The 57,526-nt window shown below is 72.7% G+C and carries 50 protein-coding genes, 4 tRNA genes, 1 other RNA gene and 1 riboswitch (1 of these 56 only partly in view); of the genes, 26 read left to right on the plus strand and 29 right to left on the minus strand.

The features are described 5' to 3' along the window. The 5 genes from BA175_RS13360 to ffs all read right to left on the minus strand — a co-directional run. A protein-coding gene (locus BA175_RS13360) for a N,N-dimethylformamidase beta subunit family domain-containing protein (protein WP_069171497.1) crosses the window boundary here: on the minus strand, positions 1-328 show its 5' portion. 1,136 nt of this gene lie to the left of the window's left edge; the window shows 328 of its 1,464 coding nt (coding positions 1-328); it begins with the start codon at positions 326-328; its stop codon lies off the left edge, out of view. A 185-nt stretch (positions 329-513) separates the two neighbouring features. Then, entirely contained in the window at positions 514-2,496 is a 1,983-nt protein-coding gene (locus BA175_RS13365; protein ID WP_107407560.1) for a hypothetical protein, read from the minus strand. 438 nt (positions 2,497-2,934) lie between these two features. Next, a complete protein-coding gene (gene purD / locus BA175_RS13370; RefSeq protein WP_069171498.1) occupies positions 2,935-4,188 on the minus strand; it encodes a phosphoribosylamine--glycine ligase in 1,254 nt (417 codons plus the stop codon). A 448-nt stretch (positions 4,189-4,636) separates the two neighbouring features. Continuing rightward, positions 4,637-6,931 (minus strand): DNA polymerase III subunit gamma and tau, encoded by a 2,295-nt coding sequence (locus BA175_RS13375; protein WP_069171499.1) that lies wholly within the window; start codon positions 6,929-6,931, stop codon positions 4,637-4,639. A 79-nt stretch (positions 6,932-7,010) separates the two neighbouring features. Beyond that, an RNA gene (ffs, locus tag BA175_RS13380) (signal recognition particle sRNA small type) lies at positions 7,011-7,105 on the minus strand. A 132-nt stretch (positions 7,106-7,237) separates the two neighbouring features. Between ffs and BA175_RS13385 the strand changes: the two genes are divergently transcribed. Next, positions 7,238-7,325: transfer RNA gene (locus tag BA175_RS13385), tRNA-Ser, on the plus strand. A 449-nt stretch (positions 7,326-7,774) separates the two neighbouring features. Here the strand turns inward: BA175_RS13385 and BA175_RS13390 are convergent. Together BA175_RS13390 and BA175_RS13395 are read right to left on the minus strand one after the other, a co-directional pair. After that, entirely contained in the window at positions 7,775-8,188 is a 414-nt protein-coding gene (locus BA175_RS13390; RefSeq protein WP_069171500.1) for a DNA-binding protein, read from the minus strand. Next, positions 8,170-8,454 carry a hypothetical protein gene (locus tag BA175_RS13395; RefSeq protein ID WP_069171501.1) on the minus strand — a complete coding sequence of 95 codons (285 nt, stop codon included), beginning with the start codon at positions 8,452-8,454 and terminating at the stop codon, positions 8,170-8,172. The genes BA175_RS13390 and BA175_RS13395 overlap by 19 nt, the downstream gene beginning before the upstream one ends. 198 nt (positions 8,455-8,652) lie before the next feature. Between BA175_RS13395 and BA175_RS13400 the strand changes: the two genes are divergently transcribed. Next, positions 8,653-9,075 (plus strand): PIN domain nuclease, encoded by a 423-nt coding sequence (locus BA175_RS13400; protein WP_069171502.1) that lies wholly within the window; start codon positions 8,653-8,655, stop codon positions 9,073-9,075. A 199-nt stretch (positions 9,076-9,274) separates the two neighbouring features. Next, the gene (locus BA175_RS13405) at positions 9,275-10,228 is read left to right on the plus strand and encodes a phosphorothioated DNA-binding restriction endonuclease (RefSeq protein WP_069171503.1); all 954 of its coding nucleotides are present in this window, start codon (positions 9,275-9,277) and stop codon (positions 10,226-10,228) included. Between the two features lie 396 nt (positions 10,229-10,624). Here the strand turns inward: BA175_RS13405 and BA175_RS13410 are convergent, their stop codons facing one another. The 6 genes from BA175_RS13410 to BA175_RS13435 form a co-directional block, all read right to left on the minus strand. Further along, positions 10,625-11,035 (minus strand): VOC family protein, encoded by a 411-nt coding sequence (locus BA175_RS13410; RefSeq protein WP_069172097.1) that lies wholly within the window; start codon positions 11,033-11,035, stop codon positions 10,625-10,627. Positions 11,036-11,045: 10 nt separating this feature from the next. Beyond that, positions 11,046-11,489: a helix-turn-helix transcriptional regulator gene (locus BA175_RS13415; protein WP_069171504.1), complete on the minus strand. Its 444-nt coding sequence runs from the start codon at positions 11,487-11,489 to the stop codon at positions 11,046-11,048. A 232-nt stretch (positions 11,490-11,721) separates the two neighbouring features. Further along, the gene (locus tag BA175_RS13420; RefSeq protein ID WP_069171505.1) at positions 11,722-12,336 is read right to left on the minus strand and encodes a VOC family protein; all 615 of its coding nucleotides are present in this window, start codon (positions 12,334-12,336) and stop codon (positions 11,722-11,724) included. A gap of 182 nt (positions 12,337-12,518) precedes the next feature. Further along, the gene (locus tag BA175_RS13425) at positions 12,519-13,814 is read right to left on the minus strand and encodes an LAETG motif-containing sortase-dependent surface protein (protein ID WP_069171506.1); all 1,296 of its coding nucleotides are present in this window, start codon (positions 13,812-13,814) and stop codon (positions 12,519-12,521) included. Between the two features lie 588 nt (positions 13,815-14,402). Continuing rightward, positions 14,403-15,083, minus strand: coding sequence for a hypothetical protein (locus tag BA175_RS13430; RefSeq protein WP_368073314.1), 681 nt, complete (start codon positions 15,081-15,083; stop codon positions 14,403-14,405). Between the two features lie 309 nt (positions 15,084-15,392). Beyond that, positions 15,393-16,217 carry an alpha/beta fold hydrolase gene (locus BA175_RS13435; protein WP_069171507.1) on the minus strand — a complete coding sequence of 275 codons (825 nt, stop codon included), beginning with the start codon at positions 16,215-16,217 and terminating at the stop codon, positions 15,393-15,395. A gap of 209 nt (positions 16,218-16,426) precedes the next feature. Between BA175_RS13435 and BA175_RS13440 the strand changes: the two genes are divergently transcribed. Further along, on the plus strand, positions 16,427-17,023 hold the full coding sequence (locus tag BA175_RS13440; RefSeq protein ID WP_069171508.1) for a TetR/AcrR family transcriptional regulator: 597 nt from the start codon (positions 16,427-16,429) through the stop codon (positions 17,021-17,023). Between the two features lie 128 nt (positions 17,024-17,151). Here the strand turns inward: BA175_RS13440 and cobN are convergent, their stop codons facing one another. Next, entirely contained in the window at positions 17,152-20,751 is a 3,600-nt protein-coding gene (gene cobN / locus BA175_RS13445) for a cobaltochelatase subunit CobN (RefSeq protein WP_069171509.1), read from the minus strand. A 62-nt stretch (positions 20,752-20,813) separates the two neighbouring features. Continuing rightward, positions 20,814-20,962: riboswitch (cobalamin riboswitch) on the minus strand. Between the two features lie 106 nt (positions 20,963-21,068). On the opposite strand from cobN, the gene cobG reads away from it, so the two are divergent. Genes cobG through BA175_RS13460 form a run of 3 tightly spaced genes read left to right on the plus strand, consistent with a single transcriptional unit; the run spans position 21,069 to position 24,658 of the window. Beyond that, the gene (gene cobG, locus BA175_RS13450) at positions 21,069-22,370 is read left to right on the plus strand and encodes a precorrin-3B synthase (RefSeq protein ID WP_069171510.1); all 1,302 of its coding nucleotides are present in this window, start codon (positions 21,069-21,071) and stop codon (positions 22,368-22,370) included. 42 nt (positions 22,371-22,412) lie between these two features. Beyond that, positions 22,413-23,039 carry a precorrin-8X methylmutase gene (locus BA175_RS13455; RefSeq protein WP_069171511.1) on the plus strand — a complete coding sequence of 209 codons (627 nt, stop codon included), beginning with the start codon at positions 22,413-22,415 and terminating at the stop codon, positions 23,037-23,039. Continuing rightward, positions 23,036-24,658 carry a precorrin-2 C(20)-methyltransferase gene (locus BA175_RS13460; RefSeq protein WP_254667861.1) on the plus strand — a complete coding sequence of 541 codons (1,623 nt, stop codon included), beginning with the start codon at positions 23,036-23,038 and terminating at the stop codon, positions 24,656-24,658. The genes BA175_RS13455 and BA175_RS13460 overlap by 4 nt, the downstream gene beginning before the upstream one ends. Positions 24,659-24,872: 214 nt before the next feature. Here BA175_RS13460 and BA175_RS13465 read toward each other — a convergent pair whose 3' ends face one another. Further along, positions 24,873-25,628, minus strand: a complete 756-nt coding sequence (locus BA175_RS13465) for a cobalt-precorrin-6A reductase (protein WP_069171512.1) — start codon at positions 25,626-25,628, stop codon at positions 24,873-24,875. Between the two features lie 15 nt (positions 25,629-25,643). On the opposite strand from BA175_RS13465, the gene BA175_RS13470 reads away from it, so the two are divergent. Continuing rightward, on the plus strand, positions 25,644-26,762 hold the full coding sequence (locus BA175_RS13470; protein ID WP_069171513.1) for a cobalt-precorrin-5B (C(1))-methyltransferase: 1,119 nt from the start codon (positions 25,644-25,646) through the stop codon (positions 26,760-26,762). 72 nt (positions 26,763-26,834) lie between these two features. On the opposite strand, the gene cobM is transcribed toward BA175_RS13470, so the two are convergent. Both cobM and BA175_RS13480 read right to left on the minus strand, forming a co-directional pair. Continuing rightward, positions 26,835-27,584 (minus strand): precorrin-4 C(11)-methyltransferase, encoded by a 750-nt coding sequence (gene cobM, locus BA175_RS13475; RefSeq protein WP_069171514.1) that lies wholly within the window; start codon positions 27,582-27,584, stop codon positions 26,835-26,837. Continuing rightward, positions 27,581-28,807 (minus strand): bifunctional cobalt-precorrin-7 (C(5))-methyltransferase/cobalt-precorrin-6B (C(15))-methyltransferase, encoded by a 1,227-nt coding sequence (locus BA175_RS13480; protein WP_069171515.1) that lies wholly within the window; start codon positions 28,805-28,807, stop codon positions 27,581-27,583. The genes cobM and BA175_RS13480 overlap by 4 nt, the downstream gene beginning before the upstream one ends. A 445-nt stretch (positions 28,808-29,252) precedes the next feature. Between BA175_RS13480 and BA175_RS13485 the strand changes: the two genes are divergently transcribed. From BA175_RS13485 to BA175_RS13500, 4 genes are all read left to right on the plus strand, one after another. After that, positions 29,253-29,864, plus strand: coding sequence for an HhH-GPD-type base excision DNA repair protein (locus BA175_RS13485; protein ID WP_069172100.1), 612 nt, complete (start codon positions 29,253-29,255; stop codon positions 29,862-29,864). 269 nt (positions 29,865-30,133) lie between these two features. Further along, on the plus strand, positions 30,134-31,681 hold the full coding sequence (locus tag BA175_RS13490; RefSeq protein WP_069171516.1) for a M28 family metallopeptidase: 1,548 nt from the start codon (positions 30,134-30,136) through the stop codon (positions 31,679-31,681). A gap of 188 nt (positions 31,682-31,869) precedes the next feature. After that, on the plus strand, positions 31,870-32,166 hold the full coding sequence (locus BA175_RS13495; protein WP_014155093.1) for a type II toxin-antitoxin system VapB family antitoxin: 297 nt from the start codon (positions 31,870-31,872) through the stop codon (positions 32,164-32,166). A 143-nt stretch (positions 32,167-32,309) separates the two neighbouring features. Continuing rightward, positions 32,310-32,909 carry a LytR C-terminal domain-containing protein gene (locus tag BA175_RS13500; protein WP_069171517.1) on the plus strand — a complete coding sequence of 200 codons (600 nt, stop codon included), beginning with the start codon at positions 32,310-32,312 and terminating at the stop codon, positions 32,907-32,909. Between the two features lie 90 nt (positions 32,910-32,999). Here the strand turns inward: BA175_RS13500 and upp are convergent, their stop codons facing one another. Then, complete coding sequence (gene upp / locus BA175_RS13505; protein WP_069171518.1) at positions 33,000-33,635, minus strand: uracil phosphoribosyltransferase; 636 nt, start codon at positions 33,633-33,635, stop codon at positions 33,000-33,002. Between the two features lie 115 nt (positions 33,636-33,750). Here upp and BA175_RS13510 point away from each other — a divergent pair, with 115 nt between their 5' ends. The 8 genes from BA175_RS13510 to BA175_RS13540 all read left to right on the plus strand — a co-directional run bounded on the left by BA175_RS13510 (position 33,751) and on the right by BA175_RS13540 (position 38,659). After that, the gene (locus tag BA175_RS13510; RefSeq protein WP_069172101.1) at positions 33,751-33,987 is read left to right on the plus strand and encodes a hypothetical protein; all 237 of its coding nucleotides are present in this window, start codon (positions 33,751-33,753) and stop codon (positions 33,985-33,987) included. Between the two features lie 217 nt (positions 33,988-34,204). Next, on the plus strand, positions 34,205-34,780 hold the full coding sequence (locus BA175_RS13515) for a tRNA adenosine deaminase-associated protein (protein ID WP_069171519.1): 576 nt from the start codon (positions 34,205-34,207) through the stop codon (positions 34,778-34,780). Between the two features lie 75 nt (positions 34,781-34,855). Beyond that, a complete protein-coding gene (gene tadA, locus BA175_RS13520) occupies positions 34,856-35,284 on the plus strand; it encodes a tRNA adenosine(34) deaminase TadA (protein WP_069171520.1) in 429 nt (142 codons plus the stop codon). Between the two features lie 102 nt (positions 35,285-35,386). Beyond that, a tRNA-Ser gene (locus BA175_RS13525) sits at positions 35,387-35,471 on the plus strand. Positions 35,472-36,044: 573 nt separating this feature from the next. Continuing rightward, complete coding sequence (locus BA175_RS31140) at positions 36,045-36,209, plus strand: hypothetical protein (RefSeq protein ID WP_175420819.1); 165 nt, start codon at positions 36,045-36,047, stop codon at positions 36,207-36,209. An 8-nt stretch (positions 36,210-36,217) separates the two neighbouring features. Next, on the plus strand, positions 36,218-36,511 hold the full coding sequence (locus tag BA175_RS13530; RefSeq protein ID WP_069171521.1) for a Dabb family protein: 294 nt from the start codon (positions 36,218-36,220) through the stop codon (positions 36,509-36,511). A gap of 186 nt (positions 36,512-36,697) precedes the next feature. Further along, positions 36,698-37,558: an RNA polymerase sigma factor SigF gene (locus BA175_RS13535; RefSeq protein ID WP_069171522.1), complete on the plus strand. Its 861-nt coding sequence runs from the start codon at positions 36,698-36,700 to the stop codon at positions 37,556-37,558. Positions 37,559-37,792: 234 nt separating this feature from the next. Next, a complete protein-coding gene (locus tag BA175_RS13540; RefSeq protein WP_069171523.1) occupies positions 37,793-38,659 on the plus strand; it encodes an RNA polymerase sigma factor SigF in 867 nt (288 codons plus the stop codon). A gap of 379 nt (positions 38,660-39,038) precedes the next feature. Here the strand turns inward: BA175_RS13540 and BA175_RS13545 are convergent, their stop codons facing one another. Continuing rightward, the gene (locus BA175_RS13545) at positions 39,039-39,254 is read right to left on the minus strand and encodes a hypothetical protein (protein ID WP_069171524.1); all 216 of its coding nucleotides are present in this window, start codon (positions 39,252-39,254) and stop codon (positions 39,039-39,041) included. A gap of 410 nt (positions 39,255-39,664) precedes the next feature. Here BA175_RS13545 and BA175_RS13550 point away from each other — a divergent pair, with 410 nt between their 5' ends. From BA175_RS13550 to BA175_RS13575, 6 genes are all read left to right on the plus strand, one after another. Then, positions 39,665-40,177: a MarR family winged helix-turn-helix transcriptional regulator gene (locus BA175_RS13550; protein ID WP_069171525.1), complete on the plus strand. Its 513-nt coding sequence runs from the start codon at positions 39,665-39,667 to the stop codon at positions 40,175-40,177. Between the two features lie 23 nt (positions 40,178-40,200). Beyond that, the gene (locus BA175_RS13555) at positions 40,201-42,699 is read left to right on the plus strand and encodes an MFS transporter (RefSeq protein ID WP_069171526.1); all 2,499 of its coding nucleotides are present in this window, start codon (positions 40,201-40,203) and stop codon (positions 42,697-42,699) included. A 239-nt stretch (positions 42,700-42,938) separates the two neighbouring features. Continuing rightward, entirely contained in the window at positions 42,939-43,754 is an 816-nt protein-coding gene (locus tag BA175_RS13560; protein WP_069171527.1) for a YceI family protein, read from the plus strand. Between the two features lie 9 nt (positions 43,755-43,763). Further along, positions 43,764-44,234 carry a PPOX class F420-dependent oxidoreductase gene (locus BA175_RS13565; protein ID WP_069171528.1) on the plus strand — a complete coding sequence of 157 codons (471 nt, stop codon included), beginning with the start codon at positions 43,764-43,766 and terminating at the stop codon, positions 44,232-44,234. Positions 44,235-44,241: 7 nt separating this feature from the next. Further along, positions 44,242-45,189, plus strand: a complete 948-nt coding sequence (locus tag BA175_RS13570; RefSeq protein WP_069171529.1) for an NAD(P)-dependent oxidoreductase — start codon at positions 44,242-44,244, stop codon at positions 45,187-45,189. A gap of 260 nt (positions 45,190-45,449) precedes the next feature. Continuing rightward, the gene (locus BA175_RS13575; protein WP_079159526.1) at positions 45,450-46,364 is read left to right on the plus strand and encodes an endonuclease/exonuclease/phosphatase family protein; all 915 of its coding nucleotides are present in this window, start codon (positions 45,450-45,452) and stop codon (positions 46,362-46,364) included. 145 nt (positions 46,365-46,509) lie between these two features. Here the strand turns inward: BA175_RS13575 and BA175_RS13580 are convergent, their stop codons facing one another. From BA175_RS13580 to BA175_RS13625, 10 genes are all read right to left on the minus strand, one after another. Next, on the minus strand, positions 46,510-48,663 hold the full coding sequence (locus BA175_RS13580; RefSeq protein ID WP_069171530.1) for an ArnT family glycosyltransferase: 2,154 nt from the start codon (positions 48,661-48,663) through the stop codon (positions 46,510-46,512). Then, a complete protein-coding gene (locus tag BA175_RS13585; RefSeq protein ID WP_069171531.1) occupies positions 48,660-49,964 on the minus strand; it encodes a bifunctional glycosyltransferase family 2/GtrA family protein in 1,305 nt (434 codons plus the stop codon). Before BA175_RS13585 ends, BA175_RS13580 begins: the two co-directional genes overlap by 4 nt. A 26-nt stretch (positions 49,965-49,990) precedes the next feature. Further along, on the minus strand, positions 49,991-51,649 hold the full coding sequence (locus BA175_RS13590; protein WP_254667862.1) for a sensor histidine kinase: 1,659 nt from the start codon (positions 51,647-51,649) through the stop codon (positions 49,991-49,993). Further along, positions 51,642-52,382, minus strand: coding sequence for a response regulator transcription factor (locus BA175_RS13595; RefSeq protein ID WP_069171533.1), 741 nt, complete (start codon positions 52,380-52,382; stop codon positions 51,642-51,644). The genes BA175_RS13590 and BA175_RS13595 overlap by 8 nt, the downstream gene beginning before the upstream one ends. 65 nt (positions 52,383-52,447) lie before the next feature. Beyond that, positions 52,448-53,278 (minus strand): amidohydrolase family protein, encoded by an 831-nt coding sequence (locus BA175_RS13600; protein ID WP_069172102.1) that lies wholly within the window; start codon positions 53,276-53,278, stop codon positions 52,448-52,450. A 287-nt stretch (positions 53,279-53,565) separates the two neighbouring features. After that, positions 53,566-54,480, minus strand: coding sequence for a DUF2797 domain-containing protein (locus BA175_RS13605; protein ID WP_069171534.1), 915 nt, complete (start codon positions 54,478-54,480; stop codon positions 53,566-53,568). Between the two features lie 40 nt (positions 54,481-54,520). Further along, a complete protein-coding gene (locus BA175_RS31145; protein WP_069171535.1) occupies positions 54,521-54,883 on the minus strand; it encodes a hypothetical protein in 363 nt (120 codons plus the stop codon). A gap of 286 nt (positions 54,884-55,169) precedes the next feature. Continuing rightward, positions 55,170-56,108 carry a DPP IV N-terminal domain-containing protein gene (locus BA175_RS13615; protein ID WP_069171536.1) on the minus strand — a complete coding sequence of 313 codons (939 nt, stop codon included), beginning with the start codon at positions 56,106-56,108 and terminating at the stop codon, positions 55,170-55,172. 398 nt (positions 56,109-56,506) lie between these two features. Next, a tRNA-Arg gene (locus tag BA175_RS13620) sits at positions 56,507-56,579 on the minus strand. Between the two features lie 264 nt (positions 56,580-56,843). After that, positions 56,844-56,934, minus strand: a tRNA-Ser gene (locus tag BA175_RS13625). Positions 56,935-57,526: the final 592 nt, after the last annotated feature.

A 57,526-nucleotide genomic window follows, 5' to 3' on the forward strand; every position in this document is an offset into this window, starting at 1 on the left:
CCGCGTAGTGGCCGATGCGGTAGACGTCGACGGAGAACTGCTGCGGCGGGTCCACGGTGATGTGGAAGTCGATCGCCTCACCGGGGGCCGCGGCGCCCGGCGACGCGAAGCCTTTGATCTGCTGGTGGACGTCGTCCGCAGTACGGGTGCCGCCCCCGGCTCCGCCGCGGCCGAGGTCGGGGTCGGCGTACCAGGGGACGACCTGGCCCGTGTCGTCGAAGTAGTTCTCGCTGCCCCGTAGCCAGGGCAGCGGGCCCTGCCCGAAGGGGTCGCTCACGGCGTGCGCGAGGGCACCTGATTCCCATCGCCGGATCTGCTCCGCCCCCATGCTGCGCCCCTCCCTCGTCCCCCGGACTTCCTGACGCGCCGGATTCCGGCGTCGGCCACCAGCACATCACATATCGCATGCGGTCCGTCACCGTTCGTCGCGAATCGGCATGCACAAAACCGTTTCTTCCGCATCATTGGTGCCGAATCGAGCACGCCTCGGCGTCAGAGTGAACGGCCGGTCGTTCAGATAAGGCGTACGGGTTCGTCCGGGCGGACGCCCACCGAGGTGAGCCAGACGCGCAACGGCTCCGCATCGCCGTCCTCGACGAGGCTGAGGACGGGTCCGCCGAGATCCGACCGGCGCCCCCCGTCCACGAGCAGCGCGGGGCCGTCCAGCCAGTCCAGGCCGGGCACCGCCCCCGCGGTGTCGACGGCGGCGCAGCAGACCATGGCCACGACGTGGTCGGCGAGGAGTTCCGTACCCGTGCGGGGCGGCTGGAGCGGGAGGACGGGGAGGGGGGCGGAGCCCCAGGCGTCGAGGGGGTCCACGGCGTCCGCGCCTGCCTGCTTGCCGCTCACCCGGGTGCTGTCGGCCCGGAGCTGGTCGGTCCCGGGGTGGTCGGCCTGGGGGCCGTCCGGCTGGAGGCGGTCCGCGTGCGTCCGGTCCGCGTGCGGGTCGTCCGCGTGTGTGTCGTCCGCGCGGCGGGGTTCCGGGCCGGGGGTGCCCGCCCGGACGGGATTCTTCCGGCCGGCGTCCACGGGCTTGCCGTCCCCGCGCCCGCCGCTCCTGCGCCTGCCGGCCGTACGCCTGCCCGTCCTGCACCTGCCGGCCCGGCGTTCCTCCGAGGCGTCCGCGGTGGTCCGCGGGGCGGAGCCGGCCTCGTCGCGCGCCACGGCGGCGCCGAGGGCGGCCGCCAGCTCCTCGCTGCTCGCACCGGGCCCCGCGAGGTGGTCGATGACGCGGGCCAGGGTGGGCACGGCGGGGCCGTCCGCCACCGGTGCGCCCGACGCCCCGACGGAGACGCTCGACGCCACCCCCATGGTGTCGAGGACGTGGTTGAGACGGGCGGCCTCGGTACGCCACTTCAGGCCGACGATCTCTTCCGGGTACTGCTGCCAGTCGACGGGGGCCCAGCCGGGGCCGGCTGCCGCCGGGCCACCGTGGAAGAGCCGCGCGGCCAGCAGGGAGGCCGCCTCGTCGGCCGCGCCCGGTTCCTCGATGAGGTGGCAGGCGGGGCGCTCCCCCAGGCGTGAGGCGAAGCCCTCGGCCAGCCGGTCGCGCCGGGAGAGTTCCGTGAGCGCGGAGACGACGCCGACGTCGAGCGCGGAGGGCCAGCGGCCCATCCGCCAGGCGGGCAGCGCCACGCGGGTCAGCAGCCGGTCCCAGCCCGCGTAGGCGAGGCCGACCTGCTCCTGGGCGGCGATCCGCAGCCCGTAGTCCACCTCCTGCGCGCGCGCAGAGGCGGCGGCGGCGACGCAGCGCTCCATCTCGGCGGCGTGGCCGCGGCAGCCGCGCAGCAGAATCCGGGCGATCCGCCCCACGAAGGCTGCCGGGATCCGGCGCACGAACCGCCCGCCGGATGCGGAGGCGTCGGCGACCGCCGCGTCCAGACCGCGTACGAAACGGCGGGCGGCGGCTATGTCGGGGTGGGCGGACGGGCCGGTGCCCGCGACGACCGGAGCGAGTACCGCGCGCAGTTCGGCGACCCGCATCCACCACAGGAACGGGGAGCCGATGACCAGCACGGGTGCGGGACGCGTGCGGTGGCCGCCCCTGCCACCGGCCACCCCCTTCGCCCCCGGCCGGGCGGCCCGGTGCGTACGGTCCTCCAGCCAGCTGTCGCAGTCGGGGGTCAGCGCCACGGCCGACGGCGCCGGTACGCCGAGCCGGTCCGCCAGGTCCCGCACGAGCCGGTAGAGATCGGGCGCCGCCTCCTCGGTGAGCGGCACCGTGGGGCTGACCGCGGGTCTCGCCCGCGCCACCGTCAGGGCGACCCCCGCGGCGACCAGCAGCACGACGACGGCGCACGCCGCCACGGCCCAGCGGGCCGCGTCCCACCCCGGGCCGCTGATACGGCCCTGGGCACCCGCCACGAGCAGCACGACGGCCACGGCCGCGGGCAGAACAGCCACGGCCACGGCTCTGCTGCGGATGCGCAGCAGAGCCAGGGCCCGGGCACGCGCCGCGTGCGCACCCTGCTCCTCAACCGAACCGGTACCGGACACGGCCGGACGTCACCCCCTCTGCCCCCGCGACGGTGTTGGTCACTCCCCCACTGTGGCACCGGGCACCGACATCGCAATGCCGGTGGGCCAAGTGCCGGAATGCCTGCGCCGCACCCTAGTTGGGGCCTCGGCGGACGTCATCCGGATGGCTGAGCCGTCACCCGATGGAATGGCTTTGGGCAAAGCTGCTGACGCGCCGGGGTACGGCCGTCCGGTGATACGGCGGACGGGTCACGTCGGGGAGCGAAGGGCTCTCCGTCACCCGGACAGGGGGCGGAGTACCGGGTCACCGAGGTCGGGCACCGCCCGGCCACGGCCGGAGGGTGGTTCGTGCACAGCCGCCTCCGCCGATCGTGGTCCGGACATGGCGGTGCCCGGCGCCTCCGGAGAGGGCCGGGCACCGAAGCCGCAGGAACCGTCAGGAACCCCTGGGGGCGCTCAGGCCTCCTCGGCGGCCTTGCGCGCGATGTCGGTCCGGTACTGGGAGCCGTCGAGCCTGATCCGCCCGACCGCCGCGTAGGCCCGCTCACGGGCCTGTGCGAGGTCCTTGCCGGTCGCGGTGACGGACAGGACACGACCGCCGGCGCTGACGACCTCGTCGCCGTCCTGCCGGGTCCCCGCGTGCAGCACGAACGCGTGCGGAGCGTCCTGCGCGACCACGTCCGCGAGGCCCTCGATCGGGTCTCCCGTGCGAGGCGTACCGGGGTAGTTGTGCGAGGCGACGACCACGGTGACCGCGGCGTCCTCGCGCCAGTGCAGCGGGGGGAGCACGTCCAGGGTGCCGTTGGCGGAGGCGAGCAGGACACCGGCCAGCGGGGTCTTCAGACGGGCCAGGACCACCTGGGTCTCCGGATCGCCGAAGCGGGCGTTGAACTCGATGACCCGTACGCCGCGCGACGTGATCGCCAGACCCGCGTACAGGAGACCGGAGAACGGCGTGCCCCGGCGGCGGAGTTCGTCGACGGTCGGCTGGAGGACGGTCTCCATGACCTCGTCGACCAGCTTGGGGTCGGCCCACGGGAGGGGCGAGTACGCGCCCATACCGCCGGTGTTCGGGCCCTCGTCGCCGTCCAGGGCGCGCTTGAAGTCCTGGGCCGGCTGGAGCGGGACCACCGTGGTGCCGTCGGTGATCGCGAAGAGGCTCACCTCGGGGCCGTCGAGGAACTCCTCGATGACCACCCGGTCGCAGGCGAGCGCGTGGGCGCGGGCGGTCTCGACGTCGTCCGTGACGACGACACCCTTGCCGGCCGCCAGACCGTCGTCCTTGACCACGTAGGGGGCGCCGAAGGCGTCGAGCGCCTCGTCGATCTGGGCGGGCGTGGTGCAGACGTAGCTACGGGCGGTCGGGACGTTGGCCCCGGCCATGACGTCCTTGGCGAACGCCTTGGATCCCTCCAGCAGGGCCGCCTCGCGCGAGGGGCCGAAGCAGGGGATGCCGACCGCGCGCACGGCGTCGGCGACACCGGCGACAAGCGGTGCCTCCGGGCCGACGACCACCAGCTCGGCGCCCAGCTCGCTGGCGAGACGCGCGACGGCGTCACCGTCGAGCGCGTCGACCGGGTGCAGTTCGGCCACCTCTGCGATCCCGGCGTTGCCGGGGGCGCAGTACAGAGCGGTGACATCGGGGTCGAGGGAGAGAGAGCGGCACAGGGCGTGTTCGCGGGCGCCGCCGCCGATGACGAGGACCTTCACGGGGTGCAGCCTAACCGCCGGGGGCCGGAGGCCTCGCCGGCCACCGCTCCGTGGACAGGAACGGAGGGCCTCACCGGGCGCTGCCGCGTGGACAGGGACCGAGGGGCCGGGGTCTCACCGGGCGAGGTTCCGGGGACGGGGGCCGGAGGGTTCTTCGGGGCGAGGCCCCGTGGACCCGACCCGGGAGTCCTACCGGGCCAGGATCCACGGACGGGAGGTCGAGGGCCTCACCGGGGGCACTCCGTGGACGGGGAGCGGGGGCCTGCCGGGCGACGATCCGCGGAGGGGAGGTCCACGGCCTCACCGGGGGCACTCCGTGGACCGGGATCGGGGGCCTACCGGGCCAGGATCCACAGACGGCGGGTCGAGGGCATCACCGGGGGCACTCCGTGGCGGGGGCGGGGGTCCTTCGGGCGAGGCTCCGTGACGGGAACCTGGCGCCCCTCCCCTACTCGTTCGTGAACTCCTCGACCACCGTGGCCCCCAGCTCGCGGACGATCAGGTCGTGACCGGAGAGGGCGGAGTCCACCAGGTCCGGATCGTCCGCCTCCGCGGTGTCGTCCTCAGGCGCGACCGCACGCGGAGGCTCGGCGGCGGACCGTTCGTAGCCCTGCCGTTCGTAGCCCTGCCGTTCGTAGCCCTGCCGTTCCTGGGCCTGCTGCTCGGGCCGTCCCGGCTGCTGGGAAGGCGGCTGCTGCTGGGCCGGTGACTGCTGCTGCGCGGGGGCGGGCCGGGACGGTTCGTACGGCGCGGCCTGCGGAGCGGGCGCGGGCTGGTACGGAGCGGAGGCCGGGGGCCGGCCCCCTCCACCACCGCCACCGGTCTGCGGGGGCAGGCCGCCGCCACCCGACGGATCGACGACCGCGTCGACCCGCCACGTGGCGTTGAACTGCTCGGCGAGGGCCTGCTTGAGCACCTCCTCGCTGCCACTGCTGGAGAAGGTGTCGCGGGCGCCGGCGTTCAGGAACCCGAGCTGCAGTGTGGTGCCGTCGAATCCGGTGACCTGGGCGTTCTGACTGAGAAGGATCCAGGTGAACCGGCGGCGGTTCTTGACGGCCTCCAGGATGTCCGGCCACATGGCGCGGACCTGTGCCGCGCCCTGCGCCATGTCCTGCCCGCCCGCCGCGGGCGCCTGGGGGGCGGCCGGGGCCGGAGCGGGGGCGGCCGGCGTGGCCGCCTGCGGGGGTGCGGGCGGCGTACGGCCCGGCGCGGAGGCGGTCGGCCATCCACCGGGCCGGCGGGCAGCCTCCGGGCCGTTCGTGCCACCGCCCGGCCCCGCCGCCGCGGGCCAGGCCCCGGGTCGCTGGCCTCCGGCCGGGGCACCGGCCGGAGACGGCTGGCCGTGGGCCTGCGGGGCGGGCGCTGCTTCCGTGCGCGGCTGCTGCACGGGCTGCTGGGCCGGCGCCGCCTCGGGGGCAGGGGGCACGTCACGCGGCAGGCCGGCCGGGGCGCCGACGGGCGCCTCGCCGCGCACGGCCGCGCGCGCAGCGGCGGGACCGCCGCCGGGCAGCCCTGCGTCGGCCGCATGGGCTTCGGGCCCCGGTACGTACCCCATGGCGGGCCCTGCCCCCGCGGCGGCGAAGGACGCCCCGCGCTCCAGGCGGTCCAGCCGGGCCTGCAGCGAACGCTCGTCGTCGAAGGCGGCGGGCAGCAGCACCCGGGCACAGATCAGCTCCACCTGGAGCCGCGGGGAGGTCGCCCCGCGCATCTCCGTGAGTCCCTCGTTGACCAGGTCGGCGGCCCTGCTCAGCTCCGCGGCACCGAAGACGGCCGCCTGGTCCTGCATCCGCTGGACCACGTCGGCGGGGGCGTCGATGAGTCCCTTGTCCCCGGCGTCGGGCACCGCGGCCAGAATCACCAGGTCGCGCAGGCGCTCCAGCAGGTCGGCGACGAAGCGCCGCGGGTCGTTCCCGCCCTCGATCACCCGGTCCACGACCTCGAAGGCCGCAGCCCCGTCGCCCGCCGCGAAGGCGTCCACGATGGAGTCGAGCAGGGAGCCGTCCGTATATCCGAGGAGCGAGGTCGCCATGGCGTATGTCACACCCTCGTCGCCCGCCCCGGCCAGCAACTGGTCCATGACGGACATGGAGTCACGCACGGACCCGGCCCCGGCGCGCACGACGAGCGGCAGCACCCCGTCCTCGACGAAGCTGTTCTCCTTGCCGCACACCTCCGCGAGGTAGCCCCGCAGCGTCCCGGGCGGAACCAGCCGGAAGGGGTAGTGGTGCGTACGCGACCGGATCGTGCCGATGACCTTCTCGGGCTCCGTGGTCGCGAAGATGAACTTGAGATGCTCCGGCGGCTCCTCGACCACCTTCAGCAGGGCGTTGAACCCGGCCGGGGTGACCATGTGCGCCTCGTCGATGATGTAGATCTTGTACCGGCTCGAGGCGGGGCCGAAGAACGCCTTCTCCCGCAGGTCACGGGCGTCGTCCACACCACCGTGGGAAGCGGCGTCGATCTCGATGACGTCGATCGAACCCGGCCCGTTGCGCGCGAGGTCCCGGCAGGACTGGCACTCCCCGCACGGGGTGGGTGTCGGACCCTGCTCGCAGTTCAGACAGCGGGCCAGGATGCGCGCACTGGTGGTCTTCCCGCAGCCACGCGGCCCGCTGAACAGGTACGCGTGATTGACCCGGTTGTTCCTCAGGGCCTGCTGCAACGGATCAGTGACATGCTCCTGACCGATGACCTCGGCGAAGGACTCGGGGCGATAGCGGCGGTACAGCGCAAGGGACGACACATCTACGAGGTTATCGGGGCGGACCGACAACCGGCCCCGCCCTGGATGTGATGCCCGACGAGGCCCGCACCCCGGGCACGCAAGGGCCCCCCACGCACCCGCCAGAGCCGACCTACCCTTGCTGCCTTCCGGCCCTGGGGGAGTTCAGTCAGATAGCGCCACGTGAGGGGCTGACGCCCACCTTAACCGATCCCCGCCCCCCGCCGTCCACCCGCTCCCCGCCGGAGTCGGCCGGCGGAGCCCTCCGGAACGATCTCCGGGGAACGTGTTCGCGAGCACCCTCCAACGTCTTGTATTGTTTGCGGCGGAGGATTCGCCTAGTGGCCTAGGGCGCACGCTTGGAAAGCGTGTTGGGGGCAACCCCTCACGAGTTCGAATCTCGTATCCTCCGCCATTGCTCTCACCGGGCAATACGTCGAAGGGCCCCACCGCTCGCGGTGGGGCCCTTCGACGTTGTGGTCTCAGTTTTGGTCTCATTCATTTCCGACATTCAATACATTTCAGCCATGCGGCGAACGCCCCCTCTGCCGGTGATCAGAGGTCACGCATCGAGTACGCCCCGACCCCGGCCCGAGACGCCCTGAAGCGGCTCTCCTCGTGCCATCAGGCCAGCGGAACACCACGCCATGCTGGAGTGGCTCGGGCTTCGGTCCGCCACGGAATTCGCCCCTGCCCGCTTTGCACCGGATGAGGCCAAACTCGGCTGCTGCGATTCACGGCACCGTGAAGACCAGCCGTCCGCCACCAGCCGTTCACGGCCCTGGATGCCACCGACCCTGCCGCGCTTGGACAAGGACGTATGGGTCGACCGTCCGTCCCCGGCCTTCGGGTCTTGGGCGTCGACTACACGGCGACGAGGCGCACTCTGTCGCCGCAGAGCTTCGTCATGTCGTCGATGTCCGAGGTGAGCATGACGACCGGGCGGCGCTGCCGCAGCGCCATCTCGGCCACGGCAGCGTCGATGGCGTATTTGTGACCATGCAGCCCGGCGTTGATCAGCATGGCTGAGGCGGCCCTGGCCTCCTCGTCGCCGATGTGCACGATCCGCACGCCGGACAGGACCCAGGCAAGTCGTGCCTTGTCGGTCCGGCGATGCACCGCTTCGATGATGGTGAGTGCGCTGATGACCACCTCCATGCCCCGCTTGCGGGCTTCGGCGATGAGGGCGACGACGGGCTCGTGATCACTGACGAACTTCGACAGGCCCTCGCAGTCGAGAACGAGGGTGCCTTCGTGGCTCAGCTTGCGGCGGGCCACTGCCCCTCCTCCGCGAACACCTCGTCGAAGACCCGGCGTGCCCGCTCCTGCTCCTCCTCGGAGATCGCCCCCTGGCGGCGTTCGTAATCGGCCAGGTACTCATCCAAGATCTGACCGCGCAGCTCGCGCTCCACCGCTTCGGTGATGAACGCGGAGAACTCACGCTTGCCGACCCGTCGGCGGATCGCCTCCGCCGTCCCCTCAGGGAGGGAGAGACTGACCCTGGTGGCTGGCCCTTCGCCGACGCTGTAAGGAAAGTCGCTCATGGGGCCCAACGTTATCAAACAAGTAGGAATCTGACTGGGATGCAGCACCCACCGAACGACGCGGGCCGTCCACCCGTCACCTCGTGGTCTCAGTTCTGGTCTCATTCGCTCGGGTTCAGCTGTGTCCGGACGCCGCTGGACAGCCCTCTCCACGGCTGGTCAGCACACCCACGACCACCTCCGGAATCTCGGACGAACATGTGGAAAGCGTGTTGGGGGAACCCCTCACGAGTTCGAATCCGATTCTTCCGCGACGACGCCGACCCGTACGGATGGGATCAGGCCGCCACAGCAGGGCTCATCGCGACCTGCCCCGTTACCGAGCTGGAGTTCTTCTACAGCGCCCGCTCCGCCGCCGACCGTGCGCGCGGCATCGAGGACATGCGGCTGCTGTTCGGCTGGGTGCCCGTCGATGACCGCGCGTACGACCGCGCCTGGCGGGTTCAGGAGCTGCTGACCCAACGCGGTCGGCACCGCAGTGCAGGAGCTGTCGACCTCGTCGTCGCCGCCACAGCGGAACTCCAGGGGCTGACCCTCCTGCACCGCGACCACGACTTCGAATGTATCGCCGCAATCACCGGTCAGGCCATGCAGTGGTACGGCCCGGTGTCCGGTAAATGAACGATCGCCTGGTCTCGGTTCCGGTCTCATTCGCAGGTGTTCACCACAGTTCATCGAGCCTGTAAACGCCGGCTCCGCCACAGGTCCAGACGCCCGCGACTGCTGCCGAACGGCCGAGCTTCGGTGAGGTGCCGCAGGGGAGCGCGCCCGCCGGAATCGTCGGGACAGCAGTCAGATGCCGCCGCTACGATCGCCCGCCATGGACTGGGTCGAGCGCACTGCGCAGTTGAGGCAGTGGACGAGAAGCGGGACGCGGGCGCCGCACAAGCCGTTGCTGTTCCTGTACGCGCTGAGCCGGTTCCAGCGGGACGCCGATGACGAGCTGCTGTACAGCGCCGTGGAGAGGGATCTGCAGGGTCTGCTCGCCGAGTACGGCCCCGGTAACCGGAGCACACCCGCCTATCCCTTCCACCACTTGGTGAGTGACGGCGTGTGGGAGGTACGCACCGAGCGCGGGCCGGGCAGCCCCGGGACCGGGGTGAGGGAACTGCGCGCGAGCGGCGCCGCCGGGCGGCTGACGCCCGAACTGCGGGCGGCGCTGCGGCGGGAGCCGTCCCTGCTCGGCCGGATGGCTCGGGTACTGCTCGATCTGAACTTCCCGCCGTCCCTTCACAGCGAGCTGTGCGAAGCCGTCGGCCTGGGGCTGGAGGAGGCCGAGACCGGACCGCTCTCGGCTGCGCGCAGGCGGCGGGACCGACGGATGCGGGAGGTGGTCCTGACTGCCTACGAGTACCGGTGTGCTTTCTGCGGGTACGACGGCAGGATCGGCGCGGTGCCGGTCGGACTCGAGGCGGCTCATGTGCGCTGGTGGGCGTTCGGCGGACCGGACGACGTCGAGAACGGGCTGTGTCTGTGCTCGCTTCACCACAAGCTGTTCGACAAAGGCGTACTCGGTCTCGGCGAGGGCCGTGGTGAGGACCCCGGCGAGGGCCTTGGTGGAAACCTCGGCGACGGCCGTGGCGACAGCCACCGCATCCTGGTGTCCCGGAACTTCGTCGGCCGCAGCGCCGCCGCCCGCGAGCACGTGATCGTGCTCGCCGGCCGTCCGGTGATCGGCCCCCAGCCGGGGGTCCGGGCCGTCGCCGCCGCCCATCGTTCCTGGCACACCAGCCAGGTCTTCCACGGGAGCCCACGTCCTGCTGCGGCTGTCTGACAGAAGGGGCCGGCCCACGACGGCAGCCCCCCGTCTTCCCATCGACCGCGGCCGCGACGGGGTCACCCGTACCCTGCCCGTCAGTCACGGCGCGGCACCGGGCGTCTCCGTCCGGGGCGACGCGTCCGGGGCGGCGGTTCCGGTCAGCCGCCGAGATCGCGGAACACCTGCGCCCGGCTCGCGGACGGGGACCCCGGCCGCCGGTCACCGGGTAGCTGACCCGTTTCGCCGGGGCACGGTGCCGGGTTCGGCTGCCTCGACTAGGTGCTGAGGAGAAGAGTGATCACGGGGCGGAGGAGCCGCACGCAGCGTGCCGAAGGCATGTGGCCGAAACCCGGGGCATACGCCGTGCGGCCACTCCCGCCCCGGGCGCCGGTCACCCCCGCGGTGGAGGGCTCAGCGCAGTTCCTGGATGCGGATCTGGTTGCCCGCGGGATCGCGGAAGGCGCAGTCGCGCACGCCGTACGGCTGCTCGGTCGGCTCCTGGATCACCTCGGCGTCGCCCGCCTGCACCCGCTCGAACGTGGCGTCGAGGTCCTTGGTGGCCAGCAGGATCCAGCCGTAGGTTCCCTTGGCCATCATCTCGGTGACGGTGCGGCGCTCGTCGTCGGTGATCCCGGGATCGGCGCCGGGGGGCGCGAGGAGGAGGGAGGTCTCGGGCCGGCCGGCGGGGCCGACCGTGATCCAGCGCATCGCGCCGGACCCGACGTCGCTGCGGACCTCGAAGCCGAGGGTGTCACGGTAGAACGCGAGGGCGGCCTCGGGGTCGTCGTGCGGAAGAACGCTCGTGTGAATGGTGATGTCCATGGCGGACACGCTATTCCGGCCGGCCGGGGCGTGCTTCTCGATTCCTGACCGGTCTGGTCACCTGCTTCGCCACACAGGACGGCAGCCCCTCGGTCGCCTGCGCCGCCAGCCGCCGGTAGGTGCTGGGCGGCATGCCGACCAGCTCGGTGAACCGGGTACTGAACGTCCCCAGGGACGAGCAGCCGACCGTGAAGCAGACCTCGGTGACGCTGAGGTCGCCCCGGCGGAGCAACGCCATCGCCCGCTCGACACGGCGGGTCATGAGGTAGCTGTACGGCGACTCGCCGTAGGCCTGGCGGAACTCGCGGCTGAGGTGGCCGGCCGACATGTGCGCACCCCGGGCGAGGGCTTCGACGTCCAGCGGCTGCGCGTACTCCCGGTCGATCCGGTCGCGGACGCGGCGCAGCCGCGCGAGGTCGCTCAGGCGCTGCGCGGTGACGGGTCTGCTGCTCACCTGCGCGATCGTGCCACGCGGGGCGGGGCTTGCCCAGTCGTATCGATCAGGTCGACCGTACGGCGGGCGGCCCGCACGAGAGGCAGCCCGGCGGGCAGCCGGTACGGCGGGTGGCCCGTACGAGAGGCAGCCCGGCGGGCAGCCGGTACGGCGGGTGGCCCGTACGAGAGGCAGTCCGGACGACGGGCAGTCCGTACGGCGGGCGGCGCGGTCGGCCGTCAGCGGGCCGGTGTCACTGCGCGGCCCTCTCCCAGGCGAATCCGTCCGGGTCGGTGAAGGGCTCGGCGTCGGCACCGATGACGAGTCGGTGCGATCCGGTGCCGTCGGGGTCGACGCCCGCGTCCTTGGCGAGCGCGCGGCGGCCGTAGAGCGCCAGCTTGACGGAGTTGGGCGGCGTCGCGAACTCGACGTACTTGCGGCCGAAGCTCTTCCCCACGACGAGCCCGCGCCCGGTGTAGAACTGCTTGGTCGCGAGCACGTCCTCGACGCCCAGCAGGAGCACGAACCGGTCGGTCCGCCGGGTGGCCGGACCCGTGTTCTTCTTCGCCGCGGTCGCGATCTTCCAGAGCGCGCCGTCGGGGGCCCGTACGACACCCCCGTAGCCCCAGAACGACTTCTTGGCGGGCTTGACCGGTGTGGCACCGGCGTCGAGGGCGGCGCCGACGAGGGCGTCGACGTCGGCGGGCTGGGACGCCGTGAGCGAGAGCGTGAACCCGCGGAAGCCGGTCGTCGGTGACTCGCCCGCCCGCACGCGTACCCGGCTGTCCAGGCCGAAGGCGGTGCGGTAGAAGCGGTCGGCAGCGTCGGGGTCGGCCGCTTCGAGGATGACGGAGTTGATGGAAGCCATGTGACGAAGCTATGCGCCACCCACCGGGCGCGCTTCTTGATTCCTGACCGTTCCGGCCGAGGCGGGACCCGCGTCCCTCACCGCCCGCACACATGCCTGCGGGCCCGGCACCGTCCGGTGCCGGGCCCGCAGAACGGTCAACGCGTGGAGCGGGGTGCCGTGCCGGCGCCCCGCCCCGTACGTCAGGCCTGGGAACCGGCCTTGCGGCGGCGTGCGACGAACATCGCGCCCGCGCCGATCGCCAGGGCGGCGCCGCTCGCGAGGGCGAGCTGCGACGTCGCGGAGGACGAGCCCGTCGCGGCGAGGCTGCCGCTCACCGGGCGGGCCGAGGCACCGCTCTGCGGCTTGACGTCCGAGGTGTTCGGCTTGGTCGTGCCGGGCTTGGCGTCCGGGACCTTGCCGGGGTTGCTGCCCGCGGCGGCGATCAGGAACTCGTATCCCTCGAGGTCCGGGGTCCCGCCGCAGGTGCCGTTGTCGTTGAAGTAGTCACCGGCGACGAACGTGATGCCGTTGCCCGCGGGTGCGGAGGCGTCGATCGCGAGCCGCATCTTGATGTCTGCGTGGGCGCCGGCCTTCAGCGGGCTGATGGCGTCCATGTAGTTCTCGTTGTCGACGGTCTTCCACGTCGGGGAAGAGCCGTTGGACCACTGCAGGCGGACCAGCTTGTCGAGGTCCTTGAGCCCGCTCTTGTCCGTGGCGTGGACGTAGGCGAACGGGAGCACCTCGTCCATGGTCCTGTCGGTCCCGTTGGTCACCCGCATCGTGAAGTTGACCTTCGTGCCGGCGACGACGGTGGACGGGAGACCCGTGACGACCGTGGTGAGCTTCGCCTCGGGGACGCAGTCCTCGCCCTCCTCACCTTCGCCCTTGCCGCCCTCGGCCTCCTCTTCCCTGGCCTTGGCCAGCGCGGCGTCGGCGGCGGTCTTGTCGGCGCGCGTCTGCACGACCGCCTTCTGCGCCGCGTCCAGGGTGCGGATCGCGGCGATCCGGTCGTCGTCGAGCGCCTTCTGCGCTGCCGCGGCCTCGGCGTCGGCGGCGGTCTTCGCCTCGTCGGCCGTCCTGGCGGCGGCCTCCGCTTCGGTGACCTTCGTCTGCGCTGCGGTCTTCTCCTCCTCGGTGGCCGTGTCCGGGAGGTCCTCGAGCGCGGCCTTGGCTGCGAGGACCGCCTCGTCGGCGGCGGTCTTCGCGGTGGCGGCCTCCTCTGCCTTCCCCTTGGCGGCCTTGGCGGCCAGGTAGAGGGGCGCGGTCTCGGAGGCGGCTGCGTCCACAGCCGCCTCGGCGGCGCTCTGGGCCGCCACGGCGGCGTCGTACGCCGTCTGGGCCGCGGCGGCGGCCTTCTCCAGCTCCGCGATGGAGGGCTTGTTCTGCGTCTGCGCGGCCGGCTTGTCCTCGGCGAACGCGGGGGTGACCGAGAGCATGAGGGCGGGAGTGGTCACGGCGGCGGCAACAGCTGTGGCGAGAATCCGGCGAATCTTCACAAGAGCCCTTCGGGGTCCGGAAAAAGAAGAAAGAGGCCGCAGCGGAGTGGGACACGCATGTGCGACCTGAAGTGATCGTATGGCCGGAGCGACGGCCGGTCCGCACGGTTTCTTCACCCGACCCCCCCGATACCACACCCCCGGCACAGACAGAAAAGACGAAAGGGTGCAGTTGCCTTCAGTACCTGTGTTTTCGCTGTGGGCAATGCCACACGGGACACCTTCCGGCGTTCCGCACCGCGCCTCTGCCGACGCTCCCGGCGAGGGTCCGGACCGGCGCACGAGGCGACCGGGCCGGTTGTAGCGATCACGCGCGTCGTCGACAGTCGTGGGTCTTGAACAGGGCGAGGACCTCCGATGTGGTGGAGCTGTCCAGGAACACACCACACGCAGGTCTTCGTGTCCCCCGTCATGCCCGGCTGAGGGCCTTGGGGAGGCCTCTGCCGGTCGAACGTGTCACGTCAGGGCGTCCGGTCGCGCATGTCGCGGCTGAGAAGGGTGAACGACCCTGCGGGTGCATACACCCAGGCCGTGTTGCGAAAGTCCCGTCTGCCCGCCGGGCAGACGACGCCACTTTCGCAACACGGCCTAGTCGTTCTGTCCGCGGAGTCCGGGTGCGGGAGGCGGGAGCTCGCCGAGGGCGTCGGCGTAGTAGGCGGACTCCGCCACGTGGAAGGCGAGGGCGCGGAAGGTCCATCCGGTGCCGGGCGATCGGTCGAGCTGATCGACGGTCAGGGAGCCGAGGCGATGGGCCCAGATCCTGGCCAGCCTGGTGAGCCGGCTGCGCGCCTCGTCCAGGTCGTCCCGGGTGAAGGGGGCGAGGTCGGCGGGGGTGGTGACCGCCGACGCGTGCCAGTGGTCGGGCTGCGTCTCCTCCCCCGCGAGACGCGCCTCCAACTCGGCGAGATGGTCGATCAGGTGGTCGGTGACTCTGCGGATCGCCTTGTGCGGGGTGTAGACGCGGCCGTCGGTGTGGACGGGGTCCCCGTTCCACTCGGTCCAGGTGGCGGCCACGGCGAGTACGTGGCCGACCATGGCCGTGACGACCTCTGCGGGGTCGCGGTCGTCGGTCACCGGAGCGTCACCGCCGTCGTCGGCCCCGGCGGTGTCCGCCTCCGCCGCGTCCGCCGCCGGATCGTGTGCGGCCCGGGTGTCGCGCCCCGGGTGGGACCCGGCCCGGAGCGTGACCGGACCGGGTACGGGGCCGGGACCGGCGAGGGCTCCCCGGGCGTCCGCGCTCCGGGATACGTCGTCATAGGTGCTGGTCATGCGGCTCACGCTAGGCGCGGAATCGTTCGGCCCCCGCCGAAGCGTGCGGGCCCCGCGGGACAGACCGAGGGGGAGGGCTGTCCGGGTGCGTGTGCACCGCACCCGGACCGCGACGGCCGGCTTCCGGGCCCGCCTCGTGCGCAAGCCGGGCCGCTGCGCCCCGGGGGGCGCTCCCGCGCCGATCGGACGGACCGCGCGCTCCACGAGGGACACGGCGGGCACCGGCCCGCCGAGCGGGAACCCGGTGCGGGGAGGCGGCGACGCGCCGGCCCTCCCCCCACCGCACAGGCCCGAACGGCCCCTGGAGGACTACTGCTTGATGAAGTCGAGCAGATCGGCGTTGAACGCCTCCTCGAACGCGCCGGTCAGACCGTGCGGGGCGTTCGGGTACACCTTCAGCGTCGCCTTCGGGACGATCCGGGCCGCCTTGTGCGCGGAGTCGGCGATCGGCACGATCTGGTCGTCGTCACCGTGGGCGATCAGCGTGGGGACGTCCCCGAACCGCTCGAGGTCCTGGGTGAAATCGGTCTCCGAGAACTGGGCGACACAGTCGTACGCCGCCTTGAGCCCCGCCTGCATGCTCATGAGCCAGAACGCGTCGCGCGCCCCCTGCGAGACGGTGGATCCGGGCCGGTCGGCGCCGTAGAAGCTCTCGCTCAGCGCCTGGTAGAACGCGGAGCGGTCGCTCCGTACGCCCTCGCGGATGCCGTCGAACACCTCGATGGGCAGCCCCTCCGGGTTGCTGTCGGTCCTGAGCATCTGCGGAGGTACGGCCCCGAGCAGGACGGCCTTCGCGACACGTGCGGTCCCGTGCCGTCCGATGTAGCGGGCGACTTCGCCGCCACCCGTGGAGTGGCCGACGAGGATCACGTCGTCGAGCCCGAGGTGGTCGATCAGCTGCGCCAGGTCGTCGGCGTAGGTGTCCATGTCGTTGCCCTGCCAGGGCTGGTCGGAGCGGCCGTGGCCGCGCCGGTCGTGGGCGACGGCCCGGAAGCCGTTCTCCGCGACGAGCCGCAACTGGCCGTCCCAGGCATCGGAGTTGAGGGGCCAGCCGTGACTGAAGACGACGGGCCGGCCGCTGCCCCAGTCCTTGTAGTGGATGCGTGTGCCGTCGGTGGTGGTGAAGTCGCTCATGGGACGGGCCTCTTTCGGTCGGTAGCGCTGCGGAACGGGTACGGGGGACGGAATCAGGGAGCCGGGCCGGGCGGACCCGGGGAACGGGACCGGTGGGAACGCGGGCCGGCTCAGAGGTAGACAGAACGTTCTGTCTTTCACAGAGTGCGGCTGCCCGGGATCTTTGTCAAGGCCCGAAAGAGACAGATCGGTCTGTTAACGTGACGTCCATGCCCGCGAAGCCGACACCGCCCGCAGCACCCCCGCGCTCAGCGGCTCGCGACCGGCTCGTCGCCGCCGCGGCCGACGTCTTCTACGCGGACGGGATCCACGCCGTGGGGGTGGACCGGCTGATCGCGGCGGCCGGGGTCACCAAGGCGACGTTCTACCGCCACTTCCCCTCGAAGGAAGACCTCGTCCTCGCCTACCTGCGGCTGCGCGACGACGCCATCCGGGCCGACATCGGGCGTGCGGTCACCGCGGCCGACGACCCGCGCGGACAGGTGGCCTCCGTCATGGAGTGGCTGGCCGACGAGGTCTGCGGCCCCGGATTCCGGGGCTGCCCGTTCATCAACGCGGCGGCCGAATACCCGGACCCGGACCACCCGGTCCGGCTGCTGGTGGCGGAGCACCGCACCTGGTTCCGCGACACCCTCGCCGGGCTGCTGCGCGCGGCCGGCCACCCGGCCCCGGACGCAGGCGCGGCCTCACTGCTGCTGGCACGTGACGGGGCGATGGTCGGGGGTTACCTCGACGGCAGCGACGCCCGCGCCGTTCTGCTGCGTACGGCCGACGCGCTCATGGCCGGCATCGGCGACCACGGCTGACGCCGGGCCGGCACCGCCGCACCCGCGCGTTCCCGTCGCCGCCCCGAGTCCGTCGCCGCCCCGATCCCGTCGGTGGCGGCCGTCCGGGAGCGGGGTACGACCGGAGGGCCGGCCCCCTCCCCCGCCGCTCAGTCCTCGCCCTCCAGGTCGCCTTCCGTCTCCAGGAAGACCTGGCGCAGGGCTTCGAGCACGGCCGGGTCCGGCTCGGCCCACATTCCGCGGGACTCGGCCTCCAGGAGGCGCTCGGCGATGCCGTGCAGCGCCCACGGATTGGCCTGCTGGAGGAACTCGCGGTTCGCCGGGTCCAGTACGTACGTCTCGGTCAGCTTGTCGTACATCCAGTCGGCGACCACACCCGTCGTCGCGTCGTACCCGAACAGGTAGTCGACCGTCGCGGCGAGTTCGAAGGCACCCTTGTACCCGTGGCGGCGCATCGCCTCGATCCACTTCGGGTTGACGACCCGGGCGCGGAAGACGCGCGACGTCTCCTCGACCAGGGTCCGCGTGCGGACCGTCTCGGGGCGGGTCGAGTCGCCGATGTACGCCTGGGGGGCCGTGCCCTTGAGCGCGCGCACGGTCGCGACCATGCCTCCGTGGTACTGGAAGTAGTCGTCCGAGTCCGCGATGTCGTGCTCGCGGGTGTCGGTGTTCTTCGCCGCGACCTCGATCCGCTTGTAGGCGCTCTCCATCTCGTCCCGGGCGGGACGTCCGTCGAGCTCACGTCCGTAGGCGTAACCGCCCCAGACGGTGTAGACCTCGGCGAGGTCGGCGTCCGTGCGCCAGTCGCGGGAGTCGATGAGCTGGAGCAGCCCTGCCCCGTACGTACCGGGCCTGGAGCCGAAGATGCGGGTGGTGGCCCGCCGTTCGTCGCCGTGTGCGGCGAGGTCGGCCTGGGTGTGGGCGCGCACGAAGTTCCGCTCGGCCGGCTCGTCGAGCGAGGCGGCGAGCCGTACGGCGTCGTCGAGGAGACCGATGGTGTGCGGGAACGCGTCCCGGAAGAAGCCGGAGATGCGCAGGGTGACGTCGATGCGGGGGCGGCCGAGCTCCTCGTACGGAATCGGTTCGAGGCCCGTGACACGGCGGGAGGCGTCGTCCCAGACCGGGCGTACCCCGAGCAGGGCGAAGGCCTCGGCGATGTCGTCGCCGGCGGTGCGCATCGCGCTCGTACCCCACAGGGAGAGGCCCACCGAGGTGGGCCAGTCGCCGTTGTCGGCGCGGTAGCGCGCGAGGAGCGAGTCCGCGAGGGCCTGGCCGGTCTCCCAGGCGAGGCGGGAGGGGACCGCCTTCGGGTCGACGGAGTAGAAGTTGCGGCCGGTCGGCAGGACGTTCACCAGACCGCGCAGCGGGGAACCGGACGGCCCCGCCGGGACGAAGCCGCCGTTCAGCGCGTGGACGGCGTGGTCGAGCTCGTCGGTCGTCGCGGCGAGGCGGGGGACGACCTCCCGGGCGGCGAAGGCGAGGATGTCGGCCACGGGTCCCGGGTGCCCGGCCGCCACCCCGGCGACCGCGGCCGGGTCCCAGTCCGCGTCCTCCATCGCCTGTACGAGCGCGCGGGCGCTCTCCTCCACGGCGTCGGCCGCGGTACGGGTGGCCGCCGACTCGTCCAGGCCGAGTGCCTCCCGCAGACCGGGCAGTGACGCCGTCCCGCCCCAGATCTGACGGGCCCGCAGGACGGCGAGGACGAGGTTGACGCGGTCCTTGCCCGCCGGGGCACCGCCCAGGACGTGCAGACCGTCACGGATCTGGACGTCCTTGATCTCACAGAGCCAGCCGTCGAGATGCATGATGAACTCGTCGAAGCCCTCGTCCTCCGGCCGGCCCTCAAGCCCCAGGTCGTGGTCGAGCTTCGCGGCCTGGATGAGGGTCCAGATCTGGGCGCGGACGGCCGGCAGCTTCGCCGGGTCCATGGCGGCGATCTGCGCGTGCTCGTCCAGGAGTTGTTCGAGGCGGGCGATGTCCCCGTAGCTGTCCGCCCGGGCCATCGGCGGCACGAGGTGGTCGACGAGGGTGGCGTGCACGCGGCGCTTGGCCTGGGTTCCCTCACCCGGGTCGTTCACCAGGAACGGGTAGACCAGCGGCAGATCGCCGAGGGCGGCGTCGGGGCCGCAGGCGGCGGAGAGGCCCGCGTTCTTGCCGGGCAGCCATTCCAGGTTGCCGTGCTTGCCGAGGTGGATCATCGCGTCGGCGCCGAACCCGTTGTCGTCGGCGGACGCCGCGATCCAGCGGTACGCGGCCAGATAGTGGTGCGAGGGCGGCAGGTCGGGGTCGTGGTAGATCGCGATCGGGTTCTCGCCGAAGCCGCGCGGCGGCTGGATGAGGATCAGGAGGTTGCCGCGGCGCAGGGCGGCGAGCACGATGTCGCCTTCGGGGTTTCGGGACCGGTCGACGAACATCTCGCCGGGCGCCGGGCCCCAGTGCTCCTCCACGGCCTCGCGGAGTTCCGCGGGCAGGGTGGCGAACCAGCGGCGGTAGTCGGCGGCGGGGATGCGGACCGGGTTGCGGGCCAGCTGCTCCTCGGTGAGCCACTCCTGGTCGTGGCCGCCCGCCTCGATGAGCGCGTAGATCAGCTCGTCGCCGTCCCCGGAGACCAGTCCCGGGATCGCTTCCTCGGGGCCGAAGTCGTAACCCTCGGCGCGGAGTCTGCGCAGCAGGGCCACGGCGCTCGCGGGAGTGTCGAGCCCGACCGCGTTGCCGATGCGGGAGTGCTTGGTCGGGTAGGCGGACAGGACGAGCGCGATCCGCTTCTCGGCCGCCGGGATGTGCCGGAGCCGGGCGTGCCGTACGGCGATCCCGGCGACCCGGGCGGCCCGCTCGGGGTCGGCGACGTACGCGGGCAGGCCGTCCTCGTCGATCTCCTTGAAGGAGAACGGGACGGTGATCAGGCGGCCGTCGAACTCGGGGACGGCGATCTGGGTGGCCGCGTCCAGGGGGGAGACGCCCTCGTCGTTCTCCTGCCAGGCGGCGCGCGGGCTGGTCAGGCAGAGCGCCTGGAGGACCGGTACGTCGAGGCCGGTGAGGGCGCCCGCGTCCCAGGACTCGTCGTCGCCGCCCGCGGACGCCGTGGCGGGCTTGGTGCCTCCCGCCGCGAGGACCGTGGTGACGATGGCGTCGGCGGCCCGGAGCCGCTCGACGAGCTCCGGCTCGGGGGCGCGGAGGGAGGCGACGTACAGCGGGAGGGGGCGGGCGCCCGCGTCCTCGACGGCGCTGCAGAGCGCCTCGACGAACGCGGTGTTGCCGCTCATGTGGTGGGCGCGGTAGTAGAGCACCGCGACGGTCGGCCCCGTGACCTCCCGGGCGGTCCGCTCCAGCGGCCCCCAGGCGGGTGCGGGGGCGGGCGGATCGAAGCCGTGGCCGGTGAGCAGCACGGTGTCGGAGAGGAACCTGGCCAGCTGCTCCAGGTTGGCCGGCCCACCGTGGGCGAGGTAGGCGTGCGCCTCGGCCGCGATACCGATGGGCACGGTCGACGCGGCCATCAGCTGCGCGTCGGGGGCCTGCTCACCGGTCAGGACGACGACGGGGCGGCCGGTGGCCAGCACCTGGTCCAGCCCGTCCTGCCAGGCGCGTACGCCGCCGAGGAGGCGTACGACCACGAGGTCGGTGCCGTCCAGCAGGCGGGGGAGGTCGTCGAGGGAGAGCCGGGAAGGGTTGGCGTAGCGGTAGCCGACCGGGCCGCCGGAGGCGCGGGCGCTCAGCAGGTCCGTGTCGGACGTCGACAGGAGCAGGATCATGCGGCGTCAGCCCTCCTCGGGGTGTCCACGCCCCGGGCAGTGTCGGATCGGCGCTCGGACGGACCGAGCGCCTGGGAAAGGGAGTTCCTGACTCGCACGGCCGGTGGGCCGGGCTCACAGTGGCGGGACCGCGCCGGAATCTCACCGGGCTTCCTCCCAGGTCGCCGTACGGCGATGGCGGACCGTACGGACCGCCGCTAGGCATAGTAGGCGGGAGGAGGGGGGTCCTGACCAGACGGCCCCGCCCCGGACCGGAACGGCAGCGGGTGTCCGGTAGGTCACAGTGACCGTAGGGGTGCGCTCCGGTCACGGTCGGTATGCTCGCCGCCATGTCCGCCTCGCCCCTTCCGCCCCGGTCACCGGGCGCCGCATGCGCCCGGGGCAGCGGTGACGCATGCCCGGGCGCGCTGCGTCTGCACCGGGCGGACGACGGCGCACTGGCCCGGATCCGCATACCCGGCGGCGTGCTGACACCACGTCGGTCGGCCGCCCTGCTGGACGCCGCCGAGCGGCTGGGTGACGGTGAGCTGCACCTCACGTCCCGGGGCAACGTGCAGCTGCGCGGGCTCTCGCCGGACTGCGGCGCGGAGTTGGCCGGACTGCTCGCCACCGCCGGGCTGCTTCCCTCCGAACGCCACGAGCGGATACGCAACGTGGTCGCCTCCCCGCTCTCCGGGCTCGACTCCCTGGGGGCCGCCGACATCGGGCCGTGGCTGACCCGGCTGGACCACCTCCTCTGCGGAAGCGACCGGGCCGCGGCGCTCTCCGGACGCTTCCTCTTCGCCCTCGACGACGGCCGCGGCGACGTGGACGCCCTCGGTGCCGACCTCACCCTCCTGGCCCGGGAGGACGGCAGCGCGCTGCTGCGCGTCGGGGCCACCGACGCGGTCCTGCGCGTACCCGCCCCCGAGGCCCCCCGCGCCGCGCTCCTCGCCGCCGAGACCTTCCTGGACGCGGCCCGGGAGACGGGCGCCTGGCGGATCAAGGACCTGCCGGACCGTGCGGCGGCCCGGCTGCCCGGTGACACCGGACGCCGGCTCGGGCAGGCCGGCATCGACGTCTCCGAAGCGGTCCTGCCCCGCCCGCCCGAGGCCCTGCCCCCGGCTCCAGGACCCGTCGCCGGCAGCGGCGGTGCGGCCGCCCTGTCCGTCGGCGTACCGCTCGGACGGCTGGACCGGGCACAGTGGCGCCTCCTGTCGGGCTCGGGCGGACTGCGGCTCACCCCGTGGCGGGGCGCCGTCGTCACCGGGGTGCCTTCCGACCGGGTGGACCGCCTGCTCGACGACCTCTCCGGGGCCGGCCTGATCACCGGGCCCGGCTCCCCGTGGACCGGAGTCGGGGCCTGCATCGGGCGGCCCGGCTGTGCGAAGTCCCTGGCCGACGTACGGGCCGAGGCGGGGGCCGCCGTCGGCCCCGCCGGCCGGCTCCCTGTGTACTGGTCCGGGTGCGAACGCCGCTGCGGCCATCCGCACGGGGAGTGGATCGACGTGGTCGCCACCCCCGGGGGACACCGGATCTCCCATGTCCGGGGAGACCGGACCACCGAGGCCGCGACGGTCGGGGACGACCCGGCCGTGCTCGCCGCCGCCGTGGCGGCCGCACGCGGCGCTCGCACCTGACCACCACGTATCCCCCTGTTCGATGAGGAAAGCGACAGCACTGTGCACCAGTACGAGAAGGACGGACCGGCGATCTACCGCCAGTCCTTCGCCACCATCCGCGCGGAGGCGGATCTGGCAGGGCTGCCCGCCGACGTGAGCCAGGTCGCCGTCCGCATGATCCACGCCTGCGGCATGGTCGACCTCGTACGCGACCTCGCCTTCTCCCCGAACGCCGTGGCCGGCGCCCGCGCGGCACTGCGCTCCGGCGCGCCGATCCTCTGCGACGTCGCCATGGTCGCCAGCGGGGTCACCCGCAAGCGGCTGCCGGCGGACAACGAGGTGATCTGCACGCTGTCCGACCCCGCCGTTCCCGGGCTGGCCGCGGAGCTCGGGACCACCCGCAGCGCCGCCGCCCTGGAGCTGTGGCGGGACCGGATGGAAGGGGCGGTCGTCGCCGTCGGCAACGCGCCCACCGCGCTGTTCCGGCTGCTGGAGATGATCGAGGAGGGCGCGCCGCGCCCCGCCGCCGTCATCGGCGTGCCCGTGGGCTTCATCGGCGCCGCCGAGTCGAAGGAGGCCCTGGCCGCCCACCCGTCGGGTCTGGAGCACCTCGTCGTGCGGGGCAGGCGGGGTGGCAGCGCCATCGCGGCCGCCGCCCTCAACGCGATCGCCAGCGAGGAGGAATGAGCGTGCCCGAACAACAGCACTCCGGCGCGGCAGGGACCATCCCGGGCGGCGCAGGCACGGCGGGCAGCGCAGGCAGCGCAGGCACGGCGGACAGCACGAGCAGCGCAGGCACGGCGGGCAGCACGGGCAGCGGCCGGCTGTACGGGGTCGGGCTCGGTCCGGGCGACCCGTCCCTGATGACGGTGCGGGCCGTGCAGGTCATCGGTGAGGCCGACGTCGTCGCGTACCACTCCGCCCGGCACGGCCGCTCGATCGCCCGATCCATCGCGGCGCAGCACATCCGCGCCGACCACATCGAGGAGGCGCTGGTCTACCCCGTCACGACGGAGACCACGGACCACCCGGGCGGCTACCGGGGCGCGCTGGACGAGTTCTACGCCGAGGCAGCCGGCCGCCTCGCGGCACACCTCGACGCCGGCCGCACCGTCGCCGTCCTCGCCGAGGGCGACCCGCTCTTCTACGGCTCGTACCAGCACATGCACAAGCGGCTCGCCGACCGGTACGAGACCGAGGTCATCCCCGGCGTCACCTCGGTCAGCGCCGCCGCGGCCCGGCTCGGCACCCCGCTCGTCGAGGCGGAGGAGGTGCTGACGATCCTGCCCGGCACCCTGCCGGAGGAGGAACTGACGGCACGTCTGGCGGCCACGGACTCGGCGGTCGTGATGAAGCTGGGCCGTACGTTCCCCGCCGTACGCCGTGCGTTCGAGGCGTCCGGGCGGCTGCCCGAGGCGCGGTACGTCGAGCGCGCCACCATGGCGGGCGAGCGCACCGGAGACCTCGCGGACACCGACGCGGACTCCGTGCCGTACTTCGCGGTCGCCGTGCTGCCCAGCCGGATCGACGCCCCGCGGCCCGGGCGGGCCCCCGGTTCGGGCGAGGTCGTCGTGGTCGGCACCGGGCCGGCCGGGCCGCTGTGGCTGACGCCCGAGACGCGGGGTGCGCTGGCGGCCGCCGACGACGTGGTCGGCTACACCACGTACCTGGACCGGGTGCCGGTCCGTCCCGGGCAGCGGCGCCACGGCTCCGACAACAAGGTGGAGTCGGAGCGCGCCGAGTTCGCACTGGACCTGGCGCGCCGCGGCCGCCGCGTGGCCGTGGTGTCCGGGGGCGACCCCGGTGTCTTCGCGATGGCGACGGCCGTGCTCGAAGTGGCCGCGCAGGAGGCGTACACGGACATCGCCGTACGGGTGTTGCCCGGGGTGACCGCCGCGAACGCCGCCGCCGCCCGCGCGGGCGCCCCGCTGGGCCACGACTACGCCACCCTCTCGCTCTCGGACCGGCTCAAGCCGTGGGAGGTGATCGCCGAGCGGCTGCGCGCGGCGGCCACGGCCGACCTGGTGATGGCCCTGTACAACCCGGGTTCCCGCAGCCGGACCTGGCAGGTCGGCAAGGCACGCGACCTGCTGCTGGAACACCGCTCCCCGGACACGCCCGTGGTGCTCGGCCGCGATGTCGGCGGACCGGCGGAGAGCGTGCGCACGGTCCGGCTGGCCGACCTGGACCCGATGGAGGTGGACATGCGGACGATCCTGATCGTGGGCTCCTCGCAGACCCGCTGGGTGCACCGGGGCGACGGCCGGCAGATCGTGTGGACGCCGCGCCGCTATCCGGAGACCTGACCGGGCGCCGGGGAGGACGGGGGCGGGGTACAGAGGTACGGACGCGCCGGGGTGGGCGGTGCGGGGACGGCACCGGATCCGGTGGGTGCCGGCCGCCGGCCCGCCGCCTGCCCCGGCCCCGCGGCCACGGACCGCGACCGTCGCCGCCCGCCCCGGCCCGCGCCTCCGGACTCCGTACGCGCAGGCCCGGCCAGGCCAGGCAGGTGCGGGACGCCTACACGCAGGCTCCCGTGACCTCCCGCAGCCAGGCGAGGGCGTCCTCGGGGGTCCCGGCCACCGGTACGCCCTCGGGAACGGGCGGCCGGCGCACCACGACCACCGGAATGCCCGCCTCCCGGGCGGCCGTGAGCTTGGGGGCGGTCGCGGCACCGCCGCTGTCCTTCGTGACCAGGACGTCGATGCCGTGGCGCCGGAGCAGCGCCCGCTCACCCTCCAGGGTGAACGGGCCCCGGTCCAGCAGGACTTCCATGCGCGCCGGACACGGGGCTTCGGGGGCGTCCACCGACCGCACGAGGAACCACAGCGCATCCAGCCCGGCGAACGCCGCCAGCCCCATGCGTCCCGTCGTGAGGAAGACCCGACGGCCCAGGCCGGGCAACAGCTCGGCCGCGCCGGCCAGGGAGCCGGTGGTATGCCACCGGTCACCGTCCGAGGGCACCCAGCCGGGCCGGCGGAGAGCCAGCAGGGGAACATGAACGGTGGCGGCTGCCGCTGCCGCGTTGAAACTGATCGTCCCGGCGAAAGGATGGGTGGCGTCGATGACCGCATCCACTCGGTGCGCACGGAGCCACTCGGCCATGCCGCCGGCTCCCCCGAAGCCCCCGACGCGTACCTCGCCCGGGGGGAGCCGGGGCCGGGTGACCCGCCCGGCGAGCGAACTGGTGACCCTGATCCCCTTCTCGGCGGTCAGCGACTCCGCGAGCCGCCGGGCCTCCGTCGTGCCACCGAGGACGAGCAGGTGCAAGGGCATGGGATCGGTCCATCCATGAGCGGTGAGGCGCTGGGCGGGCGCACCGCCCAACTCAAGCACACCGGTCTGCGGCCGGGCTGGACGACCGGTGCCTGCGCCACGGCGGCGGCCACCGCCGCGTACACCGCCCTGCTCACCGGGGAGTTCCCCGACCCGGTGACCGTGACGCTGCCCCGGGGCCAGACCCCGGCCTTCGCGCTCGCCGTCGAGGAACTGGCCGACGGCCGGGCCACCGCGGGCGTGGTCAAGGACGCGGGCGACGACCCGGACGTGACGCACGGCGCGCTGGTGCGCGCCACCGTACGGCTGCTGCCGCCCGGCTCCGGAGTGGTGTTCCGGGCAGGCCCGGGCGTGGGGACCGTGACCCTCCCCGGGCTGCCTCTGGAGGTCGGGGAGCCCGCGATCAACCCGGTCCCCCGCCAGATGATGCGGGACCACATCGCGCGGGTGGCGGCCGGGCACGGGGGCACCGGCGATGTCGAGATCACGGTCGCGGTGGACGACGGCGAGGAGATCGCACGTTTCACGTGGAACATTCGCCTGGGCATCCTGGGCGGGCTCTCGATCCTGGGCACCACGGGCATCGTCGTGCCGTACTCCTGCTCGGCCTGGATCGACTCGATCCGCCGCGGGGTGGACGTGGCGCTGGCGGCCGGCCACCGGCACGTGGCGGGGTGTACGGGCTCGACCTCGGAGAAGACGGTGGTCGCCGAGTACGGACTCCCGGAGATCGCCCTGCTGGACATGGGGGACTTCGCCGGGGCCGTGCTGAAGTACGTACGCCGGCATCCCGTGGACCGGCTGACGATCTGCGGCGGGTTCGCCAAGCTGTCCAAACTCGCTGCGGGCCACCTGGATCTGCACTCGGGCCGTTCCCAGGTCGACAAGCCGTTCCTGGCGAGGCTGGCGCGGCAGGGCGGAGCGAGCGAGCAGCTGGCCGCGGAGATCGAGGTGGCCAACACCGGTCTGGCGGCCCTGCAGCTGTGCATGGCGGCCGGGGTGCCCCTGGGCGACCTGGTGGCGGTGGCCGCACGCGACGAGGCGCTGTCGGTGCTGCGGGGCGCACCCGTGACGGTGGACGTGATCTGCATCGACCGGGCGGGGACGGTGGTGGGGCGGAGCGCGGTGCGGTGACGCGTGCCGCGCCCCGGAGGCTCGCTCGCCTCCGCGGACCCCAGCGGCCGTCCCCGGCTCCGGCCACCCGGGTCAGCAGGAGTGGCGGTCCCGGTGCGGGGAGTACAGATGGCTGTCCCGGAACTGGTCCGCGCCCAGGGTCCGGCCCACCATGATCACGGCCGTCCGGATCACCCCCGCCTCCTTCACCTGGTCCGCGAGGGAGTCGAGCGTCCCGCGCAGGACGATCTCGTCCGGGCGCGAGGCCATGGCCACGACCGCGGCCGGGCAGTCGGCCCCGTAGTGCGGAAGCAGTTCGTCGACCACCCGGTCCACGTACCGCGCCGCCAGGTGCAGCACGATCAGCGCGCCGCTGCGGCCGAGGGTGGCGAGGTCCTCGCCCTCCGGCATCGCCGTCGCCCGCTGCGCGATCCGGGTGAGGATGACCGTCTGGCCGACCGTGGGGACCGTCAGCTCCCGCTTCAGGGCGGCGGCGGCAGCGGCGAACGCGGGTACCCCGGGCACCACTTCGTACGGCACGCCCGCCTCGTCGAGCCGCCTCATCTGTTCGTTGACGGCGCTGAAGACCGAGGGGTCGCCGGAGTGCAGCCGTGCGACGTCGTGGCCTTCCCCGTGCGCGCGCACCAGTTCGGCGGTGATCCGGTCGATGTCGAGCTGGGCCGTGTCCACGAGCCGGGCGTCCGGCGGGCACGCGTCCAGGAGTTCCCGCGGCACCAGGCTGCCCGCGTAGAGGCAGACGGGGCTGGCGGCGAGGAGGCGGGCACCGCGCACCGTGATCAGGTCGGCGGCACCGGGGCCCGCGCCGATGAAGTACACGGTCATCTGTTGTCTCCTGAGAAGGTGGAAGGGGCCTTGCGTACGGACCACTGGGTGACGGGCATCGCCTGACGCCAGCCGGTGAACCCGCCGACGGGCACCGCGTGGGCCACCGCCAGCCGTACGAGCTCCCCGCCGAGCCGCCGGTACCACTCCGTGAGCAGCGCCTCGGACTCCAGCGTGACCGTGTTGGCGACGAGCCGGCCGCCCGGGGGCAGCGCGTCCCAGCAGGCGTCGAGCAGTCCGGGCGCGGTGAGGCCGCCGCCGATGAACACGGCGTCGGGAACGGGCAGTCCGGCCAGGGCGTCCGGCGCCCGGCCGGTGACGACGCGCAGGGCGGGGACGCCGAGCCGGTCCGCGTTGCGCGCGATGCGCCCGGCGCGTACCGGGTCGCGTTCGACGGTGAGCGCCCGGCAGGACGGGTGGGTACGCAGCCACTCGACGGCGATCGATCCGGACCCCCCGCCGACGTCCCACAGGAGCTCGCCGGGCGCGGGCGCGAGCACACCGAGGGTGGCGGCCCGCACGTGGCGTTTGGTGAGCTGCCCGTCGCTCTCGTACGCCTCGTCGGGAAGCCCCGGTACGGCTCCGAGGCGCACGGTGTCCGGAGTGCTCCGGCACTCCAGGGCGATGACGTTGAGCGGGTCCCCCGGCGGCCGGTCCCACGTATCGGCGGTGCCGTCCAGGCAGTCCTCGTCCGGGCCGCCCAGCTGTTCGAGCACGCGCATCCGGCTGGGCCCGAAGCCGTGGTCCCGGAGCAGGGCCGCCACGGCGGCGGGCGTGGCGCCGTCCGCGCTCAGGACCAGCAGTCGGCGTCCGTCGTGGAGCGCGGCGGCCAGCCGTGCCGTGGGGCGGCCGACCAGGGTGACGGTCTCGGTGTCCTCGACCGGCCAGCCGAGCCGGGCGCAGGCGTACGACACCGAGGAGGGGTGCGGCAGCACACGGAGCGCCCCGGCGCCCAGCTCCTCGGTCAGGGCCCGGCCGATGCCGTAGAACATGGGGTCGCCGCTGGCCAGCACCACGATCCGGCGGCCCGTGTGGGCGTCGAGCAGACCGCGCAGGGCGGGCCGCAGCGGTGACGGCCAGGGCACGCGCCGCCCCGCGCACCCGGACGGGAGCAGACCCAGGTGGCGCTCACCGCCGACGACCACGTCGGCTTCCAGGACCGCGGAGCGCGCCGCGTCCGGCAAGCCCGCCCATCCGTCGGCACCGATGCCCACGACGGCCACGGCCGGTGCGGGCGGCGCCGGTGATCCGGCAGCTGCGGGCGGTTGCGCCGGTGGTTCGGAGGGTGCGGGAGACACGGCCGGTACCTCGGAGTTCGTGGGTGTGACGCTGCCGCACTCTACTGTCCGGCCCGGTCGGAGCCCCGGCCAGGGCTTCCCGCGCGACGGCCCCGGGCAGCCGGTACTCCCGCCTCCCCGCCGTGGCAGCCGAGCGGTACCGCACTCCTCGAACCGGAGACCCGTCCTCCCACGGAAGGCCGTGCACGCACCGGGAACCCTCGACCGCCCGGCCGTACGGCCGCTGCCCGGCCGGAGCGCCGCGGCCTACGGGGGGATGCCCCGCACACGTCGGGCCGGCACCGCGGCGGCGGCCGGTCCGGTGGGGCCGGCCCCGCGTAGCCGGCCGCTGGAGTCGCCGATGCCCGCCGTCCTGGCGATGATCACAGGTATGACCGACAACGGGACGGGCAAGAACGCCACCGTGCGCATCGCCCAGCAGCCGGAGGCCGACGAACTCCTGGGGCGCAGTCCGCTGGCCGCCCTGGTCGGCATGCTGCTGGACCAGCAGGTGCCGATGGAATGGGCCTTCACGGGCCCCTTCACGCTGGCGCGGCGGATGGGATCGGACGACCTGGACGCCCGGGAGATCGCCGCGTACGACCCGGACGCCTTCACCGAACTCTTCACCACGAAACCCGCCCTGCACCGCTATCCGGGCTCCATGGCCACGAGGGTGCGTCAGCTCTGCCAGTTCCTGGTCGCGGAGTACGACGGCGACGCGAGCGCGGTCTGGGCGGACGCCACCACCGGGGCCGAGCTGCTGAGAAGGCTGCGCGCGCTGCCCGGGTTCGGCACCCAGAAGGCGCAGATCTTCCTGGCCCTGCTGGGCAAGCAGTTCGGCGTACGTCCCCCGGGGTGGCGGGAGGCTGCAGGGCCGTACGGGGAAGCCGGCTCGCACCGCTCGGTGGCGGACATCACCGGCCCCGACTCGCTCGCCGAGGTGCGGGCGTACAAGCAGCAGGTGAAGGCGGCGGCCAGGGCCGCGAGCCGGGCCAAGTGATCACCCAGAGGCCATGACCGCTCATATTCGGCCGCACAAACGGTTCCCAGACACCGGCCGGCTCGCCCAGGATGGTCCCGCACTTCACGGCGGGCGCGCGAGAACAGCTACGGCACCTCGCCGCGTTGCCGGAACGCCCCCGTACATCCCGTACGAGGACGTCCCTCCGCCGTGCGATGCCCCGCGTCCGACACCGCGCGCCGATCCACCGGGAGATGCGGGGTACCCCTCAGCTCTCCTGCACATCCGTTCACACCGGAAGGACACCTGTGCACACCACTCGTCGCAGAGCCGCAGCTGTCGTGGCCGCCACCGCCCTGGCCACACCGCTCCTCCTCGCCGCATCCCCCCACCAGGGACACACCCCGCACGACCCGGCGAAGGAGGCCGCCAAGCTGTCGCAGAAGCTGGTGCAGCGCTCGTCGGCTGCGGACGCCTACCGGCACCTGCAGCGGTTCCAGGCGATAGCCGACTCGGCGGACGGCCACCGCGCGGCGGGCTCGCCCGGCCACGACGCCTCCGCCGCCTACGTGTACCGACTGCTCCGGGAGGCGGGGTACCGGGTCGGCTACGAGACCTTCGACTTCGTCTACACCGAGACGCTCGCCGAGAAGCTCTCCGTCGTCACGCCCACGCCCCGGGACGTCGCCATCAGGGCGATGACCTACACGAAGTCCACCCCCGTCGGCGGTCTCCGCGCCGCTCTCGCGGCCGTCCCCACCGACGACACCACCGGCTGCGAAGCGGCCGACTACGCCTCCGCCACCTTCACCGGCAAGATCGCCCTGATCAAGCGCGGCGGCTGCTCCTTCGCCCAGAAGCAGGAGGCCGCCGCCGCCGCGGGTGCTGCGGGCGCGGTCATCTACAACAACACCGAGGGCGTGCTGTCCGGCACCCTCGGGGACGCCGCCGCGGCGAAGATCCCCACCGGCGGACTCACCCAGGAGGAGGGCGAGAAACTCGTCGCCGACCTGGCCGCGGACGAGGTGACGGTCTCCTTCGAGATCCGCGAACTCCAGGAGGAGCGCACCACCCGCAACGTCGTGGCGGAGACGCGGGGCGGGGACGCGGCGAGGACGGTCATGCTCGGCGCCCACCTCGACTCGGTCACCGACGGCCCGGGCATCAACGACAACGCGTCCGGTTCGGCCGGCCTCCTCGAGGTCGCCCTGGAGCTGGCCCGCACACACAAGGCGCCCGCCAACAAGGTGCGCTTCGCCTGGTGGTCGGCGGAGGAGAACGGGCTGCTGGGTTCGGAGGCGTACGTCGCCCACCTGTCCCAGGCCCAGCGCGACGCGATCGCGCTCTACCTCAACTTCGACATGATCGCCTCCCCGAACGGCGCCCAGTTCGTCTTCGACGGCGACGACTCCGACGGCGTGGGGGCGGGCCCGGGGCCGGAGGGTTCGGCCCAACTGGAACACGACATCACGGCGTTCCTGGACAAGCAGGGCAAGCCGCACACCGGTACGGACTTCACCGGACGCTCCGACTACGGGCCGTTCGTCGAGGCCGGCATCCCGTCCGGCGGCACGGACACCGGCGCCGAGGGCATCAAGACGGCCGCCGAGGCGACGACCTTCGGGGGCACGGCGGGGATCGCCTACGACCCCTGCTACCACGCGGCCTGCGACGACCTGGACAACCTCGACATGGCGCACTTCGACACCAACATCGACGTGATCGCCAACGCCGTGGGCACCTACGCCTACGACCTCCACTCCCTGACCGGCCCCGCGACCACCGCCCCCGGCGCCGCCGGGACCACCGGCAAGGGTGTCCTGCGCGAGGGCCACGCGCACGGCGTCACCGCGTAGCACGGCACCGCCCGGCAGGTGTACGCCGCAGGCACCCGCACGCGCCTGCGGCGTACGCCCCGTGGGCGCCCCTCCGGCCGCATCGCCCCGCCCTCCCGGCCCCCGACGCCCTTGCAGGGCGCGAGGAGCGCCATCGCAGTCCCGCGCCATGGCTGCGCCAGGAGGCCCACGCCCGGTAGGCTTTCCGTGTGATCTTCAAGCGCATCGGAAATGGGCGGCCATATCCCGACCACGGCCGGGAAAGCACCCGACAGTGGGCGGATGTCGCACCGCGTCCGGTCCGCCTGGACCAACTGGTGACGACCAAGGGCCAGCTGGACCTCGAGACCCTCCTCGCCGAGGACTCCACGTTCTACGGCGACCTCTTCGCGCACGTCGTGAAGTGGCAGGGCGACCTCTACCTGGAGGACGGGCTGCACCGCGCCGTCCGTGCCGCGCTGCAGCAGCGCCAGGTGCTGCACGCCCGCGTCCTCGAAATGGGCTGACCGGCGCCACTCCCACCCGTGGCCCATTTCGGGCCTTTCGGGTGCTTTTGTGCACGTACGGGTGCCATCTGCTGATCGTTTAAGTAGGCATCATCACCAGGTCGCACTACGCTGCGGCCATGAGCATGCTGACCCCTCCCGGCATGGGCGGAAAGTACCGCGTCACGGGCAACACGTACCCGCGCATGCGCCGCCCCCGGAACCGCCGCAGACTGATCCTTCCGGGGGCCGCCGCCGTCATGGCGCTCGGCCTGGCCGGATGGGGCACGCTCCAGATCGTCGACGTGTTCACCGGGAGCCACGAGCAGGCGAACGCGGCGGACCGGCCGAAGGCCTGCCCCTCCCCGACGGCGCCCGCCCCCGTGAAGACCCTGCCGAAGCCCGCGGCCGTCAAGGTCAACGTCTACAACGCGACGCCCCGCAGCGGGCTCGCCAAGGCCGCCGCGGACGAGCTCAAGAAGCGCGGGTTCGCCATCGGCAAGGTGGACAACGCACCCGCCGCGTACGACAAGAAGGTGCCCGGCACCGGCCTCCTGCTCGGCGCCCCGACGGCGGCCGACGGCTCGTTCCCCGTGCTCGCCACCCAGTTGCCCGGGGCCGTACGGAAGACCGACGCCCGCCGGACGGCGGACGTCGACCTGATCATCGGCACGAAGTTCAAGGCGTTCAGCACACCGGAGGCCGCGGCCTCCGCACTCGCCGCCCTGACGAAGCCGGCCCCGGCACCGTCCGCCTGCTCCTGAGAGCGCCGCACGGCGGCGTCACCCGGCGGTGCCGCGCGGGCGGCCGGTCCTCCCGCTCGGACGTACCGCCCGGACCGCTCGACCCGGCCGTCAGCCGGCGGTGCCGTACATCCGGTCGCCGGCGTCCCCGAGGCCCGGCACGATGTAGCCGTTCTCGTTGAGCCGCTCGTCCACCGAGGCGGTGACCACCGTGACGGGTGTCCCCGCCAGCTCGCGCTCCATGACCTCGACACCTTCGGGCGCGGCGAGCAGGACGACCGCGGTGACATCGTCCGCACCGCGCTTGATCAACTCACGGATGGCCGCCACGAGCGTGCCACCGGTGGCCAGCATCGGGTCCAGGACGTAGACCTGCCGCCCGGAGAGGTCCTCGGGCATCCGCGTCGCGTACGTCTCCGCCTGGAGCGTCTCCTCGTTGCGGATCATGCCCAGGAAGCCGACCTCGGCGGTCGGCAGGAGCCGCACCATGCCGTCCAGCATGCCGAGCCCGGCGCGCAGGATCGGGACGACCAGGGGGCGCGGGTGGGACAGCTTCACCCCGGTCGTGGCCGTCACGGGAGTCTCGATGTCGACCTGCTCGGTCCGCACATCCCTGGTGGCCTCGTACGCGAGGAGGGTGACCAGCTCGTCGGCGAGCCGCCGGAAGGTCGGGGAGTCGGTGCGCCTGTCGCGCAGCGTGGTGAGTTTGTGCGCCACCAGCGGGTGGTCGACGACGTGGATCCGCATGCCGTCAACAGTAACCGGGCCCAGGCCGCACTCTTCGCCGGTCTGCGCTGGCATCAAGCACCTGTTCGGAGGGAAGGTGGTGCCATACGGACCCAGGCTTGGGGTGGTGTGTCGATTGCCCGACGGGGAGCAGCGGAATCAGGCACGGCGGGAACGCGACGCGCGCGACGTGCCCGAGGCGCAGGAGAGTGCGCCGGACGCGCAGGAGAGTGAAGCGGCGCGCCGCAGGCGCCGGGCGCAGTTCCTCCGTGAACTGCACGAGGCGAAGCAGCTCCGCGACCGGGTCCAGCCCCGCCGCGCCCGTGCGGCCCGTATGCGCCAGCAGATGCGGATGCGCACATTCCGCTGGTGACCGCCGGACCCAGGGCCTGCGGACGGGCTCGGTGAGGGCGACGGAAGGGCTGCCGCCGACCGGGCACTCCATGAACTCATGGCCGACGCAACGGTCGAAGAGGTCTCGCAACGCGCTCGTTTCTGCCACGATGCCGATTGGGCGGGGCCCAGAGCAGCCGGATGACCGTCTGCCCTCCCGTCGGACCGATTCGCCTATGAACAGTGGGAGAGTCACGGTGTACTTCGCCGCACTGCTCGCGCGCACCGAAGACGGGTGGGAAGCGAGCGATACAGAGCTCGACGATGTGGAAACCCTGTCCGACCTGACGGATCTGGCCCGTGAGGCCTCGGTGGACGAGGACACGGTCCTGGTCTACATCGAGCAGGAGGACGCCTGGTTCGGCGTCGTCCGGGTGGACGGTGAGGAGGACCCCCGTATCTACGTCTCGGACGCGTCCGCCGCCGCCCGCTCCTCGTACGGGGAGATCCTGCTCACCGACGAACTGCTCGGCCGCGAACCGGAAGCCGAGGACGAGATCGCCGCACTCGAGGAGCTCGTCGACCTCGACGGCACGGAGGACGGCGAACCCGACGCACCCGAGGACGGCGCCGGCGATCCGGCCGGCACCGCCCTCCCCGACCTCGATCCGGACCACGATCCCGACGCCGTACCGGCCGGGCCGCTCGGTGATCTCGGGCTCCTGGCCGACCTCGGCCTGTCGGAGAAGGACCTGCTGACCCTGCGTACCGACGCGCTCGCGGAGATCGCGGACGCGCTCGGTGCCTCCGACGTCCTGGAGTCCGTCCGTTAGGGTCCGCGGGTGACCGCACCACCACCCACCTCACCCCCTCCCACCGATCCCGTGCGGGACCCGTGGCAGGCACCCATGCGCCGGGCCCTCGAAGAGGCGGCGCAGGCGGCGCTGGCCGGCGATGTGCCGGTCGGCGCCGTCGTGCTGGGCCCGGACGGCGCCCTGCTCGCCACCGGCCACAACGAACGCGAGGCAGCCGGCGACCCGACCGCGCACGCCGAGGTGCTCGCCCTGCGCCGGGCCGCCGCCGCCCTCGGCGCCTGGCGGCTGACCGGCTGCACGCTGGTCGTCACCCTGGAACCCTGCACGATGTGCGCGGGGGCGCTGGTGCAGTCCCGGGTGGGCCGGGTGGTCTACGGCGCGCGGGACGAGAAGGCCGGGGCCGCGGGTTCGCTCTGGGACGTCGTCCGCGACCGTCGGCTCAACCACCGCCCCGAGGTGATCCACGGCGTCCTGGAGGACGCCTGCGCGGCCCAGCTGACGGCCTTCTTCCGCGACCGCTGACGCCTTCTCGCGCACCCGCCGGGGCCCGCCCGGTACGCGCCGCGCGGACCTGTGGGGAATCGGATTTCTGACCACGGCCCGGGATGGTCTAAGCTCTCTCTCGGTAGCGTGTCCGAGCGGCCGAAGGAGCTCGCCTCGAAAGCGAGTGTGGGGAAACTCACCGAGGGTTCAAATCCCTCCGCTACCGCTCTTCACGAAGGGCCCGGCGCACTGCGCCGGGCCCTTCGAGCGTTCCTGGTACGGCCGCGGAGCTCGGGCCGGAGACGCGGCGGATGAGGCCGGGGGAAGCGGCATCGGGGGGACACGCCGCTTCCCCCGGTGAGGACCGGGACCCAGGCCCCCGCCGCGGTCGGGGGAAGTACCGCGGCGTGGACCCTGCGGAGGTCCTGTCCTCAAGGGCCGTCCCGCACGTCCCGGCGGGCGCGCGACGACGGCTACGGCACCTCGCCGCGTTGCCGGAACGTCCCCATACATCCCGTATGCGAATGTCCCTCCGCCTGCGATGCACCGCATCCGACGCCGCACGCCGATCCACCGGGACGTGCGGGACAGCCCTTGGCCCGCGCGGTTCTGACACCTACGGCGGGCCACTCACCGCCCTCCTCCCCGTCGGGAGCCGCGCCGATGGGCGAACGGTCCGGAACGCCAGGCCCTTGGTCCCTCGAAACGACGTCAGTGATCGGAAACGGCCCCCGGATACGGGCACGCCTGCGGCTACAATCACGCGACTGCACAGGTGATCGAACGGAGGGGCCGGGCTGTGGTGCAAGCGAGGAAGATCGCGCTCTACATGATTGTGGTCTTCGTGCTGTACACGATCATCACGTCCCCCGCCCGGGCCGCCGACCTCGTCCAAATAGGGTTCGAAGGCATATCGAGTGCCGCTCGGGGCGTCGGGGACTTCATGTCCGAGCTCGTGAACTAGGAGAACCCATGATCCGCCACCTGGTCCTGTTCAAGCTGAACGACGGCGTCGGACGCGACGATCCGCAGGTCGTCGCGGGCGCCCGGGCCTTCCAGGAGCTCGGCGGGAAGATCCCCGAGCTGGCGTTCTGGGAGTGCGCCTGGAACATCACCGATCGGCCGAACGCGTACGACTTCGCCATCAACTCGGCGGTCGCCGACGAGGAGTCCCTGAAGCGCTACATCGAGCACCCGGCCCATCAGGAGGCAGCCGGTCAGTGGCGCGCTTTCGCCACTTGGGTGATCGCCGACTACCCCTTCTGACCTTCCCGGCCCCCGTCCCGCCGAGTCCCTCCCCGTACAGGAGAGGGGCTTTTCGTCATGTTTAAACCACAACACCCCCAACACGACTCCATGCGGTGCTTGCACACACTGGGCATGTCTTGTGATGCTATGACCGCTTTTGACGGATGAGTTGACCGTAGTTGACCGCAAAGGGGTGGCGACACCGTGCCGGCCAGTACAGCGCCTCAAGTCCCGCCCCAGAACGCCCAGACCGACGACATCCAGACCGAGACGCCGGACCCTTCCGCGCCCCCCACGAGAACCAGGGGCGCGGATACCAGGGCACTCACCCAGGTGCTGTTCGGCCGCCTCAAGACCCTGGAGCCCGGCACTCCCGAGCACCACCGGGTCCGCACCGCGCTGATCGAGGCGAACCTGCCGCTCGTGCGGTACGCGGCGGCCCGGTTCCGCAGCCGCAACGAGCCGATGGAGGACGTCGTCCAGGTCGGCACCATCGGGCTGATCAACGCCATCGACCGCTTCGACCCGGAACGCGGCGTGCAGTTCCCGACGTTCGCCATGCCGACCGTCGTCGGCGAGATCAAGCGCTACTTCCGGGACAACGTGCGGACCGTGCACGTACCCCGGCGGCTGCACGAGCTCTGGGTGCAGGTCACGGGCGCCACGGAGGACCTGACGACCGCTCACGGCCGCTCACCGACCACCGCGGAGATCGCCGAGCGGCTGAAGATCGCCGAGGAAGAGGTCCTCGCCTGCATCGAGGCCGGCCGTTCGTACCACGCGACCTCACTGGAGGCCGCCCAGGAGGGTGACGGACTGCCGGGCCTCCTGGACCGGCTGGGGTACGAGGACCCGGCGCTGGCCGGAGTGGAACACCGCGACCTCGTACGGCACCTGCTCGTCCAGCTGCCCGAGCGCGAGCAGCGGATCCTGCTGCTCCGCTACTACAACAACCTGACCCAGTCTCAGATCAGCGCCGAACTGGGCGTCTCCCAGATGCACGTGTCAAGGCTTCTTGCCCGAAGCTTTGCCCGTCTGCGATCCGCAAACAGGATCGAGGCGTAGCCGGAACGGGTAGACCCCACACAGGCTTTTCCCCGTGGCATAAATGCCGCACACCCCCTGTTTCCTGCACGGTCTCGGCGCTGACTTGTCGACAAGTCACTACAGCGTGTTGCCGACATGTGACATTCTGCAGGAACCGCGTTTGCCGCAGCCCTACCTCCGGTATTCAGGTGGAGGCTGCGTTCCTCCGATGGTCGTGGCCACCGCGACCGTCCGCGACCTCAAGGGGGTGGCATGTCCGCAGAACAGGGCAGCTCGAAGGTGCTCACGCTCACGAAGAGCGTGCCGGCACCTGCCGTGCTCACCAGCTCGCCGGAAGCCATCGACACCCGCACCCTGTCCCGCTCCCTGTTCCTGCGGCTCGCCGCGCTGGGCCCCGCCTCGGGTCCCGAAGGAACGGACAGCCCCGAGCGGACGTACGTGCGGGACACACTCATCGAGCTCAACCTCCCGCTCGTGCGGTACGCGGCGGCACGGTTCCGGAGCCGTAACGAACCCATGGAGGACATCGTCCAGGTCGGGACGATCGGCCTGATCAAGGCCATCGACCGCTTCGACTGCGAACGGGGCGTGGAATTCCCCACGTTCGCGATGCCCACCGTGGTGGGGGAGATCAAGCGCTTCTTCCGGGACACCTCCTGGTCGGTGCGGGTGCCGCGCCGGCTCCAGGAGCTGCGGCTCGCCCTCACCAAGGCCAGTGACGAGCTCGCCCAGAAGCTCGACCGCTCGCCGACCGTTCCGGAGCTGGCCAAGGCCCTCGGCGTCTCCGAGGAGGACGTCGTCGACGGCCTGGCCGTGGGCAACGCGTACACCGCCTCCTCGCTTGACTCCCCGTCACCGGAGGACGACGGCGGCGAGGGCTCGCTGGCGGACCGCCTGGGGTACGAGGACGCGGCGCTGGAAGGCGTCGAGTACCGCGAGTCCCTGAAGCCGCTGCTGGCCAAACTGGCCCCGCGCGAGCGGCAGATCATCATGCTGCGCTTCTTCGCCAACATGACCCAGTCGCAGATCGGTGACGAGGTCGGCATCTCGCAGATGCACGTCTCACGACTGCTGACCCGCACCCTCACGCAGCTCCGGGAAGGGCTCATCGCCGACTGACCGGCATGGAGGGGGCGGACAGCCGACCGCCCCGTCCGGCCGGTCCGTCCGGCGGCGGCACCTCACCCGGGACGCGGCTCCACCGGCCGCCGGGTCCCATGGTCACCGCCCCGGCGGCCGAGCCGTGGCGTTCCTCAAGAATCGTCCGGTCCCACGGCCGTCCGGACCGCCGTGGGGGCGACCGCCGCAACGGGAGGCACCCGCCTCCTTCGCCGGTCGAACGCGGGAGGCGGGTGCGAGCAGTCCGTACGCCACCTGTACGGGCCCCCGCCCGGCCGCACGGCTGCCGGGCGGGTCCCCCACGCCACCTGCGTACGGTGCCCCGGGTCCGGGCCACGCGAGCAGCGGCAGCGAGGAAGGCCGGCGGGGGCGGGTTACATCAGCCGAGCGCGAGCCAGGCGACGGCGCCGAGGACGATGACGACCGCGACGAGGGCCACGATCACCCCGGTCCTGGAGTCGGACGAGGCCGCGGCCGGCTGCTGCCTGCGCTGCGGCTCGCCCTCGTCGACGAAGGCGCGGAACATCTGGGTGCTGCCCGCCGGATCATGAGTGCCCTCGGGGCCCGGCTGCGGGGCGTGGGGGTTGTGTGCCATGGCCCAGGACCCTAGCGAACTCGGCCGTAGCACCCAACCCCCGGGTCCTCTAAGGGCGATGCCGGTCCCGGACGTCCACGACCTCTTCACCCGGCCGTCGTGGCGGTCGCGCCGTCTCCGCGAGCCCGCCCCGTGTCCACCGCCCCCTCCCCGCCCTTCCCCTACTCCCCCCTCCTTCCCCTCCGGCCCCTCCACCGCCCTTCCACCGGCCCTTCCTCCGGCCCCCCGGAGTGTGCCGAGGGACACATCCGGATCAGGTCACCTGGGATGCGCTGGGCGCTTGACCGGCAGCCTACGGAGCCTTTTGGCTTCCTTTACTTGTGCAAGCCCCCTTTCGTTTGCCTGCAGCAACCAACGGCTTATATCGTTGCCCTAAGCAACAAGATGTCCCGTAGATCTCAGGAGGGCCGGTGGCCGCACGGAGCCAGTACGAGGAACTGGCCCGGCAGCTCAGCGCCGTCGGGGCCGTCAAACGGGGCCTCGCCCGCATCCTGCCTTCCGAGTGCCCCAGCGGTTCGGCCGCGGTGCTCACGCTCCTGGCCAAGTACGGCGAGATGCGGATCACCCGGCTGGCCGAGCTGCTGGCCGTCGACATGTCTGTGACCAGCAGACATGTCGCCCACGTGGTGGACAACGGCTGGATCGAACGGTTTCCGGACCCGGCGGACAAGCGGTCCCGCATCCTGCGGCTGACCCCGGCCGGGGAGGCACTGCTCGACGATCTGACTCGGCGCACCACCGAGATGTTCGCCCACAACCTCATCGACTGGTCCGACGAAGACGTCGGACAGCTCAACACGTTGTTGTCCCGGCTGCGCGACAGTTTCTCCTGCCGCGGCTCCGGTGGATGCGTCCCCGGACGGCACAGCGGCGACTGCCGCGCCGGACACTCCGACGACTCGTACACCCGTACACCCGTGTAACAGAAGCAAAGACAAGGATTTTCATGGCTACGACCACACCGACCGGTGTGCGGGGCGGCCACGCCAAGCACGGGGGCTCGGAAGCCTCCGGCGGCGCGCCGATGACACACCGGCAGATCATGGAGGCGCTGACCGGGCTGCTGCTCGGCATGTTCGTCGCGATCCTGTCGTCGACGGTCGTCTCCAACGCCCTGCCCGAGATCATCTCCGACCTCGGCGGCGGCCAGAGCGCCTACACCTGGGTCGTCACGGCCTCGCTGCTGGCCATGACCGCCACCACGCCCCTGTGGGGCAAGCTCGCCGACCTGTTCAGCAAGAAGCTGCTGGTCCAGATAGCCCTGGTCGTCTACGTCGCCGGTTCGGTGGTGGCCGGCCTGTCGACCAGCAGCGGCATGCTCATCGCCTGCCGTGTCGTGCAGGGTGTGGGCGTCGGCGGTCTCTCCGCCCTCGCCCAGATCGTGATGGCCGCGATGATCTCCCCGCGCGAGCGCGGGCGCTACAGCGGCTACCTCGGCGCGGTCTTCGCCGTCGCCACCGTGGGCGGCCCGCTGCTCGGCGGCGTCATCACCGACACCAGCTGGATGGGATGGCGCTGGTGCTTCTACGTGGGCGTGCCCTTCGCCGTCATCGCCCTGATCGTCCTGCAGAAGACCCTCAAGCTCCCGATCGTCAAGCGTGACGTCAAGGTCGACTGGTCGGGCGCGTTCTTCATCAGCGCCGCCGTCTCGCTGCTGCTGCTCTGGGTGACCTTCGCGGGCGACAAGTACGACTGGGTCTCCTGGCAGACCTACACGATGCTCGGCGGCACCGTCGTGCTCATCGCGCTCTTCCTCCTCATCGAGTCGAGGGCCAGCGAGCCGATCATCCCGCTGCGCCTCTTCCGCAACCGCACCATCACGCTGGCCTCGCTGGCCTCGCTGTTCGTCGGTGTCGCGATGTTCGCGGGCACCGTCTTCTTCAGCCAGTACTTCCAGCTGGCGCGGGACAAGTCGCCGACGATGTCCGGCGTCATGACCATCCCGATGATCGCCGGTCTGTTCCTCTCCTCGACCGTCTCCGGCCAGGTCATCACCAAGACGGGCCGCTGGAAGGCGTGGCTGGTCAGCGGTGGCTTCCTGGTCACCGCCGGCCTCGGGATGCTGGGCACCATCCGGTACGACACCACGTACTGGCACATCGCGATCTTCATGTTCGTCATGGGCCTCGGCATCGGCATGATGATGCAGAACCTGGTCCTCGCCACGCAGAACCAGGTCGCTCCCGCCGACCTCGGCGCGGCCAGCTCCGTCGTCACGTTCTTCCGTTCGCTCGGTGGTGCGATCGGGGTCTCGGCGCTGGGCGCCGTCATGGCCAACCGCGTCACCCACTACGTCAAGGAGGGCCTCGCCGACCTCGGCCCCGAGGGTGCCGCCCTGGGCCACGGCGGGACCGGCGGCGGGGGAATCCCCGATCTGGACGCGCTCCCCGCGCCCTTCCGTACGGTCATGGAGGTGGCCTACGGACACGGTGTCGCCGACGTCTTCATGTACGCCGCCCCGGCCGCGCTCGTCGCCTTCGTCGTGACCCTCTTCATCAAGGAGGTCGCCCTGAAGACGCACGCGGGCAACGACGCCGTACCGGCGACGGCCGAGGCACCGGACGCGAAGGCACTCGCGTCCTCCGACACGACCACCGCGCTCGTCGCCGAGGGAACGGCCGGGGTCACCTCGGTCGAGGTCGCCACCGAGGCGGCTCCCGTGCCGGCCCCGGCCGTCCAGGGCACGCCCGTACGGGGAGTGGTCCGGGGCGCCGAGGGCGCACCCGTCGCCCAGGCGGCCGTCACGCTCATCTCGCTGGGCGGCCGGCAGCTGGGGCGCTCCGTCGCCCAGGCCGACGGCGGTTACGTACTGGACGCCCCGGGCGCCGGCTCGTACGTCCTGATCGCCTCCGCCGACGGCTTCCAGCCGCAGGCCTCCACCGTGATCGTCTCGGACGAGCCACTGGCCTACGACATCCTGCTCGCCGGTACGAGCGGCCTCTCCGGGACCGTACGGACCGCCGAGGACGCCACCCCGGTCGAGGGGGCGATGGTGGTCGTGACCGACGTGCGCGGCGATGTGCTGGCCACCGGGGTCTCCGGCGGGGCCGGGGAGTTCGGCTTCGGCGAGCTGATCCCCGGTTCGGTGACCGTGGCCGTGACGGCGGCCGGCTTCCGCCCGCTGGCTCTGCCGGTGGAGATCGGTGGCCAGGGCGTCACCCGGGTCGACGCGGTGCTGCAGTCCGGCGCCCTGGTGCGCGGCGTCGTCCGGGCCGGTTCCGGCCGGGCCCCGCTGTCCGACGCCCGCGTCACGCTGATCGACGCGGCGGGCAACGTGGTCGCCACCTCGACGACCGGTGAGGACGGCGCCTACGCCTTCGCCGACCTGGATGCGGGCGAGTACTCGATCATCGCGACCGGCTACCCGCCGGTGGCCGGTGCGCTGACCGTGACCGGCAGCGGAATCGACGGCCACGACATCGAACTGGCCCACCCGGGCGTGTAGCGATTAGGGAGATCCACCAAGACCCCTGGCGGTACAGCACTCCCAGCGGAGAGGCTGTGGTCGCCGGCGGAAAAGGGCCCCGCGGTGGGACGGCAGGCAGGGGACGGCCTGCCGTCCCCGCCGCGGGGCCCATCTCATCGGGCCACAGCGTCACCGCGTCACCGCGTCACCGGGTGACCGCGTCACTGAGTCACTGAGTCACCGGGCCACCGGGTGACCGAGCAAGGAGAGAACACGGGATGGGACTTCGCGCACAGGTACGCACGCGGGACGGCTGGGCGGTCCAGCACGCGGTCGTGACGGTGACGGACATGACGGGCACCCAGGTGCTCCGGGCCGCCGCCGACGAGAACGGGGCCGTCCGCACCGGCGACCTCCTGCCGGCCGGCGCGTACACGGTGATCGTGACGGCCGTCGGATACGCCCCCGCCGCGTCCACCGCGCTCGTCACGGCCGCCGGCCGCGTCGAGGCGGGCACCGTGGTGCTGGCCCGGCAGGGCGGTGTGGAACTTCCCCCGCCGGGCACCTGGTCGCTCGACCCGGTCCACTCGTCGGTCGCCGCCGTCGCCCAGCACCTGGGGATCTCGAGCGTGCACGGCCGGTTCACCGAGTTCGGCGGCCGGATCGAGATCGCCCAGGACGTCCAGCGCTCCCGGGTGGAGGCCTACATCACCTCGGCCAGCATCGACACGGGCAACGGCATGCGGGACAAGCACCTGCGCTCGGCGGACTTCCTGGACGTCGAGCGGTACCCGGAGATCACCTATCGCTCCCGGGGGCTGACCCCGGCCGGCCCCGACCGCTGGACCGTCCACGGTGTCCTCACCATGCACGGGGTGGCCCGGGACATCGACCTCGACCTGAGCTATCTCGGCACCGGCCCCGACCCGTGGGGCGGGTTGCGGGCGGCCTTCCACGCGTCGGCGGAGCTGCGCCGCGCCGACTTCGCCATGAACTACAACCAGGTGGTGCAGGCGGGCATCTCCGCGATCGGCACCACCGTGCGGGTGGAGCTCGACATCCAGGCCGTGCAGGGCGAATCGGCCGAGGCATAGGCTGCCCGTATGGCATCCAACATCGCGACCAACACCGTTGTGGAGCTCGCCGAGCTGCTGGACTTCGTGCGGCCCCGGCACCGGGCGATCCTGCTGACCACCCGGTCCGACGGCCGCCCCCAGGGCTCGCCGCTCACCTGCGGTGTCGACGACGCCGGACGGATCGTCGTCTCGACCTACCCCGAGCGGGCCAAGACCCGTAACGCCAAGCGGGACGAGCGGGTGAGCGTGATCGTCCTGTCGGACGACTGGAACGGTCCGTGGGTGCAGGTGGACGGGTCCGCCGAGGTGATCGACGCGCCGGACTCGGTGGAGCCGCTCGTCGAGTACTTCCGGAACATCTCCGGGGAACACCCCGACTGGGACGAGTACCGGGCGGCGATGATCAAGCAGGGCAAGTCCATCATCCGGATCACCCCGGAGCGCTGGGGCCCGGTCGCCACCGGCGGCTTCCCCGCCCGTCCGGCCACCGGCGGCTGACGGCCGTATGACACCGCCCCACCCCGGCGTGCTCGCACGGACGCAGCTGCTGACCGCCCCGGACCTCGGGCCTTCTCTGGTCCGCGCACTCGAAGGGGTCGCGGGGCGCCCGGCCGGGGATCCGTACGGCACCGTGCCGGAAGGCCCCTTCGTGTACGTCGGGTCCGCACTGCCGGAGGCCCTGCGGACCCGGGAGCTGGTGTGGTTCCACAGCGTCAACGCGGGTACGGACGCGCTGCTCGCCTCCGGGCCCTGGCCCGAGGGCGCCCTGCTGACCCGGACCGTGGGCCTGATGGGCGAGCGGATCGCCCAGTACGTGGCCGCCTGGATCCTCGCCGAGAGCCAGTCGGTCACGGACCACACCGAGCAGCACGCCCGCGCCGAGTGGCGGCGGCTGCCCTCCGGGCTCGTCGGCGGCCGGACCGTCGTCGTCCACGGAACCGGAGCCGTGGGAACCGCGGTCGCAGGGCTGCTGCGGAAGCTCTCCCTGCGCACGGTGGGTGTCCGCCGCACACCCGGTGGCGGGGCTCCGGGTTTCGACCGCGTGGTCCCGGCCGGTGGCGAGGAGGAGACGGCGGAACTGTCGGCCGCGCGGTGGGTGGTCTCCACCCTGCCGCTGACCGGCGCCACCGAACGGTTCTTCGACAGCGCCCGCTTCACCGCGATGCACGGCGCCTCCTTCATCAACGCCGGCCGCGGCGGGACCGTCGACATGGCGGCGCTGGAGTCGGCGCTGCGCACCGGAACCCTGCGGCGCGCCGTCCTCGACGTCCTGCCCGACGAGCCCGCAGGGCCGGAGGACCCCGCCTGGCGGCTGCCGCGCACGGTGATCACCTCGCACTCCGCCGGCATCACGGCCGACGAGGACGTCGTCTCGGACTTCACGGCCTGCTGGGAGGCGGTGGCCCGGGGGCAGACCCCCGCCCTGGCCGTGGACACCGCCCGCGGCTACTGACGCCGCTCGGCCTGCGGCCCGGGAGGCCCGCCCACCGGTCGCGACGCCGCCGGCCGCGGCCGGTACCGCACCGGGCCGCCCGCGGGTGGCCGCCCGCGCAGCGCCCGCCGCCCCTGGTCGGGGTGCGCGTCCGTGGAGGGCGCCCCGGCCCCGTCGGCATCGGCACGTCCCGTACGCCGGGCACGCCGTTTGCGCACCGTGCCCGCCGGGGTAGCTCTCCCCACGGCCCGGCACCTCGTGGAGCGGATGAGTGGAGTGGCATGACCCCGTGTCGTCGTACGGTCGGCTTCCTGATCGCCGCAGGTCTGTCCGCGACGGCACTGGCGCCGCCCGCGGTGGCCGCCGACCGGTCACCCGGGGTGCCGCTCCGCGTCGCCACGTACAACATCCACGCGGGTGCCGGTATGGACGGCGTGTTCGACCTGGACCGCCAGACGGACCGGGTACGGGCACTGGACGCCGACGTGATCGGTCTCCAGGAGGTCGACGCCCACTGGGGCTCGCGCAGCGAGTGGCGGGATCTCGCGGGCGAACTGGCCCGGCGGCTGGACATGCGGGTCTCGTTCGCCCCCATATACAGCCTCGATCCGCCGGCTCCGGGCGGGGCCAGACGCGAGTACGGGGTGGCGCTGCTGTCCCGGTACCCCGTCGTGAGCGCCGAGAACCACGAGATCACCCGGCTCTCCACCCAGGACCAGAACCCGGTCCCGGCACCCGCCCCGGGCTTCGCCGAGGTGGTGCTGCGGGTGAAGGGGCTGCCGCTGCATGTGTACGTGACGCACCTGGACTACCGCCCCGACCCTTCCGTACGGGTGGCACAAGTGGCCGACACCCGGCGGATCATGGGCGAGGACCGGGGCCCGAAGATCCTGCTGGGTGACTTCAACGCGGAGCCGGACGCTCCCGAACTCGCGCCGCTCTGGCGGGAGCTGACGGACGCCGACCCGGGAGCGCCGACGTTCCCGGCGCTGGATCCGGTGAAGCGGATCGACTTCGTGGCGGTGTCGAAGGACGGCGCCGGGTCGGTCCGGGTGCGCGCGGCGGCGGTGGCCGAGACGCTCGCCTCGGACCACCGCCCCGTCGTGGCCGACCTCGAGCTCCGGCGCCGGGCGCCGGGCTCGGCCGCACCGTGGAACGAGGGGGCGCTTCCCACGGCTTCCCGGGGTCGCCCGTGACTCCCGGCGGGCGCGCGACGACGACCACGGCACGTCGCCGCGTCGTCCGAACGTCCACGTACCCCTGGTGCGCGGATGTCCCGTCACCGTGCGCCGCACCGCGTCCGACGCCGCGCGCCGATCCACCGGGAGTGCGGGACCGCCCTCAGCCGGCGTCCTCCGGCCGGGTGAGGTCGTAGAAGGTCGCGCCACCCGCCGTGACCTCGGTGAAGTTCTCCTCCACCCATGCCGAGATCTGGGACGACGTACCGGCGCCGCCCATGCCGCCGCCCCTCCCGCCGCCCGTTCCGCTCGAGATCAGGTAGTGGATCCTGCCGTCCGCCACGTACTCCTCGAACTGCGCGAGCGTCGGTGACGGGTCGCTGCCGTTGAAGCCGCCGACGGCCATCACCGGCTTCCCCGTGGCCAGTTGGTAACTCGCGGCGTTCTGCGAGCCGATGGCCGCGGCGACCCAGGTGTAGGCGTCGGCGTCCTGCGTCAGGAGCGCCTCGGCCTCCGCGGCGACGGACGCGCCGTTGAGCAGACCTCCCATGCCGCCCCCGCCCATGCCGCCCTCGCCCGTGGCGCCTGCGGGCATACCGCCGCCCGGCGCGTTCCCGGGAGCCTGGCCCCGGCCCTGTTGTCCGCCACCGAGGAGACCGCCGCCGACCCCGGTGCCGCCCGGTGCCCGGCCGCCCTGTCCTGGAGGCCGTGTCCCGGCACCGGGACCGCCGCCGGGAAAGCCGCCGTCGCCCCTTCCGGGACCGCCTCCCCGGCCGCCGCCCGGCCCGCCCGTGCTCGCCCCCGGGGGGCCGGCGGTGACGATGGAGCCCTGGTGCCCGGTGTTCAGCGTGCTGACCGTGTACGCGGCCGGCCCGGCCAGCGACGCCGCCAGGCCCAGCCCCACCACGCCCAGGCCCAGCGCCCGCCCCAGCCGTGCGGCGAACAACAGGCCCACCGTGCCCAGGAGGCCGCCGGCCAGGACGGCCCAGCGCAGCCAGGGGAGGTGGTCCGGCGTGCGCCCCAGCAGCACGTACGACCACGAGGCCGTCACCGCGACGGTCGCGGCGAGCGCGGTGCCCGCCCACCACCGGGCCCGCTCCTCCCACAGCACCGTGGCACCCATGCCGGTCAGCGCCGCGATCGAGGGCGCCAGGGCCACCGTGTAGTACTGGTGAAAGATGCCGGCCATGAAGCTGAAGACCAGCGCTGTCATCAGCAGCGAACCGCCCCAGGCCAGGAACGCCGCGCGGGCCGTGTCGTCCCGCCCGGACCGCCAGGTCAGCCAGACGCCCGCGGCCAGCAGGAGCAGCGCGGCCGGCAGGAGCCAGGAGATCTGGCCGCCGATCTCCGTGCCGAACATCCGACCGATCCCGGTCTCGCCCCAGCCACCTCCCCGACCGCCGCCACCGACGCTCCCGGTCTCGTCACCGCTGAGGCGGCCGAGCCCGTTGTAACCGAAGGTGAGCTCGAGGAAGGAGTTGTTCTGCGAACCCCCGATGTAGGGGCGCGAGGAGGCGGGCCACAGTTCGACGACCGCCACCCACCAGCCGCCGGAGACGACCGTCGCCAGGGCGGACAGGCCGAGCTGGCCGAACCTCTTGCGTACGGGCACCGGCGCGCACACCGCGTACAGCACGGCCAGCGGCGGCAGGATCAGGAACGCCTGCAGGGTCTTCGTCAGGAAGGCGGCACCGACAGCTGCCCCCGCCAGTACGAGCCACTTCGTGCGGCCGCCCTCCAGCGCGCGGAGCACGCAGTGGACGGTGACGGTCATCAGGAGCGCGAGCAGGGCGTCCGGATTGTTGAAGCGGAACATCAGGGCGGCGACGGGCGTCAGCGCGAACACGGCCATCGTGATCAGTCCCGCGGCGGCGCTGAAGCGGCGGCGCACGGCGGCGTACAGCACGCCGGCCGTGGCGACGCCCATCACCACCTGGGGGGCGAGGATCGCCCAGGAGTTCAGCCCGAAGACCCGTACCGACAGGGCCATCGGCCAGAGGGCCGCCGGAGGCTTGTCGACGGTGATGGCGTTCGCCGCGTCCAGCGAGCCGAAGAAGAACGCCTTCCAGCTCTGACTCCCGGCCTGTACGGCCGCCGAGTAGAAGGAGTTGGCGTAGCCGGAGGCGCTGAGGTTCCACAGGTACGCGAGCGCGATGACCAGCAGCATGCCGAGGAACGCGGGCCGCGCCCAGCGCGGGTCTTCGGGCCGTCCCCGCCGGATGCGGCGTGCGAGCGACTCGGCCCGCACCCCGGCGTGCGCGGGCGGCCGGGGGGTGGGCGACGGCGCCGGGAGCGGGTCGGGGTGGACGGCGGTCATCGGACGTTCCTCACTTCGTGTGCGGACCCCGTGCCGGCGTCCCGGTGGTCCGCGTGCGGGCCGGGGAAGACCCAGGCGCGGAAGAGCAGAAACCGCAGCACCGTCGCCGCGAGGTTGGCCGCGACCAGCACGGCGACCTCCGTACCGTGCGAGGAGGAGCCGGTGACCGTGCCGAGCGCGGCCAGCGAGCCGCTGGTGAGGGCGAGCCCGATGGCGAACACGACGAGCCCCTGGGCCTGGTGGCGCACGGCCCCACCCCGGCCCCGTACGCCGAAGGTGAGCCTCCGGTTGGCCGCCGTGTTGGCGACGGCGGAGACCAGGAGGGCCGCCGCGTTGGCGACCTGCGGGCCGGCCCCCAGCCGGAAGAGGGAGTACAGGGCGAGGTAGACGAGTGTGGAGAGCGCGCCGACGACGCAGAACCCGACCAGTTGCCGGGCGAGGCCCCCTGGCACGCCGGGCACGGCCCGGTCGCGCGGGTCGTCCCCGAAGGGCCGGGCCAGCCGGTCCAGCGGCAGGGCACCGGTGGCCAGGGCCCTGCCCACGCGCCAGACACCCTTGAGGTCCTCGGTGGCGGTCCTCACGAGGTGCACCGAGGAATCGGGGTCGTCGACCCAGTCGACCGGCACCTCGTGGATCCGCAGCCCGGCCCGCTCCGCGAGCACCAGCATCTCGGTGTCGAAGAACCACCCGGTGTCCTCGACCATGGGCAGCAGCCGCTGGGCGACCTCGCGCCGTATCGCCTTGAACCCGCACTGGGCGTCGGTGAACCGGGCGGCCAGCGACGAACGCAGGATCAGGTTGTAGGAGCGTGAGACGAACTCCCGCTTCGAACCCCGCACCACCCGCGAACTGCGGGCCAGACGCGATCCGATGGCCAGGTCCGAGTGGCCGGAGATCAGCGGGGCGACCAGGGGCAGCAGCGCGTTGAGGTCGGTGGAGAGGTCGACGTCCATGTAGGCGAGGACCGGGGAGTCGGAGTGCGTCCAGACGGTACGCAGGGCCCGCCCCCGGCCCTTCTCCTCCAGCCGGTACGACCGCACCTCCGGGATCAGCGCCGCCAGCCGGGCCGCCACCTCAGGGGTGCGGTCGGTGCTCGCGTTGTCCGCGACGGTGATCCGGAAGCGGTAGGGGAAGGTGCGCGCCAGGTGGTCGTGCAGGCGCAGCACACACGGTTCGAGGTCCTCCTCCTCGTCGAAGACGGGGACCACCACGTCGAGTACGGGGGCGCCGGCCGCGTCGACCGCTGCGGCCAGGAGGTGTTCCCGGGCAGGCAGGGAGCTCCATGGGGTGTCGGTTCGCATGGGAGCGACACTCGCCGACCGGGCTGTCACGCCCGTGTGCTGAGCCTGTGTCCCGGCTGTGCATGCCCTCCCGCGGCCGGACCTCGGTGCACTCCGTGTTCGGGGGGCGGGGGGTGTTCCGGGTCGACGGGCAGACGGATCGCGAACACCGTGTCCCCCGGCACCGACCGCACCTCGGCCAGCCCGCCGTGCGCGGCGACGACGGCCTGCACGATGGCGAGCCCCAGACCCGTCGACCCGGCGTGGCGGGAGCGAGAGGCGTCTCCGCGCGCGAAGCGCTCGAAGACGTGCGGCCGCAGCTCGTCGGGGATTCCGGGCCCGTCGTCCTGGACTTCCAGGGTCACCCAGGGCAGCTCCCGGCGCGCCTGGCGTACCCGTACCGTGACCGTCGTCCCCGGCGGGGTGTGCGTACGGGCGTTCGCCAGCAGATTGACCAATACCTGATGGATCCGCGTCGGGTCGGCCCGTACGGTCGTGGGCGCCTCGGGCAGTTCCAGCCGCCAGTGACGGGTGTGCCCGTCCCCGTCGAGCCCGTCGAGTCCGCCCTGCGCGTCCGGCCCGCCTGCCCGATCGGCGACCCGTGCGTCGCTCACGGCGTCGATGACGAGCGTGGAGAGATCGGTGCTCTCGTACGAGAGCGGACGTCCGGTGTCGAGCCGGGCCAGCAGCAGCAGGTCCTCGACCATGCCCGTCATCCGTACCGCCTCGGACTCGATGCGGCCGAGGGCGTGGCGGGTGTCGGGCCCCGCCTCCTCCCGCCCGCGCCGGGTGAGTTCGGCGTAACCGCGGATCGAGGCGAGTGGGGTCCGCAGCTCGTGGCCGGCGTCCGCGACGAACTGCCGCACCCGCGTCTCGCTCTTCTGCCGGACGTCCAGGGCCGAACCCACGTGGCCCAGCATCCGGTTGAGGGCGGCGCCGACCTGGCCGACCTCGGTACGCGGATCGGCCTCGGCGTCGGGGACCCGTTCGAACAGGGCCACCTCGCCGCTGTGCAGGGGGATTTCGGAGACCCGTCGTGCCGTGGCGGCCACCCGGCGCAGCGGGCGCAGGGCGACACCGACCATGGCCGCTCCCGCGATCCCGGCGGCGACCAGCCCCGCGCCGGTGACACAGACCTCGACGACGATCAGCGCGGTGAGCGCGCCGCTCACCTCGGCGGTCGGGATACCGACGAGCAGGGTCGTGCCGCCGCTCGACCGGACGGCCTGCACGCGGTAGCCGCCGAGCCCGGGGAGGTCGACGTCGTGCGCCTCGCCGTCCGCCGGGACACCGGCCGCCTCCAGGGCGCCGGCCTGCTCGCCGGTCAGCGGCTCCGAGACCGGCTGCGTGAACTTCCCCCTGTCCTTCACGACCTTCGACCCGGTGACGGCCCCGTCCACGGACACGGCTCCGAACGTCTTGAAGGGCTGGCCGCCCATGCCGACGAACCCGAGCGGGCCCACGCTGTCCGGCCCGCCCGGGGGAACCGCACGGCCGGGCGGCCCACCGGACGCGGCCCGCACCGTGATGTCACGCAGCTGACCGTCCAGCTTGCCGTACATATAACTCTGGAAGGCGATGGCGGTGACCGAGCCGATCACGGCCGCGACCACGGCGATGAGGGTCACCGCGTACACGACGAGCCGGGTCCGCAGCGTCCACGGCCGCCGGACGCCCGTCCGCCTCCCGGCCACCGTCTCACTCACCGGGCTTGATCAGGTATCCCGCCCCGCGCCGGGTGTGGATCATCGGGCTCCGCCCCGCGTCGATCTTCTTGCGGAGGTAGGAGATGTACAGCTCGACGACGTTGGCCTGGCCGCCGAAGTCGTAGTGCCACACCCGGTCCAGGATCTGGGCCTTGCTGAGCACCCGGCGCGGGTTGCGCATCAGGAAGCGCAGCAGTTCGAACTCGGTCGCCGTGAGATGGATCGGGACGTCACCGCGACTCACCTCGTGGCTGTCCTCGTCCAGCACCAGGTCACCGACGACGAGCGTCGAATCGCCGCGGGCCGCCGCGGCCGTGCCGGAACGGCGGATCAGTCCGCGCAGCCGGGCCACGACCTCCTCCAGGCTGAACGGCTTGGTGACGTAGTCGTCGCCGCCCGCCGTGAGCCCCGCGATCCGGTCCTCCACCGAGTCCCGCGCGGTCAGGAACAGCACCGGGACGTCGGAGAGCTCGCGCCGCAGCCGCCCCAGCACGGCGAGCCCGTCCATGTCGGGGAGCATCACGTCCAGGACCACCGCGTCGGGCCGGAAGTCACGCGCCGTACGGACGGCACCCGCACCGTCGACGGCGCTGCGCACCTGCCACCCCTCGTACCTCAGGGCCATGGAGAGCAGCTCGGCCAGCGGAGGTTCGTCGTCCACGACCAGTACGCGTACGGGATCGCGGTCCGGCCTGAGCAGTTCGGTACGCCCCTGGGGCGAGGTCGTCGTCATGCCACCAGCCTTCGGGGCGGCCGTGAGAAGGACCTTTCCCCCACCTGTGAATTCCCTGAGAATCCTCAGTCCAGGCCGAACAGCGCACGCGCGTTCCCGTGGCAGACGGCTCGCAGCCACGGATCGCCCAGCTCCAGACGTTCCAGGGCGTGCACCTGGTGGGCGTACGGGTACGGGATGTTCGGGAAGTCCGTACCGAGCAGGATCCGGTCCCCCAGCTCCGCGAGCCGCCCCCGCTCCCCGACGGGGAACGGGGTGAACTCCTCCGTGAAGTCCGTGAAGGCCATGGTGGTGTCGAGCCGCACCTCGGGGTACGCCGCCGCCAGGTCCAGGAACTCCGTGTACTCCGGCATCCCCATGTGCGCCACCACCAGCCGCAGCCGCGGGTGGCGGGACAGCAGCCGGCCGATCGGCCCGGGCCCGGTGTACGCACCCGGCGCAGGCCCCGACCCGCAGTGTGTCACCACCGGGACACCGGCCTCCGCCAGCAGCCCCCAGACGGGGTCCAGCAGGGGATCGTTCGCGTCGTACGCGCCGACCTGGAGGTGCGACTTGAAGACCCGCGCTCCCGCCTCGACCGCCTCGCGCACATAACGGTCCACCCCCTCCTCCGGGAAGAAGGTCGCCGTGTGCAGACAGTCCGGCACCCGCGCGGCGAAGTCGGCCGCCCAGCCGTTCAGCCAGGCCGCCATCCCGGCCTTGTGCGGGTAGAGCATGGAGGTGAAGCGCAGCACGCCGAACGAACGCAGGAGCGCGAGCCGTTCGTCCTCGGCGTGCCGGTAGGTGATCGGCCACTCCATACCCGTCAGCGGGCCGGCAGCGTCGAAGTAGGCCCACACCTTGCGGAGCACCTGTTCCGGCATGAAGTGCGTGTGGACGTCGATGATCCCGGGCAGCCCGAGCCGCTCGCAGAAGCGCCGTACGTCCTCCCGGTCCCGGTCCCGGTCGTGGGCGGGCTCGCTGTCCCGGTCGCCGCCCCGGCCGGGGGCGGGTTCGCTGCCGCGGCCGGTGGCGGGTTCGCTGCCGCGGTCGCGGTCGTCGTCACCCAAGCCCATTCGCCCCAGCCCCTGCCCGTTCCGCTGTTCCGCCGTCTCCGGTGCTTCCGGTGCTTCCGGTGCTTCCGGTGCTTCCGGTGCTTCCGGTGCTTCCGGTGCTTCCGGTGACCCTGTCAGAACAGTCCGTGTCAGAACAGCCCGTCCTGCACACCACCGGCCCCGACGCCGGCGACCGGCACGGTCACACCCGCCCGTGCATCGGCGCCCACCAGATCCCAGCCGGTGATCAACCGGGTGTCCACGACGACGACCCCGTCCGCCCGGGTCTCCAGATACAGATCGGGCCCGGCTGCCGCCAGCAGCCGCCCGGCCACCACCCCGCCGTCCGCCAGCCCGGTCACCACACGTACCCCTGGTCCGGCCTCCGCCGGCACGAGTCCTGCCGACCCGGCACCCTCCAGCCCGAAGAGCCGGCCGTGGTCCACCGCATCGAACGGCAGCCGTTCCAGTGCCTCGGGCCACCCAGCACCCTCCAGCGCCACGGCCCGCCCGTACAACGCCGCCATCTCGGCGGCCCGTTCCGCCGGCCCGGGCAGCGCACCCCGCACCGCACGCTTCCGTGCGTACGGGATCCGGTCGGGCACGCCGAGCGCCGTACGCAGCAGTTCCTCCGTACGCCGCGCGGCCATCAGCGGCCCCCGGCCCAGCCAGCTGAACAGCACGGCGCCCTGTTCCCGCAGCCGAGCCGCGTCCCGGGCCTCACCGGTGATCCCGACCTTGACCATCCCCGGCCCGAACCACGCGAGGTAGACGCGGTACGGACGAGGGTCGTCGGCCCTCGTGTCCGCGGCCACCGAGTGGGCCCGGTCCAAGCGCCCGCACTCCGCGCACCGCGCCCCGGTGCTCCGCACCGGCACCACGGCCCCGACCGGGCACACGTTGCCGCGCGCGCCCACACAGTGCCGCTCCCCTTCGGCCCGGAACCCGAGCTCCTTCCCGTACGCCAGGGCGCTCACCCGCCCGGGCCCCGCCCGGCCGGACCGCCGCCACGTCAGCACGGGCCCGTCGTCGGGCCAGCTCAGCCCGGCGCACCGCCATCCCATACGCCCACTCCTGGCTCGTCGTCGTTTCGGCACCACAGCATCACAGCACCGCGAGGACGACGTGCGAGATCCGGGCCCCGTGCCGCGTGGGCCGAGGACCCGTGACGCCGACCCCGGAGACGGTTCCGCCGCTGGTGAACCTCGACCCGCCGGCGCAGGCGTCACCGCGCAGCCTTCGCACACGGCTGATCACCGCTCGGTCGACGTAGGAGGAATCCGGCTCGCCCACGAGGTGTCGGGGCCGCCGGACAGTCCGCCGCTCGTCCTGCTCCAGGCGCTGGGCGAGAGCGGGGCAGCGCCCAAGGTGTTCACCGACGTGGTCGCCGCGTTCCTGCCGGCGGGCAAGAACGCCCGTCACGCCCGCCGCCGTGATCCGCGCGAGCAGCGCCCACAGCGCCGTCACAGCCGACCACCTGTCAACGCCGGAGGCCGGCAGGCTCTTTCCTGAGGGCCTCCGGCCTGCCGTACATCCGGCAAGGATTCGAGCCTGCGGCCTACTGGTCCGTAGGTTCGTCCGGAACGGTCGCCGGCGGTCACACCGGTCGCGCACCGGCCCGACGAGGACTCCGGCGGAAGGGGACGAGTGCCGGATTCCTGGTACGCCGCCGTTGTCCTGCACCACGACGTCGCCGCGCCCCCGCGCGGGCATCGGCCGCGGGCTCCGTTCGGGCCCGCGGCCGACGCTCCGGCTACTTGTCCAGCCAGTCGGTGGGCGTCACGGCCTGGTCGGTGAGGACCTGCAGGTTCCTTCCGGCGACTGCGTCCACGGCATAGGTGCGGGGGGTGTAGTCGAATTCGTCCGTGGCGAAGAAGGCGATCCGGGTGCCGTCGGGTGAGAAGACGGGGCCGCGGATGCTGCCGAGCGGGGTCGTCCAGTTGCTCTGCAGCTCGGTGACGGCCCCCGTTGCCACATCGACGACACTCAGGCCGTTCACGGTGACATAGACGATGCGCTGCCCGTCGGGTGACCAGTCGACGGGCGCGGACAGCGCGTTGCGGACGGTACTGATCTGCCGTGCCTGCCGGGTGCCGGTGTTCACGACCCAGACGTCCCTGCCGTACTCCCAACCGTCGGCGGTCTCGTACGCGGTCGTCCGCACGAAGGCGATGCTCCGGCCGTCAGGGGAGAAGGTGCCTGCGCCTCCGGCCGCCGTGAGCACCTCCTGCCCGGTTCCGTCGCTGTTGATCCACTCCATACCCCGCGGGCTGTCGTACACGACCCGCTTGCCGTCCGGGGACCAGTCGGGGTGCCCGACGTACGGAGCCTCGCCGGTCTCGGGCGCGATACCCCGCACCAGAACCTTCTGGCCGCTGCCGTCGGCCTCCGCGACCACCAGGTTCCGGGCGTACGTGCAGCCCTCGGTCCGGGGAATACAGGTGTCGTCGCGCTGGACGTAGGCGACGGTGGAGCCCTTCGGGGAGAGGACGCCGTCCTCGGCGTCCTGCGCGACGATCCCGACGCCGCCACTCACGGGGTCGAGCGAGACCAGAGCGGGAGAGCCGGAGGAGTAGTCGGTGGCGGTGATCCAACCGGCCGCCGATCCCTGCTCCGCCGCTGCTGTCCCCGCCACCGGCAGAGCAGAGGCGACGACGATCCCCACGGCCAGTACGGCGCGTCTGAAAAGCACTTGGGTCCTCCTGGGAAACCGGGAACCGGCGTCCCCGGCCCCAGTACAAGAGCGCAAACGGATCAAGAAACGTCACCCGGGGCACAGCCGATCCGCCGGGCGGTGCCGATGCCATCGACGGAATCGCTGTCCACTACCGCTGTCAGGCCCGCTGTCCAAGCTCCGGCCCTCGTACGGCCCCGCCCGTCACAGCACCGCCCCGGCCCCGGCCCTCAGCGGACGCGACGTCAGCGGACGTTCGCACCATGAGCCGCGGGCGGACCGAGTTCCCCGAGCCGGGCCATGGGTCCGGAGCCGTCCGGTCCCTGACCGGGCTGCTCCGAGCCCGTCGCTGCACCCTGCTGCTGTACACAACGGCGGAGGCCCTCAGGATTTCTCCTGAGGGCCTCCGCCTGCTGTGCACTCGGCAGGATTCGAACCTGCAACCTTCTGATCCGTAGTCAGATGCTCTATCCGTTAAGCTACGAGTGCCCGCCTGCGGTCTTCACCGCCGGTGTCGCCTCCCCGGTTTTTTCTTCCTGGTCGGCGTTGCGGGAACAACATTACATGACCTGCGCCGTCACGCGAAATCCATTCCCCATAGGGGCTCTGACCTGCGGAAACACCGCTCCGGGGTGGTTCTCGGCAGGGGCGCCCCGATACGGCCGGAGCCGGGCGCGTCGCCGACGGGACCGGAGACCGAGCCCGGGGAACGGCCGAAGCCCCGTGCCTGGGGCACGGGGCTTCGGGTTTCTGCGGAGGCGGAGGGATTTGAACCCTCGATGGGCTTTAAGACCCAAACCGCATTAGCAGTGCGGCGCCATAGACCGGACTAGGCGACGCCTCCAGCACACCCCGCGCGAGCGCGGGTGGTGCGTGCAGATGATGACACAGACGAGCGCGCTGTCACCAATCGCCGCCCACGGTACTAGGCAGGTGGGCGGCGAGGCAAAGCGCCCTGCGGCGGACGACGCGGGACGAGGGCGGCGGCCGGGGACGCAGGAACCACGGGTCCATGGCCTGCGCGGGGGACGGATGGCGGGTGCGTGGGCTGTACCGGAGAGCCGGACGACGGATGCGCGGGGAGATCGGGGCCGGGATGACGCGCGTGGGCCGACCCCGTAGGAGCCGGGAGGACGGGCCCACTGCGCCCGGCGGACGGCGCCGGGGACGACCGGGGACCAGAGGCCGACGGCGCCCGGCGTCCCGCGCCCCCTCCGACGGGAACCGTAGGGCAGCGCTCCGCACGCCCGCTTCGGGCGGCCGCTCCCGCACGCCCGCTTCGGACGGCCACTTCGGACGGCCACTTCGCATGGCCGCTTCGCACGGCGTTCCGGTCGGCCCCCCATGAGTTGCGCAACGTGTGGGCGTGCGGAGCGTTAGAGAGTGCGAGGGCTGCGCCCTCCGTCCGTCACCGCCTACCTGACCGGCGTGCGCGG

The organism is Streptomyces griseus, assembly GCF_001715295.1.
Classification (GTDB): Bacteria; Actinomycetota; Actinomycetes; order Streptomycetales; family Streptomycetaceae; genus Streptomyces; species Streptomyces griseus_G.

Bases quoted from the DNA above. Each gene is read 5' to 3' on its own strand.
- BA175_RS13395 (WP_069171501.1), bottom strand. From the start codon at position 8,454: ATGAGCGACTTTCCTTACAGCGTCGGCGAAGGGCCAGCCACCAGGGTC.
- BA175_RS13400 (WP_069171502.1), top strand. From the start codon at position 8,653: ATGTGGAAAGCGTGTTGGGGGAACCCCTCACGAGTTCGAATCCGATTC.
- BA175_RS13405 (WP_069171503.1), top strand. From the start codon at position 9,275: ATGGACTGGGTCGAGCGCACTGCGCAGTTGAGGCAGTGGACGAGAAGC.
- BA175_RS13410 (WP_069172097.1), bottom strand. From the start codon at position 11,035: ATGGACATCACCATTCACACGAGCGTTCTTCCGCACGACGACCCCGAG.
- BA175_RS13420 (WP_069171505.1), bottom strand. From the start codon at position 12,336: ATGGCTTCCATCAACTCCGTCATCCTCGAAGCGGCCGACCCCGACGCT.
- BA175_RS13430 (WP_368073314.1), bottom strand. From the start codon at position 15,083: ATGACCAGCACCTATGACGACGTATCCCGGAGCGCGGACGCCCGGGGA.
- BA175_RS13435 (WP_069171507.1), bottom strand. From the start codon at position 16,217: ATGAGCGACTTCACCACCACCGACGGCACACGCATCCACTACAAGGAC.
- BA175_RS13440 (WP_069171508.1), top strand. From the start codon at position 16,427: ATGCCCGCGAAGCCGACACCGCCCGCAGCACCCCCGCGCTCAGCGGCT.
- cobN (WP_069171509.1), bottom strand. From the start codon at position 20,751: ATGATCCTGCTCCTGTCGACGTCCGACACGGACCTGCTGAGCGCCCGC.
- cobG (WP_069171510.1), top strand. From the start codon at position 21,069: ATGCTCGCCGCCATGTCCGCCTCGCCCCTTCCGCCCCGGTCACCGGGC.
- BA175_RS13460 (WP_254667861.1), top strand. From the start codon at position 23,036: ATGAGCGTGCCCGAACAACAGCACTCCGGCGCGGCAGGGACCATCCCG.
- BA175_RS13465 (WP_069171512.1), bottom strand. From the start codon at position 25,628: ATGCCCTTGCACCTGCTCGTCCTCGGTGGCACGACGGAGGCCCGGCGG.
- BA175_RS13470 (WP_069171513.1), top strand. From the start codon at position 25,644: ATGAGCGGTGAGGCGCTGGGCGGGCGCACCGCCCAACTCAAGCACACC.
- cobM (WP_069171514.1), bottom strand. From the start codon at position 27,584: ATGACCGTGTACTTCATCGGCGCGGGCCCCGGTGCCGCCGACCTGATC.
- BA175_RS13485 (WP_069172100.1), top strand. From the start codon at position 29,253: ATGACCGACAACGGGACGGGCAAGAACGCCACCGTGCGCATCGCCCAG.
- BA175_RS13500 (WP_069171517.1), top strand. From the start codon at position 32,310: ATGGGCGGAAAGTACCGCGTCACGGGCAACACGTACCCGCGCATGCGC.
- upp (WP_069171518.1), bottom strand. From the start codon at position 33,635: ATGCGGATCCACGTCGTCGACCACCCGCTGGTGGCGCACAAACTCACC.
- tadA (WP_069171520.1), top strand. From the start codon at position 34,856: ATGCGCCGGGCCCTCGAAGAGGCGGCGCAGGCGGCGCTGGCCGGCGAT.
- BA175_RS13530 (WP_069171521.1), top strand. From the start codon at position 36,218: ATGATCCGCCACCTGGTCCTGTTCAAGCTGAACGACGGCGTCGGACGC.
- BA175_RS13540 (WP_069171523.1), top strand. From the start codon at position 37,793: ATGTCCGCAGAACAGGGCAGCTCGAAGGTGCTCACGCTCACGAAGAGC.
- BA175_RS13545 (WP_069171524.1), bottom strand. From the start codon at position 39,254: ATGGCACACAACCCCCACGCCCCGCAGCCGGGCCCCGAGGGCACTCAT.
- BA175_RS13555 (WP_069171526.1), top strand. From the start codon at position 40,201: ATGGCTACGACCACACCGACCGGTGTGCGGGGCGGCCACGCCAAGCAC.
- BA175_RS13560 (WP_069171527.1), top strand. From the start codon at position 42,939: ATGGGACTTCGCGCACAGGTACGCACGCGGGACGGCTGGGCGGTCCAG.
- BA175_RS13565 (WP_069171528.1), top strand. From the start codon at position 43,764: ATGGCATCCAACATCGCGACCAACACCGTTGTGGAGCTCGCCGAGCTG.
- BA175_RS13570 (WP_069171529.1), top strand. From the start codon at position 44,242: ATGACACCGCCCCACCCCGGCGTGCTCGCACGGACGCAGCTGCTGACC.
- BA175_RS13575 (WP_079159526.1), top strand. From the start codon at position 45,450: ATGACCCCGTGTCGTCGTACGGTCGGCTTCCTGATCGCCGCAGGTCTG.
- BA175_RS13580 (WP_069171530.1), bottom strand. From the start codon at position 48,663: ATGACCGCCGTCCACCCCGACCCGCTCCCGGCGCCGTCGCCCACCCCC.
- BA175_RS13585 (WP_069171531.1), bottom strand. From the start codon at position 49,964: ATGCGAACCGACACCCCATGGAGCTCCCTGCCTGCCCGGGAACACCTC.
- BA175_RS13595 (WP_069171533.1), bottom strand. From the start codon at position 52,382: ATGACGACGACCTCGCCCCAGGGGCGTACCGAACTGCTCAGGCCGGAC.
- BA175_RS13605 (WP_069171534.1), bottom strand. From the start codon at position 54,480: ATGGGATGGCGGTGCGCCGGGCTGAGCTGGCCCGACGACGGGCCCGTG.